The sequence below is a fragment of the Janthinobacterium sp. B9-8 genome (assembly GCF_000969645.2).
GTDB lineage: Bacteria > Pseudomonadota > Gammaproteobacteria > Burkholderiales > Chitinibacteraceae > Iodobacter.
The window spans coordinates 1,727,578-1,785,248 of the sequence record NZ_CP014222.1; the positions used below are offsets into that span (position 1 = coordinate 1,727,578).

Here is a 57,671-nt window from a genome sequence, read left to right on the forward strand (position 1 = left end):
AATATCTTCCGCCCTTGGGGCATCCAAACCGGCCACCAAACCGAATGGGCCAAACTACTGCTTATTTTAGACCGCCACGACCCGCAGCCCTGGCACCTAGCCCGCGCCCGTGAGTTGTTTGACGAAGCCATGTCATCCGGCTGGGACGAAGCACACGGCGGGCTAATCTACGGCTACGACTTGGACGGCGAGCCTTACGATCAAGATAAATACTTCTGGGTACAAGCCGAATCCCTCGCCGCCGCCGCCTTGCTTGCAGACCAAACTCAGGATGAAAAATACTGGCAAGCCTACGACAAAATCTGGGCCTACAGCTGGCAGCACTTCGTAGACCACCAACACGGCGCGTGGTACCGCGCACTCAGCCCCGACAACCAGAAAATCGACCAACAGAAATCCCCCGCTGGCAAAACCGACTACCACACCATGGGCGCGTGTTATGAGGTTTTGAGGGTGGTTGATTAAGGGGGTTGATTAAAACGTAGGGCGCAATCGCCACTGGCATTGCGCCATTGAGGTAATCATTGATATAAATCCACACAATCTAGCGACATTGAATATGCCAAGTTTATGGCCGCAAGCCTTGAGGAATAAATCATGACTACTTTTACCCCCTTTGATGTGGCAGATCATCTTGACGATGAAGAAACCATCAGTGCTTACTTATCCGAAGCACTTGCAGACCCTGATCCTGCGATGTTTTTACTTGCCATCAAAGATGTGGCTCGCGCCCGTGGCATGACGCAACTCGCAAAAGATTCTGGATTAGGCAGAGAGAGCTGATACAAAGCACTTGCACCGGGCAGCAAGCCTCGTTACGAAACGATTATGAAACTCTTGCATGGGCTGGGCATTAAATTAAACGCCACACCTGCGGCATAATTTATACCTTGCAACAAGGCCACGAGCAAAATCAGCAGCAGCTTTGGAGTTCGTATGAGCGCCGAGCCTGCGGGCTAAGGTTTGAGATAAGCAGCACGCTTTACGTCCACTTGATTAAATGCTTAAAAAAACGCTAATTTATTCATCGAGCAGATGTGGCGCCAGCGAGCCGTTGAGGTGTTCAAACTCCCCGCCCCGGCACCAAGTGCCTGCAGCTCAGCGAATAGCTCATTTGTGGTTTTCATTGGGAATGCCTAGCGCGATGCTACGCCCTTGCCTCTTGAGCGAATTGCTAACCGTTTCATACCCATTAACAGCGTTTGCTTTTGACTTTTAAGTATTCTTTGCCGTTATGCTCATAAAAGCGATTTGAACATGAGCCCGCATTTCACTTCTAATGTGCTGATAGTACGAAATCCATCCTTAATTTTGTCATTGAGCGTTATTGAAACTCCGAATGAATCAAGGACAATATTAGCCACAGAATTAGAATCATGAACGACCCAAATAGCCCCTCCAGCCGAGCCCCAGCCGCAGCCGTTACGCGTTGCTACTACATAAGCATCATTCTTTTGTGGATTTTTAAGCCAGATAGCAACACCAACAACTTCACACCCAGAATCTTTAAAAAACTCCGCATTTTCTTTTGAGCTATACAAGGCATTCTCAATTCTTACCGGCAGCTTTTTAAATAGGGGATTTTGCTCTGTATTATAGGTTTCTGCTGATGCTAGGGCAGAGGCTAAGAGCAAGCTTGCCACCCAGGCAAATTTCAAAGTCATAATTTCTACCGCTAATGTTTGAGGTTAGCCGCCCACGCCGGAGTGCAGTAGTAGGCTCAGGATAAAATGAGAACCGGCCGGTGAGGATCGGCTCGAAAGATCGCTTAGGCTTCTGCCTCTGGTTCGTAGGAGTGGAAACCATCGAAGTGCTCTTTCCCAACAGCGACCCCTAGACTGCGCAGGATGGCATAGGCTGCGGTGATATGAAAAAAGAAGTTAGGTAGTGCATACTGCAGCAAAAACTCAGGCGCACTAAGTGAAACAAGTGCATTCCCAGCCTTGCTTTCTAGTACAGCAGCCTCTCTACCGTCGAACTCAGCTGCGTGAAGCGTTTTGAGTAACCCGACGACGTAAGCAATGCGTAGATGAAGGCCTTGAGTGGTAGCTGGAAATTCGCCATAAGGCGGAATGAGCTTGCCTGCCAGAGGAAAACACGCACGCAGCGCGAAGTTGGCAGCGATGAGCACCTGAGTCTCAAACGGCAACATGTCTGGTGCAATAGATGCCCGAAGAAGATTTGATACGTCGATCTGATGCCCCGTCGCGTGGGATTCGGCGGCTTCAACCAGCCCGTCCAAACGATTGAGATAGCGCAAAAAGACCGGAATAGAGGCGTCGTACAAAGCGATGGACATGAGGGCCTGATGTTTAGGTTACGGGAGCCACGGCACACAGCCCCAGAGAGCGAAGCCGTGTAGGGCGGGTTAGCCACAGGCATAACCCGCGATTCAGGCTAATAAGTTGAGCGCAAAGTAAATAAGCAAGTGGTTTGTACCTAGTAAAACATCCTACAGCGCGAGTTGATAAACCTACAGGTTGGCAATCTTACGCCCCGCTGCGAGCAGCCTACAGTTGCTCAGTGGATAACTGCTTAGTGGTTATGTAACACTCTAGGTAGTTGGCGAGAATTTCAGTGGCATGACGAAAGCACTCAAGAATTTCGATCCAACTGGCTTCCGGAAATTTCATGTCTGTGTCGGTAATCTCAAAGGATACTGATCTCGTCTCTTCGTTCATTGGCCCGATCGAGTCGAACACATGTGATCCTGAGAAGTGGACGTAGCCAGAAAGATTTGCATAGACGTCTGGTAGCCAAGGATAGTCGGCAGAGCGAACCTCAACAAGGCGAGCATCAGTCAATCGCTTTCCGTTCTTGTCCTTCATTAGGTCAATGCGCTCGCCACTCAGAATCTTAGTCGCGAAGTCATGAGGTTTGTCGACCATCCATGCGGCGGAATAGCGCAGGGAAGTGTCAATATGAAGGCGCAGCACTGCGCGTGCGCAGACAATGTTCCAAGATTCGACTAGAAGCCGCATTGCGGCTGTGAGGCTGAGATTACGCTTAACTGCGCCGAAAGTGATGAAGTCAAACGGGAGCATTTGAGCATTATTGCCGCCTGTCATGGCCACTCCAAGTTTCAACATTGCCTTTCGGTCTCCCTCCATCTCGGTGAGCAATTGCAAGACGCGAGGACTCTGCTGCGGATGTGCGGTCATGTTGATTGCGGGGCCCAACGTGAAATATCCACCTATACAGGTGCATATCTAGTTTATCTGTATATAAGCAAGCCCCGCTACTTTTCCTATTTATATTCAATCACATAGCGGCTTTATGCTGATTAGCATATTTTCTGGCGAGCTACTGCACTAATTTACTCTGTAAACACATTACACAAAAAACCTCACGAAAGCAAAATGTAATCTAATAACAGTAAATAAATATAAAAACTTACGAAATCCTGCTTATGCCCTACCCCAAATACCCCGCCACCACATAGATCAACAATCCCACCAATCCCCCCACCAAAGTCCCACTCACCCGAATAAATTGCAAATCGGTGCCGATGTTTAATTCGATGCGCTCCACCATATATTGCTCGTCCCATGTTTTGACTTGGTCGGAGATAAAGACGCCGATTGTTTCGCGGTATTCTTCAATGATGGGCGGGATTGCGCGTTCGCATTGGGTGTTGATCCATTCTTGCATTTCGGTATTTTCATTGAGCTTTTTTCCCATATCGGCGGCCAGCAGTATGATATTGGCGCGGATGGTGGAATCGACTCGGTGCAAATCGCTATGCAGCCAGCGTAATAATTGCGTCCAGAGTGTTTCGATATATTCACCTACCGCTGGATGGGCAAGCAGTTCATTTTTAAGCTTTTCGCCTCTTTGTTTGAATTCGGCATCGTGTTTTAATTTATCGATAAATTGCGCGATATAGCGATCAAATTGCAGGCGCAGATGATGGTCTGGGTTATCTTGCATGGCTTTTAATTCTTTTTGCACCGCACCGAGCATTTTTTCGGCGAGGTATTTACCGGCGACTTTATCCAGTACCATATATTTAAGAAAGGAGATTTCCTCTGCTGCCACATGGGCCATTGCTTCTTGTGTTTCGGCGCGGCCAAGTATTTTTTGTAATTCGTGCAATACTTCGCTTAATACATGATGATGACGGCCATTTTGCGTGAGTGAATCTAAAATATGGCCGCTAAACTGGCTGATATCCACGCGCTGTAATTCGGCAATTAAGGTGCTTTTTAAAAAGGCGAGCAATCGCCCATCATGCAGGGAATTAAGGCTATAGCTCAGTACCCTAATTAATAAATTAGAAAATGGCCGCGAGTTTTGCGTAAGCCACGTGGCAATTTTAAGCGCCGGATTAAATTCGCGTATTTTGCCAACAATCCGCTCAGTCGATAAAAAATTACTTTGAATAAAGCTGCCCATGCTATCGGCAATTCGTAATTTATTTCTCGGCACAATAGCCGTGTGTGGAATCGGCAAGCCTAGGGGGCGGCGAAATAACGCCACCACCGCAAACCAATCCGCCAAAGCCCCCACCATGGCTGCCTCTGAAAACGCCGTGATATACGCCAGCGCCGGATAGCGCGATTTGTAAATTGTGGCAATCACAAATACCACGGCAAAAAATAGCAACAATGCCAGTGGCAAGAGCTTGGCTTGCTTTAATTTTTGCCGTTTCAGCGCAATTTCGGCGCTTTCTATGGCCTGATAAAGATGATTGGATGAAGTCATTGGCTTAATCGAAAGATTGATTGAATTCAAGGGTATCACTATCTACAGCGAGATGTTATTTCCTGTATTTACAAATAGCATCGTATCGCCTTGTGCATCTCACCCAAAGTAACAATACGCCGCCGTAATCCCACCGCAATCAACACCCCACACGCGCTATAATTCGCCGCTATAAATAACAATACACAGGTCTAAGCCATGCAAATCTGGGTCGATGCCGATGCCTGCCCTAAGGTGATTAAAGAGATTTTATTTCGCGCGGCTGAGCGCTGCAAAATCAGCTGCACTTTTGTAGCCAATCAATATATTCAAACGCCACACTCACCTTTTTTAAAGTCCTTGGTGGTGGAGCAAGGCTTTGATGTGGCGGATCGCCGGATTGTGGAGCTATGCACAGCGGGTGATTTAATTATTACTTCTGATATTCCTTTGGCCTCTGATGTGATTGCCAAAGGGGGCTTAGTGCTGGATTCACGCGGTGAGCGTTTAAGTAAAGAGAATATCGGCGAGCGCCTGAATATGCGTGACTTTATGGACACCTTACGCGCCAGCGGCATCGACACCGGTGGCCCAAGCGCCATGAGCACCGCAGACAGGCAAAACTTTGCGCGGGCGCTGGATAGTTTGCTCAATAAAGCAAAACGCCAGCCTTAGCTAAACGCAGAGAGGGCTAAGCCCCCTCTGCTTTATCTTAATAGCCTCCACCACCCACCATTTTTTTAACCCGGGCAAGCGCCAAAGGCTTCATAAACTGCGATATGAAGTCATCCCCCACCACCCACTTATCCCCCACCTTTTTCAAATCGATTGTTGCTTTAAACTGCAAATCAACCGAGCCTTCCATAGCAGTCAGCAACGAAGCGGTGTAATCAATCAATACAGGGCAACTTAGCTGCTCTTTTGCAGATGAAGTACATTTTCCATCAGGCAAAACACCCCATAAGCCATCAATTCGCGAAGTTTTATCTTTCAAACCCCGTGCACCTTTATTTTCCACAGCAGCATCAATAGACTTCAATCCATCCCGCACCGCCTGATTTAAGACTTCACTACTCAGTGGCCCGCTCAGCGCCGGATCAAGCGCTTTAGGCCCAAAACGAACACTCAGAAAGTCAACGGGCCTGAACGTAAGACTAAATGACTCGGTTTTCTCTTTCTCAGGCGCAATCAAATAACCAACAGCTATTTTTTCACCCTCACTTTCAAAAACAACACGACAAGCACGAGATCCACTCTGCTGATCGTATCCAATCTCTTCGGCTGGATGAATATGAGACCTTTGCTGCTCCTTATTTGCAGAAGGGCGGAAAAGATTATTTTTGGCCTCCATTTGATAAAGTGTCACAGAGACACTACTTTCAACGTTCTCCGCATTGCACAATAGTGTCGTTGCAGGTAGCGGCTCCGTTACAGCTTGCTGCTTTAATCCCTTAAATCCAATCACACCCACGATAAAAAGAACCAGTACGGCACAGCCCCAGCGAACTATTCTTTTATCCGAAGCCTTATTCTGCTCCTGACGCACCTGCAACATCGAGGTCGTGCGATCAAAATCCAGTGCTTTTAAAGCATGAATAAATGATTCTGTTAGCAGACTTGTTTCAACTTGCCCACTAAACAAATAGGTTTTTCTTTGCTCCGCCTCTTGCTGCGGAATGTAATGGCTGGCAATTAGGTAATCCAGCAGGCCATTGATGGATGCATCGTCATACTCCGACAATGCGCCTGTATCCAAGCTGGCTTGCAGATTTTGATACTGTGCATGAGCCAAAAAGCCAAGCACTTGCAGCTGCTGAAGATATTGCCGAGTTAGCAAGGGGTGCAAAGTGGGATTAATGCGCTCAGGATCAATCGGGCGCATTCGCAATAATGTATCTGCATCAAAAGCATGCTCTGCCAGCAAGGTATCAATCGCATTTTGCGCTTGGGACGCGCTGGAATATCCCTCTGCAATTAGCCAGTCCAGCACTTCCCGCAGCAAATAATGCTCATGGGAAAGTGTGCCTGCCTGCTGTAAGTGCTGCATAGCAAGAGCCGCGCGCTCATCATTCAAAAATTGATGCTTAATCAGTAAATCTAACATCAATTGCTGAATTCTTTTACCAACCAGAGCCGGATTAATGCTTAAGAACTGCTCAAGATAGAGTGCATTTTCAGGCGTGGCTTCATCCAGCAGAACATCAAGCGCAAGTTTGATCTTTGCTTCGTCTGTATCCTGATGTCGTACCAGCCAATCTAAGGCGTCTCTAAGTGAGCTATCTTCAAACTGAACACTAAAATCACCCTGCGAGCTTCCAAGGCGCTCCCAGACAAGATCCATGCGACCATCAAACAAAAACCACTCATATTCCAGCAAAACAAACATCGGAGCACAGGCAGAACACTTACCGCGTAAGGAAGAACTAAGCACAATTTAATCCAGAATAATTGAAAGTAATTTTTCTTGCAGACTTCGCAAGCCAAAATTATTGCACTTAACGGCCTTAGCCACACTGCCTTTTACTACTTAGAGCAATGCTAATTAGCTAATCAATCGATAGCCCACGCCGGTTTCGGTGACGATATGCTGCGGCAAGGCAGGATCTACTTCTAATTTTTGCCGTAAATGGCCCATATAAACACGTAAATATTGGCTACTTTCCGAGTGCGACGGCCCCCATACCGCTTTAAGTAATTCACGATGCGTCAGCACTTTGCCGGGGAAGCGCGTAAGTGTGGTCAGCAAGCGATATTCGATAGGTGTAAGGTGAACCGGTACATCGCTTTTATAAACCTGACGATTAACCAGATCGATTTTAATCTGTCCAAACTCTATAGATTGCTGCACGCCTTGCCCGCGGGTATGGCGGCGGAGCAAAACGCGGATTCGTGCCAGACATTCGGGCACACCAAAGGGTTTGGTCAGAAAATCATCGGCACCAGCATCCAGCGCCCTTACTTTTTCTGTTTCTTGCGTGCGGGCGGAGAGCACTAAAATCGGCAGCTCGCACCACTCGCGCAGGCGTTCAATCACCGTTACGCCATCTATATCCGGCAGGCCTAAATCCAGAATAATCAGATCAGGCTTACGCGTGGCGACTTCGATCAAGCCTTGCTTACCGGTTTCTGCCGTAAACACCTGCATGCCCACATCGAGCAAGGATTCGGATAAAAAATGCCGGATCGGTTTTTCATCTTCGATGATGACAACGGTAATAGGGATATCTGTCATGCGGGCCTTATTTATTTTTCAAATGAGGAAATGCAAAAAGTTCTGTAGACACAAAGAACACAGAGTTTAAAAGCAGAACGGGGAGAAACCATGAGCAAGGTTTTATAGGGTGTACAACGACGCAGTCGGAACGCAGAAAACCGGTTCGCAAGAGGAACGAATGCACATCCTATAAAACCTATTCCCCATGCCTTCTCTGAGTTCTGCTTCTAATCTTCGTGCGCTCTGTGTCTACAGAAGTTCATTTCTTAAATCTACGCTTAATTTTCTAACACAGGGGGCGTGCCTAGTGGGAGGGTAAATTCAAATTCTGCGCCGTGTGGGTCTAAATTTCGGGCGCTGATTTGTCCGCCGTGGGCGTAGATAATGCTGCGGCAGATGGCCAGGCCCAGCCCTACGCCAGGCGCGCCGGATTCGGTGGTGCCGCGGGTGAATTTATCAAATAAGCGCGTGCCTTCTGGTAAGCCGGGGCCGTTATCACTGATGGCGATACGTGCCATTGCGCCGTCTTTTTTTGCAGAGATCGTCACGCTACTGCCAGCGGGGGTATATTTGGCCGCATTTTCGAGTAAATTAACCAGCACCCTTTCCATCAGCACAGCATCGTATTCGAGCATAGGCAAATCAGCAGGCAGATCCACTTTAATGCAATGCGCAGTAAGACTTGCCCCTGCCACCCTCACCGCACTCCCTACGGATTCCTCTAAAAACTGCCATTCTTTATTGGGCTTTACCCCTGATTGCAGCCTAGCCATATCTAGCAAATTGCTGACCATATGATTCATACGCATCGCTTCTTTTTGCAAGCTTTGCGAAATCAGCCTGAATTCGCTAGGTAGCTCGTCTTTATCCAGCAAGCTGGCAAGGCCAACCAGTGTAGTCAGTGGCGTGCGTAAATCGTGCGATACCGCCGACAATACGCCATTACGCAAGCGCTCGGATTCCATCACCACAATTGCATCTTGCGCCACTTCTACGTAATGCACTCGCTCTAGTGCCAGTGCAATCTGGCTGGCGGCGCTTTCTAATAAGCGCTGCTGCTCAGGCAGAAATACGTGCTGGCTATCGCTGGGTAAAACAGCCAGCACACCACGGGTGCGCATCGGTGCTTTGAGCGGAATATAGAGTAAAGGCGCGGCGGGCAAAGTATGTGTGCCAAGACCTGCAGGCTGCTGATAATCATAAACCCACTGGGCAATGCCTAAGTCAGCACTGACATGCTCATGCGAAGCACGCACTTTTTCTTCGCTATCCGGGATAAACAATAGGGTTTGCGATTGAAACAAGCCATCCAGATGGCGCACGCTCATTTCTACAATTTGTGTGGCGGTGAGCGCGCCCGATAGCTCCCGTCCCAACTCATACAAAGCGCGCGTTCGGCGCTCACGGTAAGTGGCTACATTGGCTTCAAAGCGTAATCTGGAAGTCAGATGACTAATAGTCAGTGCCACCGATAGCATCACTGCAAATGTCAGCAAATACTGGGTATCGGATACGGTAAATGACATATGGGGCGCAACAAAGAAAAAATCAAACGCCGCCACCGACATCAGCGAGGCCGCAATCCCGGCCCCGCGCCCATAGCGCACGGAAACCAGCACCACAACCAGCAAATACAGCATCACGACATTGGCAGGATCAAAAAATTGCAGCAGGCCGGCACTCAGCACTGTAATCAGCGCCGCCCCACCCAGCGCAGCAAAATAACCATGCAGCTGGCGCTTAGGTGTCGCCTCATCAAACAACAAACTATTGGGTTTAGTATCGCTCGACGGTGCATCACTCACATCGTGCGCCACCACATACACATCAACATCGCTGGCTTTATCGATCAGCTGCTCAGATAAAGGCCGCCGCCACAGGCGTGACCAGTGATTGCGCTGAGACTTCCCCACCACCATTTTGGATACATTACGGCTGCGCGCAAAAGCCAGCAGGGTATCTACCAGATCCACCCCCGCCAGCACACTGGTTTCTGCACCTAAGTCTTGCGCCAGCTTGAGTGTTTTTAATACCTGCTTACGCGTCGCCTCACCCTGGCGTAATAGCTCTGGCGTTTCTACATAGACGACTAAGCAATCTGCATGCAGGCTTGCAGCCAGGCGGCAAGCATTACGGATCAGTTTTTCCCCACCAGAGTAAGGGCCAACACTGATCAATAAGCGCTCGTGTGCTTGCCAAACAGGCACAATAGACTGATCGGCACGGTAAGCGCGCATTTGCGCATCCACCCTATCAGCCGTGCGGCGTAGCGCCAGCTCACGAAGCGCCAGTAAATTACCTTTACGAAAAAAATTCTGGCTGGCACGCGTGGCCTGCTCTGCCCGATAAACCTTGCCCTCGGCCAAACGCAAAAGCAGCTCATCGGGCGGCAAATCAACCAGTGTCACTTCATCGGCAGCGTCAAACACCTGATCGGGCAGCGTTTCGCGCACCACAATGCCGGTAATCTGCCCCACCACATCGTTTAAGCGCTCTAAATGCTGCACATTCAGCGAGGTGTAAACATCAATCCCCGCCGCTAGCAGCTCTTCCACATCTTGCCAGCGCTTAGGGTGGCGCGAGCCTGCCACATTGGAATGCGCCAGCTCATCGATCAGAATCAAAGCAGGCTTTGCCGCAAGTGCAGCGTCTAGATCAAACTCGGGCAATATCTGCCCCCTATAGACCATTTTAGCCAGCGGCAATACATCCAGCCCCACCAACTGCGCCGCAGTTTCGCTACGCCCGTGCGTTTCAACCACGCCCACCAGCACATCCACGCCCTGCTGCTGCTGAACACGCCCCGCCGCCAGCATGGCAAACGTTTTACCCACCCCTGCGCAAGCGCCAAAAAAAATCTTCAAACGCCCACGAGCAGCTTGCTCATCCTCACGTTTGATTTTATCGAGCAGGGAATCGGGATCTGGGCGGGTATCGGTCATTGCGGACTTATAGTTAATGTGGCTTAAAAACCTAAGGTCTGTAGACACAAAGGACGGGGAGAGAATACAGAGGCCACGGAGAAAACCCTTGTAGAGCGGATTCGACGCGAAGCGGCAATACACCAATTAATACGGCGCAATGGCGATTGCGCCCTATTAATCAGGTTTCGTAGGGCGGGTTGAAACCCGTGTATTTTTCAATATCACTCGCGGGTTTCAACCCACCCTACGCACTTATTTCTCTGTGTGCTCTGTGTTCTCACATTTAGCTCCGTATCTACAGACCTTTTTCCTCAGCGCTTACTTCGCCAATGGATATTGCTGATCCAGTGCGATATTAAGCTTCAGCACATTCACTCTTGGCTCACCGAACAGGCCAAACTGACGGCCTTCGGTGTTTTCTTCCACTAGTTTACCCACTTTATCGCTAGATAGCTTACGCTCAACCGACACTCGCTCTAATTGATAACGGGCTGCGGCGACGCTGATATGGGGATCAAGCCCACTGCCTGAGGCGGTAACCAGATCAACAGGAATCGCAGCGGCTTGATTTGGATGGGCTTTTTTCAAGGCGTCCACCCGCGCTTGTACGGTATCAAGCAAAGCGGGATTAGTTGGGCCAAGATTAGAGCCGCTCGACCCGCCCGCGTTATACGCCATCGGCCCTGTTGCCGATGGGCGGCCCCAGAAATATTGCGGCTCGCTAAAATTCTGGCCGATCAAGCTAGAGCCTACAGCCTTACCTTGCAATTGCACTAAGCTGCCATTGGCTTGATCTGGCATGGTGGCCTGGGAAATGCCCGTGACCAGCAGCGGATAAGCCAAGCCTGTCACAACAGAAAGCAGTGCAAAAATAACCAGAGCGGGTCTTAATTGGGTATTCATTTTCAAATCCTTTGTGCTTGCCCCAGGGCTTGCTTCAAGAGGTGAATCTATCAATAAAGTGGCAGGCGCATCGCGCATTCACCACATCAAACTTCACTACGCCACAATACGGTTTTGCAGCAGCTACAGAGGGTTTTACAGCGCACAGCGTATAGATGCTCTTTGGTCAAAGGATAAAAAGTGCCGCAGCGATAGCAGCCCACCACTCCTTCCCCCTTGCAAGCAACATGTTTTGCCAGATACTCGTTAAGCGTCGGTGAGCGCCGCCAAAACCAATGGCTGCAACGCCACACCGCATACGCCAACACCATCATGAAAACAATCAGCAATAAGTTTCCAATCATGTCCATACGCGTGCCCCGTCATCATCCGGCATAGGCCGGATGCCAGATAACTTAAACTAAGCCCATCGCACCCAATGCCATATCAATGATTTTAATCCCGGCAAAAGGCACTAATAAGCCACCCAAACCGTAAATCAATAAATTATTACGCAGTAATTGCGCGGCAGCCTGTGCACGGTATTTCACGCCTTTTAATGCCAAAGGAATTAAAAACATAATAATGAGGGCATTAAAAATAACCGCCGACATCACGGCTGAATTAGGGCTATTTAATCCCATTACATTTAAAGCGCCTAATTGCGGGTAAGTCGACACAAAAGCGGCCGGAATAATGGCAAAGTATTTCGCCACATCGTTGGCAATACTAAAGGTGGTTAATGAGCCGCGTGTCATCAGCATTTGCTTGCCGATTTCTACAATCTCAATCAATTTGGTTGGATTAGAATCCAGATCCACCATATTGCCCGCTTCTTTGGCCGCTTGCGTACCGGTATTCATCGCCACCGCCACATCGGCTTGCGCCAGTGCAGGCGCATCGTTGGTACCGTCCCCCGTCATCGCTACCAATTTACCTTCGGCTTGATACTGGCGAATCATGGCAAGTTTGGCTTCTGGCGTGGCTTCGGCCAGGAAATCATCCACACCGGCTTCGGCCGCAATCGCCGCAGCCGTCAGCGGATTATCACCCGTGATCATGATGGTTTTAATCCCCATCTGGCGCAGCTCGGCAAAGCGCTCTTTAATCCCACCTTTAACGATATCTTTTAGCTCGATCACGCCCATCACTTTAGGGCCATCACTCACCAGCAAAGGCGTTGAACCACGACGGGCGATTTCATCAGCCAGTTTGCCTACCGCTTCAGGAAATACACCGCCCAAGCTTGCTAAATGTTTTTTAATCGCGTCAATGGCACCCTTACGGATCAGGCGTTCGTCATAATTTACGCCACTCATACGGGTTTGCGCGGTAAAGGGCACAAACTCAACCGCATGGCTTAAAAGCGGGCGCTCACGCAGATTAAATTTCTGCTTAGCCAGCACCACAATACTGCGCCCTTCCGGGGTTTCATCGGCAAGGGATGCCAATTGTGCGGCGTCTGCCAGCTCTTCCATTGTTACGCCTGGCGCAGGGACAAAGCTTGACGCCTGACGATTACCCAGCGTGATGGTGCCGGTTTTATCCAGCATCAGCACATCCACATCCCCGGCGGCTTCTACCGCACGGCCTGATGTGGCAATCACGTTGGCCTGCATCATACGGCTCATCCCCGCCACGCCAATGGCAGATAAAAGCGCACCAATCGTGGTTGGAATCAAACATACCAGCAAGGCAATCAAGGCAGTAATGGTAATCGGCGAACCGGCTTTGCTGGCTTCTACGCTAAACATCGAGAAAGGCAGTAGCGTAATCGTCACCACCATAAACACGATGGTTAAAGCCACCAGCAAAATAGTGAGCGCAATTTCATTCGGCGTTTTCTGGCGTTTTGCGCCTTCTACCATCGCAATCATGCGGTCCAGAAAGGCTTCACCCGGATTCACGCTCACCCGTATCACAATCCAATCGGATAAGACCCGAGTACCGCCCGTAACCGCCGTAAAATCGCCGCCTGATTCACGAATCACCGGTGCAGATTCACCCGTAATCGCCGATTCATCCACCGATGCCACGCCTTCGATCACTTCACCGTCTGCAGGCACGACATCACCGGCCTCCACCAGAATGTAATCACCCTTACGCAGGCTGGCGCTGTCAGCAATGGATTTGCCATATTTACGCCCCGGGCCAGAGAGCTTTTTGGCGATGACGTTTTTCTTAGTGTTCCGCAAAGACGCCGCCTGCGCCTTGCTCCGCCCCTCTGCTAGGCTTTCGGCAAAGTTAGCAAACAGCACGGTAAACCACAGCCAGGCGCATACCCCAGCAATAAAGCTCAGGGCCGCTTCACCATGGCCCGCCAAGGCTTGAATCAGCAGCAGTGTGCTTAAAATACTGCCCACATACACCACAAACATCACTGGATTTTTAAGTTGGGTTTTAGGCGCTAATTTTTTAAACGAATCAATTATCGCCGGCTGAATCAGCTGCGGATCAAGCAGGGAAAGTTTTTTATTAGCACTAGGCACATTGTGTACCGCTACGGCAGCAGCCGGTATAGGCGCTGCGGCGGGCTTAGTACGATTTACATCAGTAGTATTCATCGCTTTTTTACCAAAAGGAGTTGCAATGGTTTGATTGCAAATTTGTAGGGCGGGTGAAACCCGCGAGTTTTCCCCGCCCAAAGCTGTTATTTAACAGGTGCAATCATCTGCAAATGTTCAGCCACAGGGCCCAGCGCCAGTGCGGGTACGTAATTCAAAGCGCCCACCAACATCACTGTCCCAACTAAAAGCACCACAAACAAAGGGCCGTGCGTTGGCAGCGTTCCGCCCGTAGCGCTTAGGCGTTTTTTAGCCGCTAAAGAGCCCGCCATTGCCAGCACCGGCACGATAATCAGGAAGCGACCAAACCACATGGCAATCCCCAACATCACGTTATAAAACGGGGTATTAGCAGAAAGACCAGCGAAAGCACTACCGTTATTGTTCGCCGCCGAGGTAAAGGCATAGAGCACTTCGCTTAAGCCATGTGCGCCGGGATTCAGAATCCCCACCTTGCCATCTGCCACCATCAAGGCAATGGCCGTACCTACCAACACCAGAATCGGCGTCACCAAGATCGTTAAAGCGCTCATCTTCATTTCAAAGATTTCGATCTTTTTACCTAGGTATTCAGGCGTGCGCCCCACCATCAGCCCGGCGATAAACACCGCCAAAATCGCAAACACCAACATGCCGTAAAGGCCAGAGCCCACACCACCAAACACCACCTCACCCAGCTGCATCAGCGCGGTTGGAAACAAGCCACCCAGCGGGGTTAAGGAATCATGCATAGCATTGACCGCACCACAAGATGCCGATGTAGTGACCGCTACAAACAGTGCCGTAGCCGTAATACCGAAGCGAGCTTCCTTGCCTTCCATATTACCGCCAGCTTGCGTAGTGCTAACCATCTGATCCACGCCCAGGCTGCTTAAGCCCTTAGTTCCTACTTGCTCGGCGTAAAACAAACCGCAGGTCATCGCCACAAAAATCACGGTCATTGCCGCAATGATCGCCCAGCCCTGGCGTCTATCCCCTACCATCCGGCCAAATACAAAACACAAGGCCGCAGGAATAATGAAAATCGCCAACATTTGTAAAAAGTTACTAAACGGCGTTGGATTTTCAAAAGGATGAGCGGAGTTAGCATTAAAGAAACCACCGCCATTGGTCCCCAAAAGCTTAATCGCTTCTTGCGATGCAACCGGACCCATTGCTAGGGTTTGCGTATGGCTGACTACGTCTTCCATAACAGGCGCGCCCTTGGCATCTTTCACAACGATACCTTGGCTATCATGCTTAGGCTGCTGAAACGTCACGGCCTGGACCGTTTGCACTTCCTTATAGCCATCCAGATTCTGAATAACGCCCTGCCCTACAAACAACAAAGACCAGATCAAAGAGAGCGGCAATAGGATATATAAAGTAGAGCGGGTTAAATCCACCCAGAAATTACCCACCGTGCTGGCGCTATGCCGTGCAAAACCACGAATCAAGGCAATCACCACCGCAATGCCCGTTGCCGCAGAAACAAAGTTCTGCACCGTTAAACCCAGCATTTGCGTCAGGTAAGACATGGTGGATTCACCACCGTAGCCCTGCCAGTTGGTGTTGGTTACAAAAGAAATGGCGGTATTAAGCGCCGAATCCGGGCTAACCGCGCCAAACCCCTGAGGGTTAAACGGCAGCCCCCCTTGCACGCGCTGCAAGAGATAAAGCACAAATGCGCCGATAGCATTAAACAGTAACAAGCTCACGGCATAAGATTTCCAACCTGTTTCTTGCGCGGCGTTAACCCCAGCCAAACGGTAAATCCCATTTTCCAAAGGTTTTAAAATCCGCAAAGGCCCTTGAATTTCGCCCTGCATCACTTTGTTGATCAAAATCGCCAGCGGCCACGACAACAGTAATAAAACAGACAAAAACAGCCCCAATTGGAGCAAAGCATCGGTAGTCATTAAAAACGCTCCTGCATGTGCAGCGTATATACGGCCAGATCAACAGCAGCAATGGTCAAGAAAAATGGCCGCAAGGGGAGAAATGGATTACTGCTCATTAAAAACGCTCCGGCTTAAACAGCGCGTAAAAGAGATAGACAATCAAGACAGCGGCAACGACAGAAATCAGCACAATCATGATTCACCACCCAAATGGCTACACGCCAGCAAAAGCAAGACGGGGCACACCACAAATACGCATAAAGCACCTAAATAGATCACATCCATGGCTAACTCTTATCAAGAGGAATCGACCCATGTACTTTATGGAAAACGATGTAAAGACTTTGGTAAAAACAGAGTGGTGGGTATAAAGAAAGTATAAAGATTATAAAAATCGGAATCTAAAGAGCGGGGTGCTAGGTTTTAAACTCTCTCAGAGCCATAAGAGAATGCCAAAGAAGCACGGAGGAAAAGAATGCATATATATTTTCTGCTGCATGTGGCCCCGGTCTTTTTTACCCTCACCCGGCCATTGGCGCCAATGCCTGACACAAACATTACAAAACAAACAGTTACATGCAATAAAAAAGAAATTATTTCAGGCATAGGATCAAAAGAGTCTTACGAAAAAGCCCCTACCTACTAACACCCACGTAAAAATCACCGTCATTAAACTGCATCAATATCGGCTCCAACCCCAGAGCAATGCCGTTTAGCCAACGTATTGGTATGTCCCTCCACGCTATCCTATGGTGAATATCTGTAGTAAGGAAAGAAATGTGGCCCCATATTGAGGCCACTACCCAATGGACGCATGAGGAGCAAATCATGAATGTGACGCAGCGATTATTAACCTTGGTTGGAACGGCGTTGCTGGGAGTGATTGCCGTCACGGGAGTGGGGCTTTATCAGATAAGCCAGGTCTATCACAGTGCCAACTATGCCACCATCAACAGCGTGCCTAGTTTAGTTATCCTTGATACGGCATTCGATCATTTCGTAAAGCTGGATAAGTTAGTTAGCGAGCATGTCTTGAGCATAGATATGGCAGCAAAGACAGCCATAGCACAAAAAATGCCACCACTAATGGCGAACGTAGAAGCCGAGTTCAAAAAGTACGAGCCATTGCTTAGTAATGACCATGATAAACAGATGCTCGCCAATAACCGGGCCGCTTTAACCGAATACGACACCATGCGACAAAAAATAATAGCCGCCTCTACGGCTAATCAGGCAGATGAGGCCAGAAACTTGCTGAGCAGCAGCATTACGGTATTTGAAAAAGTACGTGCGTCAATAGAAGCCCACCGTGGCTACAATGTTGTTTTGGCCAATCAAGGCGATAAGGATGCACAAAGCGCCTTTAGTCTCGCCAAGCAACTATTTATCGTTTGCGGAACGCTAGCCGCAATCCTGAGCATCATCTTGGGCATCGTGACCGCGCGTGGCATTGTTCTGCCTTTACAGCGAACAATTGGCATAGCCAACCGTATCGCATCAGGCGACCTGACAAATGACATCCGTAGCCAAGGCAAAGATGAAACCGCGCAGATGATGCGTGCCTTAGGCAATATGCAAACCGCACTACGAGAGGCTATTTCTGCCATGCGTACCCACGCTGACTCACTCGCTACATCAGCAGTCGAAATGGTAGATCGCTCTAAACAGGTATCGCTAAGCGCCGTCCACCAGAGCGATGCCGCGTCAAATATGGCAGCAACAGTAGAGGAGATGACCGTCAGCATTGGGCAAATCACCCATAACGCAAGGGATGCGCAAAAGGCATCACTACAGGCTGAATCGCTATCCAAGGAGGGGGCTGAAGTCATTCACAATGTAGCCAATGAAATTCGAAGCATTGCTAGCGAAATTACTGAAACAGCAACAAAAGTCACCGCCTTAGGAGATGAATCGCAGCGTATTTCCAGCATTGTGGCCGTCATACGTGAAGTTGCCGAGCAAACCAATCTGCTTGCTCTGAATGCGGCCATCGAAGCGGCGCGCGCAGGCGAGCAAGGAAGAGGCTTCGCCGTCGTTGCCGACGAAGTCAGAAAATTAGCCGAACGCACCAGCGCTGCCACTAAGGAAATAGCGGACATGATCAAGCTGATACAGGATCGTGCTGACCATTCAGTTGCGGGCATGAATCGCACAGTGGACAAAGTAAGCAGTGGCGTTGATCTGGCCAACCTGGCGGCAGAAGCAATAGGCAGTATTGCTGACAGCGCCAAACGGGCCGAAGCAGCCATTACGGCGATTTCATCTGCATTACAAGAACAAACTACCGCCAGCGGGCAAATAGCCGGCAGTGTAGAGCGTATTGCGCAGATGACAGAGGAAAGTAGTGTGACGGCAAAAATGAGCTCTGCATCTGCAACAGCGCTATCTGCTCTGGCCCAACAGATGCGAGGGGCTGTATTGCACTTTAACCTGGAATAAAAATATCTGTTATATGGGCGAGTAAATCACTATCGCAAGCAATATGTAACGCGCTCATGCACTTTATAAAAATTGTTTTTACAACAGCAAGGGCAGTTGAATCACCGCCATTAAGCCGCCATCCGCTCGATTACTCAACAGGATATCGCCACCATGAGTGCGGGCAATGGCGCGGGCGATGGCCAGCCCCAAGCCGCTACCTCCGGTATGGCGGGAGCGGGAGGTTTCTAGGCGCACATAAGGCTCAAACACCCGCTCCAGATCGTCCTCGGCGATGCCCTCTCCCTGATCGGCGATCGAGACCATAATCATCCCGGCCTGCGCCTGCACAACAACATGAATCTGCGCTCCGCCGTAACGCAAGGCGTTGTCTAATAAATTACCTAAACAGCGCCTCAGTGCTTGCGGACGCCCCATGATCACAGCACGGCTATGCCCGCTTACGGTGATTTGCGCGCCCAGCGCTTCCATATCTTCGATTACGCCTTCCAGCAAATCCATAAAATGTAATTTAACACTGGCCTCGGCACTGCTACCTGCCCGTAAAAAGGCCAGCGTATCGGCGATCAGGTTTTCCATTTCTTCTAAATCGTGCTCAATCGCGGCATTTTGCGATTGATCGTGCAGCTTTTCCAATCTCAAACGCACACGGGTAATAGGCAAGCGCAGATCGTGGGAAATGCCTGCCAGCATTTGCGAGCGGGCGCTTAAATAGAGCTTAATCGCGCACTGCATACTATTAAACGCACGGGCCAGATGGACAACCTCTACCGGCCCTGTTTCGGGTAAGGCGGGCTGGTGCAGGTTTTTTGACAGGCCCTCTGATGCCGCGGCAAACACAGAGAGCGGTTTGGTCAGCCGTAGTACCGCCCAGATAGAGAGCAGCGCCGCAGCCAGCGCCACTAAAGCCAGCCAGCCTACAATGCGCCAAGGCTCCCGAATCAGCACATTACCCAACCTAGATGAATGAAACGTGGCTACCGTGCCATCTGCCAGTTGCCCTTGTAAGATGACCATCATTAAAGCGGGTTCAGTGAGCTCGCTCCATGCCGCATCCCTTGAGCCTTGTGGCACTTCGATTTTAATTGACACCACTTGCATTCGCTCTGGCTTACGCAGCTGAGCCCGCACCAGCGATTCAAAGCGCCGCGTATCCGGCGTTTCTGCATCAGGAATTAACCAGCCCCCACCTAGCTCTACCCGATGATTCGGAGTACTTAATGCCGTGAGTAAGCGCGGACGAAAAGCATCGGGCGTTTCACTCAAAACATTCAAGGAGTTAGCCATATGCTGGGCCACGTATTCGGTGCGCAGCGCATAGGTCAGCCGAGCCCTATCGTAAAGCACCAAGCAGACACCTGCGGCATTAGCGATAAACAACCCAGTAAGCATCATCAGTAAAATCTGACCAAACAGTGTTTTAGGCCCAAAGCGCATCAATCCCCCCTTCCACATCAGAAAACACCGAGGCAGCGCTGATCATCCGCAGCATTAGTAAGCCTCAACCTTACACGCCAGCATATAGCCACTGCTGCGCAGGGTTTTAATTAGCAGCGGCTCGCGCGCATCATCGCCAAGGCGGCGACGCAAGCGCCCTATCATCACGTCAATCGTGCGATCAAATGGCGCGGCCTCTTTGCCATTAATAGCATCCATCAACTGATCTCTCGATAAAACCCGGTTTGGGTTTTCTGCCAGCACTTGCAATAGCCGGTACTCCCCGGTAGATAGCGCAACCACCACGCCATCTGCGCCTAATAAATATTGCGCGGCCAGATCCAGCTCCCAGCCCGCAAAACACAGCCGCCGCGCCTTAACCGCCATTGCTGATTCGGGTGCCCGGCGCAAAATACTTTTGATGCGTGCCAAGAGCTCTCTGGGATTAAATGGCTTGGGTAGATAATCATCCGCCCCCATTTCCAAGCCAATAATCCGATCCAGCTCATCACCACGGGCCGTCAGCATCAGCACGGGCAGATGAGACGTCACCCGTAAATTACGGCAAAGCGTGAGCCCGTCTTCCCCCGGCAGCATGATATCCAGAATCAGCAAATCAAAGGTTTCTGCTTCCATAGCATTCAGCATCGCCTCGCCGTCCCCCACCGCCGTGACGCGATAACCCTGAGCCACTAAATAATCACTGAGTAGCGCACGCAAATCTGCATCGTCATCCACCAAAATCAAATGTGCGCTCATCCATCACCTCAGTATTTTTGATCACAACGCGTTTTAGCCCGTACAAGGAAAAACGCCTCAGAAGAAACAATATTTTTTAAATAGGCGGCTTGCAAACTCCCGCCTCAAATAGAAGGGGCCTGTTTTTATGCCCATACATCCGTGCGCAACTCTGCCGCGTGGGCACGATAAAGCCGTGCACCCACCTTATATGTATTTTGTTTTTCTTAGAGCATAACCGCTTGCTATCTAGGGCACGACAGCAAATTACCGCTATTTACACGCCGTTTACAAAAACAGCGGCCAAGCCATCAAGCGGTTTACATAGACACGGTTTAATAGCTCTACACCTTCAACAGGAAAGCAGCCATGAACAAGTCCATTCTTGCCCTCAGCATCAGCAGCACCCTTGCCTTTTCTACCTTTGCCCTTGCAGAAGAAACGGTTGCGCCGCCATCCAGCCGCCCGGCAATGGAGCAAGCGCCCTCTGGCTCTGACACAACAAACCGCGCTCAGGCCAATCCCCGCACTAAAACGCCCAAGATTATTCCCTTCTCACAGCGCAGCCGCCCGCCGATGGAAGCACAGGCTCGCAGCAAGCCGCGCTCAGCCGCCAAAGCCACAGAGGTTGCACCGGCAGAAGTCACACCGGCCGATATGCATCCAGGCCGCCTTAAGCGCACCCAATACCAGTAAACCAAACCGCCACTTAGCAGCATTTCGCCCTTTTTGGTCAGTCAGCAAGCCCCGGTTCACGGGGCTTTTTATTTGAAACGAGAGCCCGATGATGCCCAACACCCCCACCAAAGCGCTCCCCTTTTGCCTGGCCCTGCTCCTCAGTGCCTGCAACTCTGCGCCCGCCCCCACCGCCGCGCCCCTACCTGAAGTAACGGCACTCCTGATCCAGCCGCACGATATTGCCATGCGCTCAGAGTTTGTCGGAGAAACCTCCGGGGTGCGGGATGTAGAAGTGCGCGCTCGGGTTGGCGGTATTTTGCTTAAGCGCACTTTTACCGAGGGACGGCCCGTTAAACAAGGACAGGTTTTATTTGAGCTTGATCCAGAGCCATATAAGGCAGAGTTGGATTTAGCCCAAGGGGAGCTGGCCCGGCAGCAGGCCATTTTAAACAAGGCCAGAGCCGATAAAGATCGCATTGCACCACTCTTTAAAGAAAACGCGGTTTCTAAAAAAGACAACGATGATGCCATCAGCGCTTTTGCCGCGGCACAGGCCAGCGTGCAAACAGCGCAAGCCAAAGTTAAAACCGCCACACTCAATTTAAGCTACACCAAAGTTACCGCGCCCATTTCTGGCATCAGCAGTAAAGAAGCGCAATCAGAGGGCAGCTTGATCAGCAGCAGCTCGCCTCAGCCGCTCACCACCATTTCGCAAATGTCACCGCTCTACGCCAATTTCTCGGTTGCCGAGCAAGATCATCAGGCTTTTAACCCAGCACAAGCCTCAGACCCAAGCCGCAGCGCCAAAGGATTAAACACCCAAATCATGCTGGCTGATGGCACGGTTTACCCCTTAAAGGGCCGGGTCAATTTTCAAGATAACCGCATTGACCCAGCCACCGGCACCATCAATATGCGGGCGCAATTTAATAACCCCAAAGGGGATCTGCTGCCCGGCCAATTTGTACGCGTCGTTGTAGACAATGGCATTCGCCAGCAAGCCATCACCATTCCGGAACGCGCCATTGTGCAGCTGCAGGCCGAAAAGCGCGTGATGCTGCTCAATGACAAAAACATCGTTGAATCACGCAAAGTTCAGTTAGGGGAAAGCATAGGGCATGAAGTGATTGTGGAATCCGGCCTAAAAGCGGGTGAGCGCATTATTGTTGATGGCTTAATTAAAGCGCGCCCGGGCCAGCAAGTCAGCATTAAAAAGGAAGGGTAAATGTTTTCTAAATTCTTTATCAACCGGCCCATCTTTGCCTCGGTGATTTCCATCGTGATTATGCTGGCAGGCTTGGCCGCGATGTTTTCGCTGCCTATTCAGCAATATCCGGATATTGTGCCTGCTGTGGTTTCGGTGAGTGCCAACTACCCCGGCGCTACGGCAGAAACCATTGCGCAAACCGTAGCGTCCCCCTTGGAGCAACAGATTAACGGCGTAGACAATATGCTGTATCTGCAATCCAAATCGGCGGCAAACGGGCAAATGAATATGAACGTCTATTTTGCCGTTGGCACCAACCCCGACCAAGCCACCATTGACGTTAACAATCGCGTGCAGGCGGCGCTCGCCAAAATGCCCGATGAAGTCAAACGGCAAGGCGTCACCGTCAGAAAGAAATCAACCGAAGTACTATCGGTGGTCTCCTTAGGCTCGCCTACCGGCCAGTATGATCGCAACTTTATTGCCAACTACGCCCTGCTCAATATTCTGGATGATCTAAAACGCATCCCCGGCGTGGGGGATGCCAGCATGATGGGCGGCACCGATTACGCCATGCGGATCTGGCTAAAGCCTGATCGCCTGGCACAGCTTAAGCTCACGCCTGCCGATGTAGTAAAAGCCGTGCAGGAGCAAAACTCACAATTTGCAGCGGGCAAGCTAGGGGCCGAGCCAGATAATGATCCGGTTGATTTTACCTACACCATTAACGCCAAAGGCCGTCTGGCTGATCCAAAAGAGTTTGAAGCCATTATTGTTAAATCCATGCCCGATGGCGCAAAAATCCGCCTAAAAGACGTGGCCCGTGTGGAAATGGGTGGCAATGATTATGATATTTCCGGCATGCGTAATGGCAAGCCATCCGTGGGGCTAGTGACCTACGCCCAGCCGGGTGCCAATGCGCTGGATGTATCCAAAGCTATTGCCAATAAAATGCAGGAACTCTCTACTCGCTTTCCTCAGGGAATGGACCACGCCATTCCTTACGACACCACTAAATTTGTTAAAACCTCGATCGAGAAAGTAGTCACCACCCTGCTTGAAGCGATGGTGCTGGTGTTCTGCGTGGTGTATTTATTTTTGCAAAATTTCCGTGCCACGCTCATCCCCTGCATTGCCGTGCCGGTATCCCTGCTCGGCACTTTTGCGGGCTTGGCGATGTTCGGATTTTCGATCAATCTGCTCACGCTATTTGGCATGGTACTGGCCATCGGCATTGTGGTGGACGATGCAATCGTGGTGCTTGAAAACGTCGAGCGGATTATGCGCGAGACAGGCTGCTCGGCCAAAGAGGCGTCAATTCAAGCCATGCAGGAAGTCTCCGGCCCGGTTGTGGCCATTGTGCTGGTGCTTTGCGCGGTGTTTTTGCCCGTGGCCTTTATGAGTGGCATGACAGGCGTGATGTATCAGCAATTTGCCATTACGATTTCTATCTCGGTGATTATTTCCGGGATTGTGGCGCTTACCTTATCCCCTGCCTTATGCGCGCTTTTGCTCAAGCCCGGTCACCACGAACCGGCCCGTTTTTTTGTATGGTTCAACCGTTTCTTTGAACGGATTACGGGGGGCTATATTGCGGGTGTTAAGTTTCTAAATCGCCGCGTTGGCGTGGCTTTTGTGCTGTTTGCGGGTATTTTAGCCAGCACTGCGGCGCTATATGTCTTGGTGCCAGGCTCCTTAGTACCAGCAGAAGATCAAGGCACGATGTTTGTAAGCGTTGCCCTGCCCGATGCCGCCTCGCTAGCCCGCACGCGCCAAGTGAGCGCCGAATCAGATACCGCGCTCAACAAGCTAGCCGAAGTTAATAATGTCACCACCTTTACCGGCTTTGATATTTTATCCGGCTCCAAGCTCACCAATCACGCCACCAGCTTTGTAACGCTCACCCCCTGGGACGAGCGTAAGGGCAAGGGGCAGGATTCGTTTTCGCTGGCAGAAAAAGCCATGCAAAACGCCAGCCCTATCCAGAATGGCCTGATTGCAGCCTTTACCCCGCCGCCCATTATGGGGATGTCGACCACCGGCGGTTTAGAGGGCTATTTGCAAGATCGTAATGGCGCAGGCTCGCAGGCGCTCAGCACGGCCACACAAAAGCTGATTGAGGCCGCAAAAAAACGCCCTGAATTCGCCAAGGTCACCACCACCTTCCGCGCCGATGTACCGCAGTATTTTGTTGATCTGGATCGCGAAAAAGCCAAGGCGCTGGGTGTAAATATCAATGATGTATTCAGCACCATGCAAGCCACTCTGGGCCAGCTCTATATCAACGATTTCAACCGCTTTGGCCGCACCTACAAAGTGCAGTTGCAATCTGAAGCCCAATATCGCAAACGCCCTCAGGACCTGAGCAATATTTTTGTACGATCTGCCAAAGGCGACATGATTCCGCTTACCAGCCTTGTCACCATTAAAGACACCAGCGGGCCAGAGCTGGTCGAGCGCTTTAATATTTTTGGCGCAGCCAAAATCATGATCCAGCCTGCGGCAGGTATTAGCTCTGGAGAAGCCATTAAGGCCATGGAAAGTGTCACCGCCGTAGCGCTCAGCAGCGATTACACCCTTGCCTGGACAGGCAGTGCCTATCAGGAAAAAGAAGCCAGCGGCACAGCCGGCATTGCCTTTTTGCTGGGCATTGTGATGGTGTTTTTAATTCTGGCCGCGCAATACGAAAGATGGAGCTTGCCATTTGCCGTGATTACCTCGGTGCCCTTTGCACTCTTTGGTGCCCTGCTGGCCGCATATATGCGGGATATGAATAACGATGTGTATTTTCAGATCGGCATGGTGACGCTGATTGGTCTGGCGGCTAAAAACGCCATTCTGATCGTTGAATTTGCGGTGATGAAATTTGAAGAAGGCATGAGCTTATCTGACGCCGCCATCGAAGCGGCAAGGCTGCGCTTCAGGCCGATTATCATGACATCGCTCGCCTTTATTTTAGGCTGCGTACCACTGATTACCTCAAGTGGCGCAGGGGCAAACAGCCGCCATTCGCTAGGCACGCCAGTGATTGGCGGCATGCTGGCCGCTACCTTTATTGCCATTTTCTTTATCCCGCTGTTCTTCCGCCTAATTATGGGCCTAAAGAATAAATAGCAAAAAATAAACACCCGCGCCTGCTGGTAACGGCAGCAGGCGCACACCCTGAGATCTTCGCTATGAAACCATCCCTGATTGCCAGCCTGCTCGCGCTGCTCTGTACGGCTTGCGCCATCACGCCCGAGCTAACCGTACCAAGCCTTGATTTGCCCCAATCAACCTACAAAACATCGATTGCTAGCGACTGGTGGAAAACATTTAATGACCCACTCCTCAATACGCTGATCGCGCAAACGCTACAGCACAATCATAATCTGAGCATTGCCATCGCCCGAATAGAAGAAGCCCGCGCCAAACTGGGCATCAGCAGCTCAGCCCAATGGCCTCGTTTAGATTTGCAAGGCAAGCAGCAAAATAATACAGACTCCGGCGCGCCCAAAATCCAGCTGGCAGGCGCGGCAAGCTGGGAGCTGGATTTATGGGGCCGCCTTGCTAACCAAACAGAGGCCGCCAACCAGTTACTCTTATCCACTCAAGCCGCACACACGGGCCTACAACTAGCACTGAGTGCAGAAACGGCCCAAGCCTATTTCAATCTACGCGCACTGGATGCCCAGCTCCTTCTGGCCAAACAAACCGTTGCATCGCGCAAAGCCGCTTTTGTTTTACAAACAAAACGCTTTCAAGGCGGGCTGATCAGTGAGCTAGAAGCACGACAGGCAGAAAGCGATTTTGCCGCTGCACAAGCGATTGTTCCCCAATACCAGGCAAAAATTGCACAGGCAGAAAGCATCCTGTCAATCCTTAGCGGGCAATCCCCAAGAGCACTCATCGAAGAGGGATTACAACGCGGCAAGTCCATCGGCGAGATGCATATTGCCAATGGGCTGCCAACGCACATCCCTTCTGATCTCTTACTCCATCGCCCCGACATTGTAGAGGCCGAAGCCAAGCTACGTGCCAGCCGCGCCGAAGTAGCCGCCGCACGTGCCGCATGGTTTCCGCAGATTTCTTTATCCGGCATCCTTGGCACCGCTAGCAATCCGCTGGCTAATCTATTTGCCGCAGGCAGTAAAACATGGCAATTTGCGGGCAATCTTGGCATGCCACTATTTGATGGCGGCCTGAGCGCAGCGCAAATCGACCAAGCCCGCGCCCAAGATAAAGCAGCTGCTGCGAGCTACAAACAAGCTGTGCAAAGCGCCTTTGCCGACGCCTATGCCGCGCTGAAAATCAATCAATTCAGCCAGGAAAAAACCTCAGCACAAACCGGCCAGATCACGGCGCTTGAACGCCAGCTCAAATTAGCCATTTTGCGCTACGACAACGGCTATAGCGATTACCTCACCGTACTGGATAGCGAGCGCAATTTATTCAACGGCAGACTAGAGCTGATTAGCGCAACACGCGATCAGTTATTGGCACAGGTCAGCCTGTTTAAGGCTTTGGGAGGGGGAAACCACATTGAGTTAAATCAAGCGGCTTAAAGCGGCAATTCAAATCTCTTATAAAGGTGCGGCGGGCTTGTTTGCTGGCAACCATTTTTCTATTTCAATTTGTAAAGCATCAATGCTAATTGGCTTAGATAAAAATCCGTTCATTCCTGCCTCTAAGCAACGCCGCATATCTTCTTTAAATGCATTTGCAGTGAGTGCCAGAATCACAATATTGCGCTTATCACTAGGTAGCGCCCGAATCGATCGAGTGGCATCAAATCCATCCATATTGGGCATTTGGCAATCCATCAGTACTAAATCATAATTTTGCTGCTCAACCGCCTGCACCGCCGCTGCACCGTCTTCCACCACATCAACACGGCAGCCTATTTTTTCCAGCATCAGTACCGCTATTTTCTGATTTAATAAATTATCTTCTGCTAGCAATAAATAAGGCTTTACGACCGCTCTTTGCTCTTCAATAGCCCCCAGAGTGAGCAAGGTGCGTTCTGGCTTTTTAGCTTCAGCCAAGCTAAACACCACTTCTAAGCAACCATATAATTGGGAAGTGCGAATCGGCTTACTTAAAAAAGCAGTAAACCCAGCCTCATGCGCCATGCCTGTTTGTCCTACCCCCCCCATCGAGCTTAATAACACCAAAGGCATTGCTGCATGGGCAGGCATGGCATTAATTGATTTAGCCAGAGCAAAGCCATTCATATACGGCATTTGTCCGTCTAAAAACGCCACACTAAAATCATTACTCTCATTTAATCTTAATAAAGCCGCCACGGCCGAGCCAAACACCTCGGTGACTAGCCCCATAGATTGTAATTGCAAAGCCAACAACTCGCGATTAGCCGCTAAATCATCCACAATTAACACGCGCTTTCCTTTTAAACTTAAAGGCAAGGTAGGCGCTAATACATTGACTTGGGCGCGATTTAAAATAATTTCAAACCAGAAAGTAGCGCCTTTATTAGGCTCGCTAATCACATCGATTTTTCCTCCCATTGCTTCAGCCAAGCGCTTGCAAATAGAAAGCCCCAATCCCGTGCCACCAAAACGCCGCGTTGTAGAAGCATCCGCCTGTGAAAAAGGCTGAAACAATAGCGCCCTCACTTCGGGGTCTATCCCAATACCATGATCCTCCACCTCAATATGCAATTGATATTGTTCATGATACACAGCGTGTGCCCGCACTCTGATTAACACAGGGCCTGCCGTACTAAATTTAATTGCATTATTGAGAAGATTTAAAACAATTTGCCTAAGGCGTACAGGATCGCCGTTTAAACGCCAAGGTACCGAGGGATCAACCAGCCCTACCAGCTCTAATTTTTTCTCTATCGCTTTGGCGGCAACCAATTCAAGAGATTCTTCAATCGAACGGCGTAAATCAAAATCAATATACTCCAGCTCTAATTTACCCGCTTCAATTTTAGAAAAATCAAGTAAATCATTAATTTGTGAAAGCAGCGCATCACCACCGGTATTAATCGATTCTAAAAAATCTCTTTGCTGAGAATTAAGCTCGGTATCGAGCAATAAGGCAGAAAAACCCAAGATAGCATTGAGCGGAGTACGAATCTCATGACTCATATTGGCTAAAAAGTCGCTTTTTGTTTGATTAGCCCGATCAGCAGCTAGTTTTGCCTCGCGTAAAGTAATGGCTAATTGCCGGGTTGATTCTTCTACAATCTTTCGATCAGAAATATCATCCAGCAGGCCTTGCAGCATATCTTCTTCAATCGGGTTAAGTACAATACTTAACCATTTGTTTTCTTTATCTTCAAAAAAAGACACAAAAATATCTTCGCTCACCCCTCTGTTTTCTCTAAGCGACAATTCAATTAATTCACTGCACTTTGCTGCGGCTTCTCCCATATATTCTTGCAGCATTTGATTAGATTTCGGTTTAACAGACCCACCTTCTATGCCTAATACTCTGGCAAACGCTCGGTTATAGGAATGCAAGCGTCCAAAACGATCAACTACAAAAATACCTGTTTCTGCATTTTCAAAAATAGCTCTGAATTTTTTTTCATCAATTCCACGCTGAATCCGTAAATTGCGTTCATCATCCAGAATCATCACTAAACGATTTAACAAAGCATTTACATCATCCACCAAGCGACCGATTTCATCGTGCTGATGGCCGCTTGGCGTATGAAGCTTTGCTCCTAATTCAGCGGATAAATGATGCAATCGATCAGAGATGTTTTTAATTGGCCGGGTAATTAATTTCAATACGATCATCACTACGGCACAGGCCACCACCATCGCCTGCATCAACAATAAATAGACCAGTAGTAAAGAACGCTCTGCCACACTCTGTTGAATAACCTGAGGATTTAAATCCAGCATAATTTTACAAACGACTTCTTGTGCATTAAAAGGCGATGTGACCTGGCGAACAATTTGCCCATCCCCCATCATTTGCAGCTCTCCTTTTACCCCCCCCTCCTGAGCAAGAATATGAGTTTCATTTTTAATCAACACTTGGCTAATAAAGTGATTTTTTAATAAACCACGCCCTACTTCAGCGGCTAAGTTTTTATCATTTAAATAGCAGGCTATTTTGATGGTATCTTCAACGGTACTGAGTAATTCGTTGACACGAACCCGGTGCAACTCACGCTCTTTTTGCGCCACGACAATGTAAGTAATCCCAGAAAAAATCGCCCCTGCAAGCAAGGCAATACAAAGCACTATCGCCGCGCTGCGAAAAACCAGACTGGTGCTAAATACTTTCAGCATAGAAATCGCTTTGCGAAATGAAATACATTCATATCGTCAAAAACAAAAGCTTAATCACCGATTAAAATCAAACACAACTTTCACTTTATCAGTTACTTTTGCTTTGTCACAATAGGCTATATAATTAATATTGCTGGCTACCATTTTAATAACTTCATCACTACTATCCACCACTAGGGGTGGCGAGACTTGGCCGGAAAACTTAAGCCTAGCCCAATACGAATCAACCTCAGCTAATTCTTTGTTTAATAAATCCCGATAAAAATGTTCTCTGCCTGACACAGGGTAAATAACATCCAGCGGTATTGCACTTTGCCCAGAGGGGAATTTCCGATAACGCCCCATAAAAATATTAATCACTTCACCTTTGCTTAGCTGAGCGACACCACTATTAGGATGCACAATAACCACCCAATCGCCCCCCCAAGCACTATGCGCAAATAAAATAAGAATAGAAAGGATAAGGGTTTTCATTGGGCCGCCTTAGAAAACAAAATCCAAGGTCAGGCTATAAATGGTTGCGCGGCCATCCCAGGCAGGCTGCTTATTTGCCCACTGGAATGAATCACGACCATCAATCCTATCAACTTGAAATTTAAGATCTAAATTGCGCATCACATCGTAGCGCAAGCCCAGGGAATAGGTTGATTGATCACTTAATGGGTAAGGCTGAATCAGTCTTGCCATCGCATTTATTTCGGCAAATGGGGGAATGTCGGGCAAGCCAATATCATGCTTAAGTACTTTTGGTTTTACTTTCGAATATGAGGCATAAGGCGTAAATGCCCCAAGTCGATAAGCCAGCATTAAATAGCCTGCATCATTATCCGGATAAGAAATTGTTGTAGCAAGCAATCTGCGCAGCATTAATTGCACTTGTAAAGGGCCGTTATCATAAATCATGCCCGCAGAAATGAACTCAACAGTTTTTCCTTTAATCATGGCATCATCTGCAAATTGAGCCGGGCCATTACTGATCGCTTGTAGTTGAGGTGATCGCAATATATTTAACAAAATATCGAGATCTGCCAATTCATTTTCTAATTTCAATTTTGCATAACCCACCCTGAATTGCCAATTCTGTAATTGATAATCAAAATAGCCCCCCCATAAAAGGGATCCATTCAAATCAAGATGCCCATCTGAATTTTGAATAGGTAGCTTTTCTTTGGCATAACCGATTGCAAATTTAGCTCGAGCAATTCCTTCACCAATCGGATACTTTAAAACCAAATCCCCGCCGTCTAAATAGGCAATCGGCAAGCCACCATAATAATCAACCGGCGGACGTACAGGCAGATAGGAATAGCCCACACTTCTTGAATCGGCCTGCATATAAACATCAAAGCCTAAGCGCCCCGTGCGGAGCTGCAGGGTCTCGCTTGGCTCATATTTGATAAATGCCCAGTTTAATTCCGGCGTAAAACTATTATCGTAGCGCCGATGGCTAATGAGCTGAGCAGAGGCTGATAATGCCGGGTTAATTCGGGCATCCAGCTGCAAGCCCAGCAGTGAATCAACCCCGAAATCCAACCTGCGTGTATAGCCAACACCTCCCCTTTGCGAAAGGTCGCGCAAAAAATCGCCTTGATCTGTACTGTTATACACCGCGCCCAAGGTGGCAAAACCACTTAAAGAAAACAAATCCTGCTCAGAATACGTCTCTGCCCGTGCCCCTCCGGGCAGCAGCATCAAGCACAGCAGCAGATATCGTATCAAGACACTGAACATATTGCTTTCCTATCCTAACTTTATACTGACACCCCTTGAAGATAGCCAAGAAGAAAAGAACATCAAGCCTTTCCTGCTTTGTCTGATTTTTAATAAGCGAAACAACAAAAAAAACCCACCTTATATTGCTTTTGATAAAAGCAGAATCATCGTCCAAAAAAAACGCCTCTTCACGAGGCGTTTTTAAAATCAATGTCTTTTATGCCGCAGTAAATGCCGCCACTGCGCGTTCAAAACGCGCCATACCTTCGCTGATATCTTCATCTGTAATCACTAAAGACGGTGCAAAGCGGATCACGTTAGGGCCAGCCATTAAAATCATCAAACCTTCTTTTACCGCACAATTTAATAAATCTTTAGCCTTGCCCGCAAATGCAGGTTTTAGCTCGGCACCAATCAATAAGCCCATGCCACGTACTTCGTCAAAGATCGGATATTGCGCGTTGATTTTGGCGATGCCCGCCACAAATAGCTCTCGCTTGGCTTTGACCCCATTCAGCACCGCTGGCGTGTTCACGACATCCAGCAAGGCATTGCCTACTGCACAAGCCAGAGGATTGCCGCCATAGGTGGTGCCGTGTGTGCCTACAGCCAGATGCTTGGCGATATCTGTGGTGGTGAGCATGCAGCCCAGCGGAAAGCCTCCGCCGATACCCTTAGCACTGGTCAGAATATCCGGCGACACGCCGTACTCTTGATAAGCATAAAGGCTACCCGTACGCCCTGCACCGCTTTGCACCTCATCAAAAATCAAGAATGCATGGTGCTTATCGCAAAGGGCGCGCACGCCAGCCATAAACTCAGGCGTAGCAGGCACTACACCGCCCTCGCCCTGAATTGGCTCGATAATCACGCAGGCGGTTTCATCGTCGATCAATGCTTCTAAAGCGGCCAGATTATTGTATTCAAAGTACTCAATACCAGCAGGCTTTGGGCCAAAGCCGTCGGAATACTTAGGCTGGCCGCCCACACAAACGGTAAAGAAAGTGCGCCCATGAAATGAATTCAGTGCCGACAATACTTTGTGTTTTTTATCGCCAAAACGCTCAATCGCAGCACGGCGCGCTAATTTAAGCGCCGCCTCATTGGCTTCTGCGCCCGAGTTACAAAAGAACACGCGATCAGCAAAAGTGGTTTCAACCAGCTTTTGTGCCAGATCAAGCGCTGGCTCATTGGTAAACGCGTTGGAGAGATGCCAAAGCTTGCTGCCCTGCTCATTCAGCGCGGCCACAAGGGCGGGATGACAGTGGCCCAAAGCGTTCACGGCAATACCACCAGTTAAATCCACATACTCACGACCCGCCTGATCCCATACTCGGCTGCCCGCACCGCGCACCGGTACAAAGGCTGCGGGGGCGTAATTGGGAACCATATATTGGTCAAAATCGGCACGGGTATGGGACATTCTCTACTCCTAATTTTAAATATAAAAACGGCGGGTACGATTTTGTATCGTAACCCGCCGCTGATGTTTAATTCAAGACTAAAGCACATTAATTGCAACGCTAAACAGCCGCTTTCACTAGGTAAAGCGGCTGAATTGGCTTACTTTGCTGCTGCACCCGATAAATACAACCATGTTTCCACCACAGTATCTGGATTCAGGGAAATCGTTTCGATTCCTTCTTCTACCAGCCACTGCGCGAAATCAGGGTGGTCAGACGGACCCTGGCCGCAAATACCCACGTATTTATTGGCTTTACGACACGCTTTGATTGCCATCGACAACATGGCTTTTACTGCATCATCACGTTCATCAAACGAGGCAGAAACCGGGCCACCTGAATCACGATCAATCCCCAGTGTTAGCTGAGTCATATCGTTAGAGCCAATCGAGAAGCCATCAAAGAAGTTGAGGAAGCGATCGGCCAACACCGCATTAGCAGGAATTTCACACATCATGATCACACGCAAGCCGTTTTCGCCGCGTTTCAGACCATTACGCTCCAGCAATTCGATCACGCATTCAGCTTCTTTCAGGGTACGCACAAAGGGAATCATCACTTCCACATTGGTCAGGCCCATCACATCACGCACTTTTTTCACTGCGCGGCATTCTAGCTCGAAGCAATCACGGAAGCTCTTGTCCACATAACGCGCTGCACCACGGAAACCTATCATTGGGTTTTCTTCGTGCGGCTCGTATTCTGTACCACCAATCAAATTGGCGTATTCATTCGACTTAAAATCAGACAAACGCACAATGACTTTCTTTGGCCAGTACGCGGCAGCCAAGGTAGAAATCCCTTCAGCCAGCTTATCCACGTAGAAATCAACGGCAGTGCGATAGCCAGCGATACGCTCTTCAACTTGCGCTTTCAGCTCAGGCTGTAAGTGCGGATAAGCCAGCAGCGCTTTCGGGTGCACGCCAATCATACGGTTAATAATGAATTCTAAACGCGCCAAACCCACGCCTTCATTCGGCAATTGGCAAAATTCAAAAGCCAGCTCCGGATTCCCCACGTTCATCATGATTTTGACTGGCGATTCGGGCATATGGCCGAGCGAGGTATCCATACGCTCAAATTTCAAAATGCCTTCGTATACATTACCGGTATCGCCTTCGGCGCAAGACACGGTGACCAGATCGCCCTCTTTTAAGACGCGTGTTGCATCGCCACAACCCACCACAGCAGGAATGCCCAGCTCACGCGCGATAATCGCAGCGTGGCAAGTACGTCCACCACGGTTAGTGACGATGGCAGAAGCACGCTTCATGACCGGCTCCCAATCTGGATCAGTCATATCAGAAACCAGCACATCGCCCGCTTCAACACGATCCATTTCAGATACATCACGAATCACGCGCACACGGCCCTGGCCAATTTTTTGCCCAACCGAGCGGCCTTCGGCTAAAACTTTACCGGTTTCCAGCATGCGGAATTTAGTCAGCTTATCGGCATTGCTTTCTTGCGATTTCACCGTTTCTGGACGAGCTTGCAAGATATATAACTTGCCATCAATCCCGTCACGGCCCCACTCCACATCCATCGCACGGCCATAGTGCTCTTCAATAGTCAGCGCATAGCCTGCTAATTCTTCCACTTCAGCATCGCTGATCGAAAACTTACGACGCTCGCTTAACTCAACATCAACTGTTTTAACTGATTTACCTGCTACCGCTTCAAGATCGAACTCCATCTTGATAGCTTTGCCCCCTAAATGGCGGCGCACAATCGCAGGACGACCCGCGCGCAGCGTTGGCTTATGCACGTAAAACTCATCAGGATTAACCGCGCCTTGCACCACGGTTTCACCGAGGCCATAAGATGCCGTTACAAACACCACTTGATCGAAACCGGTTTCGGTATCGATGGTAAATAACACACCGGCAGCGCCCACATCAGAGCGCACCATGCGCTGAATACCCGCAGACAAGGCAACCAGTTTATGATCAAAGCCTTTGTGTACGCGGTAGGAAATAGCGCGGTCGTTGTACAGCGATGCAAAGACTTCTTTCATCGCCACTAAGACATTTTCAAAGCCACGAATATTCAAGAATGTTTCTTGCTGACCAGCAAAAGACGCATCCGGTAAATCTTCGGCAGTAGCAGAAGATCGCACAGCAACGGTTACATCGTCGCCAAGCAGTTTATAATGCTCGCTAATCTCAGCTTCAAGCTGTACAGGAAACGGCGTTTCCAAAATCCAAGTACGGATTTGCTTACCCACGATGGCGAGTGCGCGGACATCATCCACATCCAAAGTATTCATAATCGCATCGATGCGATCTGCAAGACCTTGGTGAGCTAGAAATTGTCGGTATGCTGCTGCGGTAGTAGCAAAACCACCGGGAACACGAACGCCTTTTTCTGTAAGCTGAGAGATCATCTCACCGAGCGAGGCGTTTTTACCGCCTACCTGTTCTACATCGTGCATACGCAGATGGGCGAAATCGATCACATAGCGTTCGGACATGGTACGGGCCTTATTGAAATGTTGCGTTGCGATAAACTGAGTGCATTTTAGGCTGAGAGTGCGCTGAGAAAACTCAGGATAAACCATTACAGGAAAATCCATTACGTGCAAACAGGCGGAATTATTCCCCACTTAGCATTAAAAACGTGCATAGCGACAGATTTCTTGCATTTTTAGGCGAAAAGCTTACCATCCAAGGAAAAAGCGCGTGAAACGCCGTAAAATCGAGCTTTTCCGCAGTAAAAACAAGCCTTTCTGAACGGCTTGCCCAACGCCAAATGGCAAGCCTGTGCACATATATTTGGAGATTTACGATGCGTCGAACGGCTTTCTTTGTCTCCGATCGAACTGGTATTACTGCCGAAATGCTCGGCCACTCCCTGCTTACGCAATTTGAAGATGTCACATTCCATCGCGTCACACTTCCTTACGTAGATACGCCAGAAAAAGCAGTGGAAGTCGCCTTAGAAATCCGCAAGCACTCCGTGATAGATGGCTGCAGACCGCTGGTTTTTAGCACCGTGGTCGACCCCATCATCCGAAAACTAACGCATGTGCCTGAAGCTTTGGTAATCGATTTTTTTGAGATGTTTATCGGCCCACTCGAAGCAGAACTAGGACAAGATTCATCGCATACCGTTGGTAAATCACATGCCATCGTTAACTTTGAAGAATATAAAAATCGAATTGATGCGGTTAATTTCACACTCAATCACGACGATGGCGTGATGCCACGGGATTTATCCGAGGCAGATTTAATTTTAGTTGGCGTTTCACGATCAGGAAAAACACCAACCTGCCTCTATCTGGCGCTGCAATTTGGAATTAAAGCGGCCAACTACCCACTCACACCTGAAGATTTTGGCAATCACACCATGCCCAAATTACTACTTCCCTATCGGAATAAATTATTTGGCTTAACGATTGAAGCAGACCGGCTTACCGAAATCCGCGAAGAAAGAAAACCCGATAGCAAGTACTCATCGGTCGAAAACTGCCGCTTCGAAATCGCCGAAGCCGAGGCTCTGATGCGCCATGTGGGTGTGCCCTATCTCAACACAACGAGAATGTCGATTGAAGAACTCGCCACCACCATCATGCATCGCACAGGTTTAGTAAGACGAACGTATTGAAAATCCACACCTACATAGGCAGCAAACGGCGCACTGTGCTCGTCGAGCGACTAAAACCATCCACGCCGAGCTTCGAGTGCGCCCTACGCAATAACAGCGGGTCTAAAACAAAGCTGTGGATATGAAGCGTCAAGTTACAGCCGTAGATCATTCATTTGCGCTTACGCTATAACACAGCTTCCTTGGCGTAGCACTACACGGTAAACTCACCCCCTTCACAGATCAATGCTTACTCGGCTTACGCGCATGACAAATCCTGCTACTGATTTAGACAGCATTTTTGAATTTAAGAGCAGCAGCATTAAACTACTGTCTTTCGTCCCAGCCACGCTTGATCCTGGCCGATTAGAAGCTGCACTATTTGAAAAACTAGGCGGCCGTGAGCACTTTTTAGCGGGTGAACAACTCATTATCGATTTTAGTAGTCTGCCCGAGCTGCCTTCTGCGCTTGAGGTCGGCACTTTAATACGACTTTTACAACAGTTCAGCCTCTTACCCGTTGCTGTGCATGGCGGCAATAGCGATCAAAAGCTGGCCGCTGCGGCCGCTGGCCTTGTGGTATTGCAAGACGATTCGCTCTCTGCCCCGCTTCCTGTGTCCAGTAAAGCAGCGCCGCCTCCACCCGCCTTAGTTATCACCCGCCCTGTACGCACTGGCCAACAAGTTTATGCCAAAGGCGGTGATTTAATTGTGCTGGCGCTGGTGTCTGCAGGGGCCGAAGTGATTGCCGATGGCAACATTCACGTCTACGCTCCCCTGCGAGGCCGTGCACTGGCGGGCGCAAAAGGCGATAATCAAGCCAGAATTTTTACCACATGCATGGAAGCCGAGTTGGTTTCTATTGCGGGCATATACCGCTCACTACAAGAAGACCTGCCTGATTCGATACGAACCAAGCCGGCACAAATCTATCTAGATCAAGAAAAAATCGTGATCGAAGCCTTAAACGAAACTAACTAAATAAAGCACTCAGGGGATTTACAGTGGCAAAAATCATCGTTATCACATCCGGCAAGGGAGGCGTGGGTAAAACCACCACCAGCGCAAGCTTCGCCTCTGGCCTTGCTTTGCGTGGCTTTAAAACCGCCGTTATTGATTTTGATGTGGGCCTGCGCAATCTCGATTTAATTATGGGCTGCGAGCGACGCGTGGTTTACGATTTTGTAAACGTCATCAAAGGTGAAGCAACGCTTAATCAGGCGCTCATTAAAGACAAAAACTGTGACAATCTTTATATTCTGCCTGCCTCACAAACCCGTGATAAGGACGAATTATCCAAAGAAGGCGTAGAAAAAGTTCTTAAAGAGCTTGAGCACACCGGCTTCGATTACATTATTTGCGACAGCCCGGCGGGCATTGAAACCGGCGCGTTTATGGCATTGTATTTTGCCGAAGAAGCCATTGTTGTTACCAATCCTGAAGTTTCATCCGTACGCGACTCTGATCGTATCATCGGCATTCTGGATGCTAAATCCAAACGTGCCGAAGATGGTGGCACGGTAAAAACACATCTTTTAATTACCCGCTATAGTCCTAAGCGCGTTGATTCTGGCGAGATGTTATCGCTCGACGATGTGCAGCATTTATTGCGAATTAAATTGATCGGCGTAGTTCCAGAATCCGAAAGCGTCTTGCAAGCGTCTAACTCGGGCAGCCCAGCCATTCACCTGGCAGGCAGCGATGTTTCTGAGGCTTACAAAGATGTGGTCGCCCGTTTCTTGGGTGAAGAGCGTCCATTACGTTTTATTGAAACACCCAAGGCACCGTTCTGGAAACGGTTATTCGGGGGTTAATGCATGTCTATTCTTAGCTATTTCTTCGGTGAAAAGAAAAAAACGGCGTCGGTAGCGCGCGAGCGCTTGCAAATTATTCTGGCGCACGAAAGAAACGGTAGAAATACCCCTGACTACCTGCCCCAGTTGCAAAAAGAACTGATTGCCGTCATCTCTAAATACGTAGCGATTAATCCGGAAGACATCATCGTTCAACTGGATCGCAAAGACGATTTTGAAGTTTTAGAAGTGAATATTGTGCTGCCAGAAACCAATAAGCGCTAAAGCACAAGTATTACTATTATTATGAAGAACACCCCGAAGAGAGGCTGGCGTTGCTCACCCTCTCTTCGTTATTTTGAGGCCAAACACCTATGTCTATTGTGATTAAAAACGCGGACGATATCGCAAAAATGCGCATCGCCGGTAAGCTTGCCAGCGAAGTACTCGATTACATCACGCCTTTTGTACAAGTGGGCGTCACCACGGCAGAGATCGATCGCCTTTGCCACGAATATATGCGCGATGTGCAAGGCACCATCCCTGCGCCGCTCAACTACTGCCCCCCTGGCTATACGCCTTACCCAAAAGCCATTTGCACTTCGGTAAACCAAGTGGTTTGCCACGGCATTCCTGCTGATAAGCCACTCAAAAGCGGGGACTGCGTCAACCTGGATATCACCGTCATTAAAGATGGCTACCACGGCGACAATAGCCGTATGTATCTGGTAGGCGATGTTTCTGCACCTGCGCGCCGCTTGGCAAAAGTCACTTATAACGCCATGTGGATCGGAATTGATCAGGTTAAGCCCGGCGCACGCTTTGGTGATATCGGCGCGGCAATTCAAAAATACGCCGAAGGCGCGGGCTACTCGGTTGTACGTGAATTCTGTGGCCACGGCATCGGTACTAAATTTCACGAAGATCCACAAGTCCTGCACTACGGCAAAGCCGGCACAGGCCCGGAAATGAAAGAAGGCATGATCTTTACCATTGAGCCGATGATTAACGCAGGTAAGCGCGAAATCAAAGGCATGAGCGATGGCTGGACCATCGTAACCAAAGATCGCAGCCTGTCTGCACAATGGGAACATACAATTTTAGTAACCGAAACCGGTTATGAAATCCTGACCCAATCAGCAGGCACCCCTGCTCGCCCGGATAGCTACGCTATTTAAAAGAACTATAGAGCGGGCAAGCTTTATGCCCGTCGGTGCATTATTTCGTAGGGCAGGTGAAACCCGCTGGCAAATCTGAAAAATACGCGGGCTTCACCTGCCCTACCATTCAGGAACAAAACCGTGCTTCTCCTTACTGCACCCTGGCTGATTGGCCTGCTTGTGATTGTGTTTTCTATTGGCGTGGCGCTGTGTTTTGTTGGCCTGATGGTGTCTTTAATGACGGCACTGGGCAATAAAAACTGGTTTTGGGCGGCAGGAATGCTGGCCGTTTTCCCTGTAGCTGCCGTATATTGCCTGCGCCGCTGGCAGATTGCTGCGTGGCCGGGAAAAATGCTGCTATCCGGAATGGGGCTGCTGATTTTTCCGATCACTTATTATTGCATCATGATTAAATAAACCCGCCCAAGCACACCATATGCATACAGCAAATATAAAGAGGGAATGATTCGCTCCCTCTTTATATTTAAAAAACTAAAAATACCCAATCAGATACAGAATACAAACTGTACCCTCTATCTCATCGACTCAGCGCATTCATAAGCGGAGTTGCTTGCCCCGCCTTCTTAGGCATAGAAGCCAGCCGTCTTATTTCCGGAATACATTCCGCCCGATGTAAATTGCGATGATCGCAAACACCCACATACATCGTGGAATAAAGTGCCGACTGATTCTCAAAATTTTCTTTCTGCGCTAACAATCTTTGCTCAGCACTTCCTTCATACTCCTCTAAAGAGCGAGCAAAGGTAGTTTGGGTCTGAACAGGCTCATTCTCTTTAACTGCGAGTAGTTTTTTGGCGGCTACGCTTGGCAAAACATCAGCATTATTTGCAACATTGAGCTGCCTAAATAAACGCCGGTCAATCACAAGCGCCCCACTTGGAATAGAGCTGACACTATTAAACAGGGGTCTGGCCAGCACCCGCTCTTTAGGGCCGGAAGCGGCGGCCACTTTATGCTCAGCAGCATTGCTATAGCCCAGCAGAAATACACCGCTGAAAACACTTATCAGACACTTCAGTTGTAATTTAATCAATGAAACAAACTCCATTAAAAATCAAAGCAAATTCACTCATAACAAACGCAATAAATAAGCGCGCGCAATGCCCGCTTCAGCACGGCAACATGTTTTTATTCCCCTTCTGCTTCCTATTATGCCATTCGTGCTCTCACAAACTAAACGAGAACAATTACCAATTACCATACAAAACACCGTGACTCAGCGTTGAACACGACAAAAAAACCAGCACTAACTGCGCTTCGTATAAAAAACTGACCGCCAAGCAAGTGATTTGATACACTTAGCTTACACATAAGCAGATCAAACAAAGGGCCACATATGCATACTATCCGGCATAGTGAAAGAAAAGATATAGAGCAGATTCGCCAGCTTTATGCCGAACCAAGCAACTACTCCGCCACGCTGCAAGGCCCCCATCCATCGACAGAGCTTTGGGAGGCACGGCTAAGCCAAAACAACGCGGGCGCAATCAGTCTGGTTGCCGTATCAGGCGAAGAAATCCTCGGGCAGTTGGGCTTACATATCGAGCAAAACCCACGCCGCAAACATGTGGCCGCAATTGGCATGGGCGTTAAAACCAACGCACGCAGGCAAGGTGTGGGCGATGCTTTAATGCTGGCCGCAATTGAAATTGCAGAGCAATGGCAAGCGATCAGCCGAATCGAGCTTTCCGTGTACACCGATAACCTGGCCGCCCTCGCCCTTTATGAAAAACACGGCTTTATCAAAGAAGGCCTGTGCAAAAACTATGCTTTTAAAAACGGTCAGTATGTTGATGTATATATGATGGCCAGATGTAAGACCGCTTAAATCCCCCTGCCACAAAGGTAAGCCAGAATGAAGCCAGCGCCCTTTACACTCTACGCAGATTCGCTTTTCACCAGCCCCTATGCGATGTCGGTCTTTGTTTCTTTACTCGAAAAAGACCTGCCTTTTGAAGTCAAAACACTCAACTTGGATGCGGGCGAGCAGCAGCAACAGGCATTCCGCCAGCAATCGCTCACCAGCCGTGTGCCTACGCTCGTGCAAGGGGATTTTTCTCTATCAGAATCATCGGCTATCAGCGAATACCTGGAAGAGCTGTTCCCAGCCCCAGAATATGTAGCGCTTTACCCAACGGAGCTGCAACAACGCGCCAAAGCAAGGCAAATCCAAGCATGGCTACGGAGCGATCTGCTGGATTTGCGTATTGAGCGATCAACCAATGTGGTGTTTTTTGCGCCCAGCGATCAGGTCCTATCAAGCAAAGGCCAAGCCGCCGCAGATAAGTTGATTGCCGCAGCTGATTTACTAATTAAGGAAGATCAAGCCAATCTATTTGAGCAATGGTGCATTGCCGACACCGATCTTGCGCTAATGCTTAATCGCCTGATTAAAAATGGCGACCCTGTGCCTGCCAAGCTCGTGAACTACGCCAACGCACAATGGCAAAGAACATCTGTGCAGCAGTGGCTAAAGCAGAAAGGCTGATTAAGCATGAAGCGCATCTGGCTGAATGAGCAAATCATCAGCCAGTGCCTGCAATTTTTCAAAATCCAGATACTGCAAAGCCTTTTCAACTTGCAGGCTAAACTGAGCATGTTCTGCGGAAAGCAGTGCTATTTTTTCAGCCCAGTTTTCTATTTCAGTGACCTGCCCACTGGCAATAAACAGCTGTAATTGCTGTATATCATCATGCGGCAAAGCTGGGCCAAGGGATTTGGGCAGCGGTAGCGTATAAACCGCAGCAGCATGTTGCAAGTGCAGGCAGAAATAAAAACGACTCCCCAGCTGCACGGCGCTCTCCACCTTCAGCTCGCCCCCCATACTTTTAACCATTTGCGAAGCAATCGCCAACCCTAGCCCATGCCCTTCCTTGGATTCGCTCTCTTGAGCCCGCTCAAAAGGAAGAAAAACCCGTGCATGATCAGACTGATTCATCCCGACCCCGGTATCTTCTACCGCTACTTTAAGCTCAGATTGATCTGCGGAGCCAGCCTGCCACTCCAGCGTCAGTGAAATCACGCCATAGCGGGTAAACTTTGCAGAATTGGAAAGTAAATTCTGTAATACCTGACGTAAATGCTTCCAGTCTGCATAAAGCCACTCGGGGGCCTCGCCTTTTTGCAAATAAATAAACCGATTTTGATACTGCGTGGCCAGTAACTCAGCCTGCCCCTGAATATCATCGATAAAATCCTGAAAGCACCCAGCAGTAAATTGCACATGATGCTCAACCATTTCACCACGGGCATACTTTAACAATTCATCAATTAACTCTAATTGCTGTCCTGCACTACGCTCAACCACCATAGAAAAATTATCAAAAGACTCCCCTCGCCGCATGCGCTTTGCGTAGGCAATCATGGTAGAGAGTGGCGCTCTTAAATCATGGCCGATATAAGCCAGTAATTTGGTTTTTAATTGATTGGCTAACTGCGCGTCTTTAACTGCCGCTTTTAGCTCTGCAGTCCGGCTATCCACTGCTTTTTCCAGCAATGCCTGCTGAGAATTCAAAGTATCAATTAAAGTTTTCTGTGCCGTTTCTTTTTCCTGTCTCGCCAACATCACCCGATCCATAATTGCCAGCAAAAAAGAAAGCATAGAGAAAACAATCACAAACAACATAAAATGCTCACCCAGCACCTGCCCACTGGATAACACCCCAAATAAATCCAGCGCCCTTAAAATATTGCCCACCATTAAAATAAACAGGCCTCCCGCAAAGTAGCGCATCGCGTTTGCCCCCTTGCGTATTACCTGTAAAAAAATAGCCAATAGCAATGGCACCGTAATTAAAATCAGCAGTAAACCCATCATCGTGCCACGCTGATAATTGACACACTGGGATATAAAAATAGCCAATAGATTCCAAGCCAGCATCAGCTTGATGACCTTATCGCCCCAAGGCAAAAACACAGACAAATTAAGAAAGTGCCGCACAAACAATAAGAAAAACAAAGCGCAAATCTGGCCAAAAAAGGATAAAGAATGAACCGACCAGATGGTGCTTTCAGGCCAAAAATATAAAGCCCCATATCCACGCATGCACGCTTCATTCAATACAAAGAAAAAAATCGCCAAACCATGATAAAGAAATGAATGATCCCGCATAAAAATAAATAAGAGTACGCAATAAAGCCCAACAATCCCAAACGCCCCCAGCAAGACGCCTGCCCATAACGACTCCGCCACCTCATTTTCCCTAAACGAAACAGGATCATAAACTGCAGGCGCTATGGCCATCGCCGTTTTGCTTTGCACCCTCAGCAAAATGACCACCCCTGCTTGGGCGGGCAGTTGCAAAGGAAAAACAGCATGCCTAGCTTTTACCGGATGCAACGATAAAGGCGTATCCAGCCCCGCACTTGCCCTGCTTTGCCAGCGCCCGTTTTGCTGCATATAAAGCGTGACGGATTGTAAGCGAGGCGCGCCCATATCAAGCCAGCGCAACTGAGGCTGATCGGAAGGATTACGCACAATAAGCTTTAACCAGAAAACCGAATTGGAATAACCCAGATTATGGTGGCCGCTCATCAAAGGCGCGGCTTTTATGCTGGTGCTGATTTGATCGGCAGAAAGAGACTGCGTGTCTTCAATCATCTGATACGAAATAGCGCGATCAGCAGGCCTAGCGTCCTGGCTAGCGTATAGAAAAGAAGAAAGAAGAAACAACCATAAAAACCTCACTCAAAGCCCACCACTGCTGTTTGCCTGAACGCCGAGGGCGTCATACTGAAACGCTCTTTAAATGCCGTCGTAAAATTACAGGCATTTTGAAAACCGGATTGCTCCGCAATATCAATCACGCTCATTTGAGTTTTAGCCAGCAATTGCTTAGCGCTTAATAGTTTTTGCTCGCGAATATACGCAAAAACAGTCATCCCTAATTGAGCTTTAAATAGCTTACTCAGCTTTTTTTCATGCGTACCAATCTGGCGGGCTAGTTCAGCCAAAGCAGGCGGCTGATATAGCTGCTCGGTAATTATCTGTATTGCCGCAGCAAGCAAAACCTCATCCTGATTTAAAAGCTGACCCTCACACACAGGGCGCTCTTTTTGTAAGCGGCGCGCAGACAGCGACAGATGCACGGCCACTCGTGCGATGACTTCCTCGGCGACAAAAGGCTTACAAATAAAATCAACCGCACCGGTTGCAAAGCCATGCAGGCGATCATTGATTGCATTTGCAGCAGATAAAAACAATACCGGAATATGCATCAACTGCCGATTAGCCTTCAATAAGCGACATGTTGCATAGCCATCCACCTTTGGCATATGCACATCCATCAGAATTAAATCAGGCGGATTAGCCTGCGCCCGCTGATAGCCCTGCTGTCCGTCAAAAGCCACGCTGATCCGATAATTCTGGCTGCGCAAAGCTTCCAGCAGCAGGCGTAATTCATCGACCGAATCATCAACAATCAGGATATGGGGTTTATCTGATACGGCGTTTGGGGCAGTTTGACCATCAGGCAAATGGCGCATAAGTCAGGCGTGAAAATGACAAAGGCGCAATCATAAACAGCTATACGATGGAAGCATAAATAAAAATTTTTCATTTTGAATACCCCCCCGCTAATTAGCGGCCCAATCCCCCTCGGTTTTGCCACGATATTTATTCCATTTAGCAAAGCTTTTATCCGCTTTAGCAAAAGTGCAGGCAGCAAAGCTCATTCAAACTCAAGCACTTAGCAAACGAAAAAGCGACTTCGTTTTATGCACGATCAACTATTTCATTTTTAAAACAAATCAACAAAAAAATTTGTACGTATTCAGGCGACACACGCCAGCCGATTGATTCTTTTTGACTCCTTTGCAAAGACCTCTAATGAAACGCATCGAACTCTCGCACCGCCTAACCAAATCCCAAGGCAAGTTTATCTCTGTGGCCATTTGTGCCGTCACCGGCATGCTGATTTATGGCAGCGCAGGCGCCGCGCCAAAAATGGTTATCACCGCCGAGCACACCGCCACGGCAGACAGCAATAATGAAATTAATGGCAATGAAGGCGGCGGTTTTTTTGTTGAATCGGGCAAGTTGAATATCTCCAACACTACGGTTAAAAACTTCACCACCAAGGGTGGTGACGGCAGCGGCGGCGGCGCGGGTTTGGGCGGGGCTATTTTTATTAATAGCGGCGCTGAAGTGGTTTTAGAAAATGTGAATTTCTCGGGTAATGCTGCGGTGGGTGGTGATGGAGGTAAAGGAACAACGGGTGGTGCATTAAATGACCGCACCTACAGCACGTCTAGCGCCAAAGGCAAAAATGGCTCTACCCCAACACACGATCAATCCATGGATGTTAGCGGCACTACCGGAAGCAAAGGCGGAGTGGGTTCAAACTCTTCCAGCGCAATGGGTGAGGCAGGTGGGGACGGAGGCAATGGTTCAAGTGGTGGTGATCGCAATCCTTTCTTAATTACCGCCGTTACTGAAGCAACAGCAAGTCTGACCGCAGCTTCTGCTGCGGGAGTGACTGCAGCTGCGGATATTACTTGTCTCGCTGGCTGCAAGGCCTTAGCGGTTGCCGACGTTGCAATTGCAGCACTCGCAGAAGGCGCAGCCATTGCTGAGCTGGTCTTGTGGGACAAAGCGTTATCAAATGGCCAAGTAGGAATCGGCGGCGGCGGCGGTCAAGGTGGTAATGCAGGCGATAGCGCTTTTGCTATCGGCGGCAATGTAGGTGGCAAGGGTGGCGACGGGGGTAAAGGCGGTGCCAACTGGAGCGGCTCCAAATTTGATGGAGGCGCAAGTGGTGGCGATGCTGCGGATGGCGGCGTAGGCGGCAAAGGTGGCTTTGGTGCAGGGGGTGGCACGGGCGGCCAAGGCGGTAAAGGCGGCGACCCCGGCGTCTCAGAGCGTGATAACGGCCTTGATGGTGCAGGTGGTGCAGGTGGACAAGGCGGCTTTGGTGGCGGCACGGGATCATCAGGTGATGGCCGTGATGGCATTGAAGGTGGCGCTGGCGGATCTGGCCTTGGCGGCTCTATTTTTGTTCGCGCAGGCGGCAAGCTCACCATCAAAGGCGATGCCACTTTTGATCGAGGCAATGTGAGCGGTGGTAGCGGCGACAATCATGAAGATCATCTGGGTGAAGCAGGCAAGGAAGCAGGCTCTGATCTCTTTATGATGAAAGGCTCCACGGTTGTACTTGATGCAGGCAAGGGCAAAACCATTACCTTTAATGGCAGCATTGCCGACGACAGCGCCGCAGGTCTGGATGGTGCCAGCAACACCAGCGGTAAAGGGGCAGATCTCACCGTTAAAAGCGGCCTCGTGGTATTTAACGAAGAAAACACCTACACCGGCCAAACCAAGATTGAAGGCGGCGCTTTACACGCCGAAGATGGCACGGGCATTCACAAACACAGCAATATCAATTTCACCGGCAACCATGATGGCGGCGTACTGGAAACCAATGGCAAATTTGATCGCTACACCGGCACGGCCAAAGATCGCGTGCAGTGGACAGGATCGGGCGGCTTTGCAGCGAGTGGCGGCGATTTAGAAGTCAGCCTGAATGGTGGTGCTCAGCGCACTTGGGGCGTCGAGGGCTTTGTGGGCGGCGACAATGCGCTGATTTTTGGCTCGGACACCGCAACAGATAATGTGATCTTTAAAAACGCCATCGATATTGATGGCAAAACTGCAACGATCTTGGTCAACCCTGGCCAAGCCAAAGGCAAGCACGCGCAAATGGACGGCGTACTTTCTAACGGTAGCCTTGTGATTGGTGATGCAAATCATGCGGGCGAGTTGATTCTAAATGCCGCCAATACCTACCTTGGCGGCACCACCATCAAAGCTGGAAATTTACAATTATCTGACAAGGCATCGTTAAATAAAGACGGTGCAGTGGCTGTTGAAAAAGATGCACAATTTGATCTAACAAAGACGGGCAATCAAGCGATTGGCACTTTGGCAGGCGCAGGAAAAGTGGCTCTGGCGGCTAATGCCCTAACGCTTAATCAGGGTGACGATACCACGTTCTCTGGCGTAATCAGCGGCGAGAAAGGCCATGTAATCAAGCAAGGCACAGGCAATCTCACCCTGTCTGGCGACAATACTTACCAAGGCCAGACCCAAATCAAAGAGGGCACGGTTACGCTAGATGGCAGCTTAGCCAGCTTGGACGTTAACGTGTCTGCGGGCGCCCTGCTCAATGATAATCAAGGCGGCTTGCATCAGGATGCCAAGCTTAACAACGATGGCTCCATCAATCTAAATGCCGATGACACGGTAGCCAGCCTAACTAACACCGGCACCATCAACGGTAACGGCACTACCCTCACCGCTAAAACCTACGCGCTAAATAATGGCTCGGTGATTAATGCCAACCTAGGCTCGGGCGAACTCACCGCCAATGGCACGGTGACGCTCACCGGTACTAGCTCGGCTGAAAAAGTAAACGTAGCCAGCGGCGTGATGACACTCTCCAGCGGCGAGCGCCTGCTGGACAGCAGCAATGTAACCGTCGACGGCAAACTGGTACTGGGCGGCAATGAAACCATAGGCACACTGGCAGGCAGCAAGGCAGACGGCGTACTTGAATTATCTGGCAGCCAGCTTACCCTGCAGCAAAATAAAGACACCACTTTTGCTGGCCAGCTCAATGACGCAGCGGGCAATAAAGCCAGCGTATTAAAGCAAGGCATAGGCACCCTCACCCTGACGGGCGAGAACCATTTTGAAGGCAAAACCACCATCGCCCAAGGCGGCATTACGCTGGACGGCACGCTGGCTAGCCTTGATCTGGATGTGCAAAAAGACGGCACGCTGACAAATAACCAAGGCGGCTTAGCTGCGCTTGCCAAGCTCAATAACGATGGCATCGTCAATCAAAACCATGATGACACCATCAAAGCACTGATCAACACCGGCACCATTAATGCAAGCAAGGATGGCAAAGCCACGCTGACTGCCGACACCTATGCGCTAAACGATGGCTCGGTGATTCATGCCAATCTGGGCAGTGGCTCACTTACAGCCCAAGACAATGTTTTACTCAACGGCACAAGCTCCGCCGAACAAGTCTTAGTTAAAAACGGCGTAATGACTTTAGGCCATGCCGAGCGCTTACTGAACAGCAGCGCTGTAGTCGTTGACGGCAAGCTGGTGATGGGCGGCGATGAAACCATAGGCACGCTGGCAGGTGCAGCAAGTGGCGTAGTGGAATTATCCGGCAGCAAGCTGACGCTGGAACAAACCACAAACACCATCTTTGATGGCGTGATTCAAGATAAAGACGGCGACAAAGGCAGCTTACTCAAGCACGGCAAGGGCGAAATTACGCTTAATGGCGATCACACCTTTAGTGGCGACACCACGGTAGATGGCGGCAAAGTGCAGCTTAACGGCACACTGATCAGCAAAACGGTTCATGTCACCACGGGCACAATGACGCTGGGATCGGCCGAGCGCCTGCTCGACAGCAGCGATGTGACCGTTGACGACACGCTCATCATGGGTGGCAATGAAACCATAGGCACGCTGGCGGGCACTACAGCCAAAGCCGTGGTGGATTTGAACGGCGGCAAGCTGACCTTACTGCAAGAAACAGATACGAGTTATGCGGGCCAAATTGATGATGCAAGCGCCATCGCCGGCAGCTTACTCAAGCAAGGAAAAGGCACGCTCACGCTCGCGGGCAATAGCCATTATCTAGGCAACACCACCATTGCACAGGGTGGCATTACTTTAGATGGCACGCTGGAAAGCCTGAATCTGGATGTGCAAAAAAACGGCACGCTGACCAACAACCAAGGCGGCCTGTCTGCACTGGCTAAGCTGAACAACGACGGCATCGTTAATCAAAATAGCGATGACACGATTAAAGCGCTGGTGAATACCGGCACCATCAACAAAAGCACCGATGGCAAAGCCACGCTGACCGCAGAGACCTATGCGCTAAACGAAGGCTCGGTGATTCATGCCAATCTGGGTACGGGGATTGTGGCGGCCAATGGCAAAGTAGCGCTCAACGGCACAAGCTCGGCGCAAACCGTGAACGTTGAAAGCGGCGTGATGACCTTGGGCTCGGCTGAGCGTTTGCTAGACAGCAGCGATGTTACCGTCAATGGCAAGCTAGTTTTGGGTGGCAATGAAACCATCGGCACTCTAACCGGTGCAGCAAGCGGCGTGGTGGAATTGTCCGGCAGCAAGCTGACGCTGGAACAAAACCACAACACTGTGTTTGATGGCGTGATTCAGGATAAAGACGGTGACAAAGGCACGCTGCTAAAACACGGCACAGGCGAAATCACCCTTAACGGTAATCACACCTTTAGCGGCGACACCACGGTTGATGGCGGCAAAGTGCAGCTTAACGGCACGCTGGTCAGCAAAACCGTCCATGTCACAAAAGGCACGCTCACCCTTGGCTCAGCCGAACGCCTGCTAAACACCAGCGATGTAACCGTTGATGACACGCTGATTATGGGCGGCAATGAAACCATCGGCACACTGGCAGGCAAAACAGCCAAGGCCATTGTTGACCTGAATGGTGGCAAGCTGACATTACAGCAAGACAAAGACACGCACTATGCAGGCCAAATTAATGATAGGTATGAAGGCAAAGGCAGCGTACTTAAGCAGGGGGAAAGCACGCTAACACTCACGGGCAACAGCCATTACTTCGGCGATACCACGATCGAACAAGGTGGAATAACTTTAGATGGCACGCTAGCCAGCAAGTATCTTGATGTGCAGAAAAACGGCAAGCTGACGAATAATCAGGGTGGCCTATCTGCGCTGGCCACGCTGAACAACGACGGCATCGTCAATCAAAACAGCGATGACACCATTGCGGCCTTGATCAACACCGGCACCATTAACGCAAGCGCAGACGGCAAAGCCACCCTCACCGCCAAAACCTATGCGCTAAACGAAGGCTCGGTGATTAACGCCAATCTGGGCACAGGCATTGTGACGGCCAACGGCAAAGTTGCGCTCAACGGCACAAGCACGGCGCAAACTGTCAACGTGGCAAGTGGCGTGATGACTTTAGGCTCTGCAGAGCGTTTGCTGAATACGAGCGATGTAAGCGTCGATGGCAAGCTCATCTTGGGCGGCAATGAAACTATCGGCACGCTGGCTGGCACGGCAAGTGGCGTTGTTGATCTGAATGCAGGCAAGCTGACCCTGCTGCAAAATAAAGACACCCTGTTTGCGGGCCAGATCAATGACGCGCAAACCGGCAAGGGCAGCGTGGTCATACAAGGCACGGGCACCATCACCCTGACGGGCAATAACCAATACCAGGGCGATACCACCATAGAGCAAGGCGGCATCCGCCTTGCTGGCTCGCTCGCCAGCCTGAATATCAGCGTGCAAAAGAACGGCATGCTGACAAATAATCAAGGCGGCCTGGCTGAGCAAGCGAAGTTAAGCAACGATGGCGTGGTGAATCAAAACCATAACGACACCATTGCCGCGCTGATCAACACCGGCACCATCAACGCCAGCTTGGACGGCAAAGCCACCCTCACCGCTAAAACTTACGCGCTCAATGGTGGATCTGTCATCAACGCCAACCTTGGATCGGGCAGCCTGATTGCCAATGGCAATGTAGCGCTCAATGGCACGAGCGCCGCTGAATCGATCAAAATTGATTCCGGCATTACCACGCTGGGCTCAGCAGACCGCTTATTAGGCACGGCCAAAGTCAGCATTGCGGGCAAGCTGGTCTTGGGCGGCAATGAAACCATTGCTCAGCTAACAGGCAGCGGCGAGTTGAATTTAAACGCTGGAAAATTAACGCTGCAGCAAAACACCGATAGCCTGTTCAGCGGCCAGATCAGTGATGTATCCGGCAAGTGCAGCTTGGTAAAACAAGGCAGCGGCATGCTGAGCATGACGGGCGAGAGTAGCTATAAGGGCGCAACCCGCATTGAGCAAGGCGCCATCACGCTCAGCGGCAAGCTGGCCAGCCAAGATATTTATATCGCCAAAACCGCCACACTGAATGACCAAAATGGCGGCGTATCGGCAACGGCTAAGCTCAGCAACGACGGCACGCTAAAAATCGATGCCAACCAAAAGATTGCCAGCCTGATTAATAGTGGCAACATCATTGGTAATGGCACACTCAGCGCAAGCAACTACGCGCTGAACGATGGCTCGGTGGTGAATGCCAACCTTGGCGATGGCATCTTAGAAACGCACGGCAAAGTCACGCTAAATGGCACAAGCGCTGCAGAAAACGTGCATATCTTTGATCAAAGCGCGCTGACTTTAGGCGCAGCTGAGCGCCTGAATAAAAACGCCACGGTGCAAATTGATAAAACAGGCGAAATGATTCTGGCAGGCGGCGATCAAACGATCAAAACCCTGAACGGATCAGGCACGGTGAATTCCACCACCCATAAGCTCACCGTTACCAACGGCGGCGTCTTTACCGGCCAGATTAATGCGCTAAAGACCGATTTAATCAGCACCGGCGGTAAGCTGGATATCAGCGGCAACAGCAATACCCGCACCGACAGCATTAATGTGCAAAACAATAGCCAAGTTGCCGTCAACGATAAGGCAGTCGTCACCACCGGCACAGCCACTGTAGATAAAGGCGGCGTGCTGACGCTGAATAATAGCGACAGCATTAAGTACGACATCCTGACAGGTGGCGGCACGGTTAGCACTAGCACTGGCAGCTTTACCAATAGCACAAAGGTGCAGGGCTTCTTAAGCTTTAACGGCGATTTCCGTAATGAAGGCACGCTGGCTCCGGGCAACTCGCCAGGCATGATCACCGTGCTGGGCAATTACACCGAAGCGGCCACTTTGCAATCTGAGCTGCAAAACGCCACCGCCGTAACGGGCCACGATCAAATCCGTGTGGCAGGCAAAATCACGATCGAAAAACAAAGCGAGCTGATTGTGCAAACCTACGGCGGCAGCGCCCCGCGCCTGGGTGAGGTCTACCAGATCATGGCAGACTTGGATGGCAAGGCCAAAAAAGTAAGCGGCCACTTTGCCACCGTGAAGTTTGATCTAGATGGCGTAGCCGGTAGCGGCGCAGCAGTTGTAAACGCAGCCGCCGTATTTGATGTGGCCACCGGCCAAGTGCTGACCACAGGGCTGAACTTGCCGCAAAGCACTTTCGCTGATTTAGGCAGCAACCCTAACCAGCGTGCCGCCGCAGCCGCACTGATGAATATCGCCACAAGCGATGTGGGCATCAATCAAATTGATACCTCGATCGCAAACAGCGTGGGCAAAAACGCAGGGGAATTCCTGACCGCCAACGGCGCAACGGTGTCGGCTAACGTAGAACGCCTCACGCCAGAATATTACGGCGCGATCAGCGATTACGCCCTGCTGGGCAAACGCAGCATGCTGAACCTGCTGCAATCTAGAAGTAATCAAGAGCAAAACTCAGCTTACGCAGGCTATATGCGTAGCGGCGGCCAATCGGCAGGCAACGCGCATATCAGCCGCAATGATTACTACCTGGGCGCAGAATTCAGCGTGAACGATACGCTTAAACTTGGCAGCGTCTTAACCGTAAATAGCGGCAAGCTGGAAGCGCGCTTTGGCTCAGGCAATGTGAATGGTCAGGCTGTCACCGCCTATCTTGCTTACCAGCCTTTAAGCGATCTGAACATCCTTGCCAGCGTGGCTTACGCCAAGTATTCCTACGATTTAGATCGTAGCGGCGTAACAGGCCAAATCACCGGCTCCACCTCCGCACGCGGCATCGATGCCAGCTTAGCGGCCAGCTACAAAGCCTATGCAGATCAGGACTTCTCCGTGCTGGCACGCAGCAGCCTCAGCCACGGCAAGGTCATGAGCGACGCCTTTGACGAGCAAGGCTCTAGCCACCGCCTGCAACTAGGCAGCGTAGACGCATCCCAGCTCACCGGACAGCTGGGCGCATCCCTGATTTGGGGAGCCAAAGATCAGCCCCTGAAACTAGGCGCAGATCTGGGCATTGAGCGCCACTTCAGCGATAAGCGCGACGATATGCAAAGCAAATTAGCCATCGACCAACGCGTTGCAGCGCCGATTCAATTTGTGAAGGACAGAGATCTCACCGCCAGCATCGGCTTTAACGCCAGCTACAAGCTGAGCAAAGACATCACGCTGTTTGGCAAGGTGGAATATCTGAATGACAAGGAAAGCAGCTATAGCGGACAAACTGGGCTGAACTTTAGCTTCTAATCCACTCAAAAGGCCGGCTAACGCCGGCCTGTAAACCCTTTTACACAGGCTGCTCGCAGCCTGTTTTTACGTCAAGACTTCGCTTGGGTTTGACGGCCATAAACACCGCCAACATCAGCCATACCGCAGGGAAAGAAAACAGCAGCATGGCCGCAACTAAGCCATATTGATCTGCGTAAAAACCGGGCGGCAGGGAGAAAAACGCCAAGATAAGCGTGGTGCTTTGGTAAGAGAACACCGACGCAGCGCCTATCTCGTCTTCAGAGAAATAATTCAGCATGGTGGAATAAGACACGGCGAATAAAATATTCGAGCTGATATGCGCCAGAACCACAGCAAGAATAACCAAAATTAAATACTGGCTATAAAACGCAAATAAATACATCAAGAAAAATCCTAGTCCCAATATGGATTTTGCCCAAGCCGAATGCAGCAAGCGATCTACCATTTTTTGGCTCGTTAATAATGGCCCAATCAATTGGCCGATGCAGCGGGCAAAGAGCAGAATCAATACCGGATTAATGACCAGCCCTAATACTTTAAAGTCATTAAATTCCACTCCCTTTACCGGCAATAAAGCCATCGCGGGTGCTGAGATTAAAGTGAGTAGCGGCATAATCAATAAAATAGTTTTTTTCTCAAGATTTAAAGAGAAAAACCGTATTTTGACCACCACCTCCTGATCGACTCGATTCAGCGCGGCATCCTCAATCAAAGCGCGCGAATAAAACAGGCAAGCCATTGCCAAAAGATAGGAAAGTGCATCCAAGGCAAAATAAAGTGGGCTGCTTAGCAATGGATAAAGCACTCCGCCTATACCCGTGCCGATAATGGTAATCGCAGAAAAAGTAAGGGTTTCTATGGTGGCAATATGCAGATAGTCTTCCTCGCCAAAACCCCGCTTATTAATGGTGTGATAAGCCGAAACAGCTAAACCAGAACAAAGACTAGGCAAAGCCAGCGCCATGCTCAGCATCAGCAAATTTCCCGAATCCAAAGCATAAAAAGGCAGCAATAAAGACAATACCCCGCCTATTTCTGCGGCAATCAGCACAGAAAAAGGCTTACACCATTTACCCAAATATTTTCCGATTTCAGAGCTAAATAAAGTCGGCACAATCGACATTGAGAAAGTCAGCGCAAAATCAGACGGCGCTGCAGCCGCCTTAGATAAAGCACCAAACACCGCCACCGCAGTTAATCCAGAGCCAATACTGGTAATGAGCAGGCCTAAGGTAAACCACAGATACCAGCGGGAAGACTTTAATAATTTAATCATCATGATTCCAATAGCGCACACGCGCCTGCCTAGCAGCCTGCTAGCAGGCAAACGAGTTAGAAATGGGATTTATCCCGTGATGATTTATTGGGCGCGAAGCTTTCGTGCGCACTCATGTAGGGCGCACTCGAAGCGTTTCGCTTAGCGATGCACAGCATCGAAAAGTGGAGCGCGCAGTGCGCCATCAAGCTACGCCATGCACGGCAAAGCCCATGCTCAAAAAAACATCAAGGGATTGGATAACACGCAGGCGTTCACAGCCTGCCAAGGCAGAGGCTAGTGCGGAATCATCAGATATATATCAGCAGAGCGGGCTACTGAGGAAAGGCTCGCACGAAACATTCGTGGATATCCTTGTATGAAATGAGCGGCGAATTTATCAAACCGAAAGCATGCCGTAAATATAATCTCGATATATCCTAATAAAACGCATGCTTTTACAACAAGCTAACGAAAAAAAACGGGCATCCGAAGAAGCCCGTTCTTACATATCAAACTAAGGAAGCTTCAGCCTTCGTCATAGATCGACATGGTGTTTATAGGATCCACAACAACGCAGTTGGAGCGCTGAAAAACGGTGCGCAAGAAAAACGACTTGCACACCCTATACTCCCCTTCACCTTCCTTGGTTTTTTCCATGAAACTCCATGTCCTCTGGGCCTGCGTGGTTCAAGGTTTGGGTTTTACTGCGTCCCTGCAATCTCTTCATCGCTGGCGTTGTCTGCCTTCACTGCAGGCTTAGGCGATGCGGGGTGCATCACTTCTTTGCTCACGCCCTTGCCATCTGGTCCTACGTTTTGATTAACGGCGGGCAGGTGGTGGGCGATGCCTTTGTGGCAGTCGATACAGGTCATGCCTTCAGACAGGCCTTTTTGGTGAGCATTGGCCGAACGAGTGTTTTGCTCCATATAGTCGAAGTATTCGTAGTTATGGCAGTTACGGCAGGCTTTGGAATCGTTGGCTTTCATCCTATCCCACTCGTGCTGAGCCAGCTCGATACGCTTATCCAAGAATTTCTCACGCGTATCAATATAACCCGTCAGCTTGCCCCACACTTCTTTAGAAGCCTCAAGCTTGCGCCACATTTTTGGGCCCCATTCGTGTGGCACATGGCAATCCGGGCAGGTAGCGCGCACGCCGGAGCGATTGGTGTAGTGCACGGTTTCCTGGTATTCCGGATACACATTGCTGGCCATTTCGTGGCAGCTTAAACAGAATTTTTCGGTATTGGTCATTTCTAGCGCGGTGTTAAAGCCGCCCCAAAAGATAATCCCCACAAAAAACGCCACAATCACGCCGATATAGCCGATACGAAGGCTGCGCAGCTTTTGTATACGTGCACAAAGCCGTGCTTTGAATGAGGGCTTGCTTTCATCGCTCATTATTTAGTCCTTTTTTACTTAACCATGCCGGTCGCGGGCTTAAAGGTATTGCCAACCAGAGGTTTGGCATCCGTTTGCGGCACATGGCATTGCTGGCAGAAATAACGACGCGGCGAGATATTGGTCAGCTCAGTGCCACCACGGGTTTTAAAGTGGGTAATCGATACCTTAGTCGCACCAGAATCGGCCGTGCGATCCCAGCTATGACAATCGAGGCATTTATTAAACTCTTTAGTAATCAGATAGCCCTTGGTGGTGTGCGGAATAATAGGTGGCTGCTGCACAAACTGGCGCTGCAAAGGCTTGCGGTCTTTTTCCCAGCGATAATTTTCTGAAGGCGCGTCGCCTTTAACGGCCTCACTGCCACGCAAGGATTTCATGGTTTCGGCCTGCGCCACGGGCGCGCAGACCATACAGAAGCTCAGAAACAGCGCCAGCATAGTCATTAATTTTTTCATTTTTTTCTCCTTTGGATGAATAAATGGCCCGATCACAAAGCGCCATTTATCCCTCATCCCATTCTTAGGGCGGGTGAAACCCGCCATTTATCCCAAGTAATTTGGCGGGTTGCACCCGCCCTACAGACGGCTAAGCCTTCACCACTTTCACCGCGCATTTTTTAAAGTCGGTTTGCTTGGATATCGGGCAAGTGGCATCCAGCGTCAGCTTATTCACCAAGCGGCCTTCGTCAAAGAAGGGGATAAAGATCAGCCCCATTGGTGGTTTATTGCGGCCACGCGTTTCTAAGCGCGCTTGGATGTCCCCACGGCGAGACGATACTTTCACCAGCATGCCGCGCTGTAAGCCGCGTTTTTTGGCATCGTTCGGATTCATAAACACCATCGCTTCTGGCACAGCTTTATGCAGCTCAGGCACACGGCGCGTCATGGTGCCGGTATGCCAGTGTTCCAATACACGGCCAGTGCAGAGCCACATATCAAAGTTAGCATCGGGCATTTCTGGCGGCGCTTGGTAAGGCAAGGCAATAATATTGGCGCGACCATCTTTATTACCGTAGAAACGCACGCCCTCGCCTTTCTTCACGTAGCTGTCGTAGCCTTCGCGATAGCGCCATTTGGTTTCTTTGCCATTCACCACGGGCCAACGCAAGCCGCGTGCTTGGTGATACATATCGAACGGTGCTAAATCGTGGCCGTGGCCGCGACCAAACTGGGCGTACTCTTCAAACAAGCCTTTCTGGATGTAAAACCCGGCCAG

Annotated in this window: 42 protein-coding genes and 1 pseudogene (2 of these 43 only partly in view); 18 read left to right on the plus strand and 25 right to left on the minus strand. The window is 49.8% G+C overall.

Annotation, left to right across the window (positions count from 1 at the left end; translation table 11 throughout):
• Both VN23_RS07770 and VN23_RS07775 read left to right on the plus strand, forming a co-directional pair.
• Window positions 1-465 carry the final stretch of an AGE family epimerase/isomerase gene (locus VN23_RS07770; RefSeq protein ID WP_046352925.1) on the plus strand. Its footprint begins 702 nt before the window's first position, so 465 of the gene's 1,167 nt are visible here — the last part of the coding sequence; its start codon lies beyond the left edge, outside the window; its stop codon occupies window positions 463-465.
• 132 nt (window positions 466-597) lie between these two features.
• Window positions 598-882 (plus strand): annotated as a pseudogene (locus VN23_RS07775) (addiction module antidote protein).
• Window positions 883-1,238: 356 nt separating this feature from the next.
• On the opposite strand, the gene VN23_RS07780 reads toward VN23_RS07775, so the two are convergent.
• From VN23_RS07780 to VN23_RS07795, 4 genes are all read right to left on the minus strand, one after another.
• Complete coding sequence (locus tag VN23_RS07780) at window positions 1,239-1,664, minus strand: hypothetical protein (RefSeq protein WP_046352924.1); 426 nt, start codon at window positions 1,662-1,664, stop codon at window positions 1,239-1,241.
• 104 nt (window positions 1,665-1,768) lie between these two features.
• Entirely contained in the window at window positions 1,769-2,299 is a 531-nt protein-coding gene (locus tag VN23_RS07785; protein ID WP_046352923.1) for a DUF1993 domain-containing protein, read from the minus strand.
• 211 nt (window positions 2,300-2,510) lie between these two features.
• Window positions 2,511-3,161, minus strand: coding sequence for a hypothetical protein (locus VN23_RS07790; protein ID WP_052746715.1), 651 nt, complete (start codon window positions 3,159-3,161; stop codon window positions 2,511-2,513).
• Window positions 3,162-3,414: 253 nt separating this feature from the next.
• Window positions 3,415-4,734 (minus strand): DUF445 domain-containing protein, encoded by a 1,320-nt coding sequence (locus VN23_RS07795; RefSeq protein ID WP_156455150.1) that lies wholly within the window; start codon window positions 4,732-4,734, stop codon window positions 3,415-3,417.
• A 168-nt stretch (window positions 4,735-4,902) separates the two neighbouring features.
• On the opposite strand from VN23_RS07795, the gene VN23_RS07800 reads away from it, so the two are divergent.
• Window positions 4,903-5,358, plus strand: coding sequence for a YaiI/YqxD family protein (locus VN23_RS07800; protein WP_046352922.1), 456 nt, complete (start codon window positions 4,903-4,905; stop codon window positions 5,356-5,358).
• A gap of 37 nt (window positions 5,359-5,395) precedes the next feature.
• On the opposite strand, the gene VN23_RS07805 is transcribed toward VN23_RS07800, so the two are convergent.
• The 7 genes from VN23_RS07805 to kdpF form a co-directional block, all read right to left on the minus strand.
• Window positions 5,396-7,114 carry a hypothetical protein gene (locus VN23_RS07805; RefSeq protein ID WP_156455151.1) on the minus strand — a complete coding sequence of 573 codons (1,719 nt, stop codon included), beginning with the start codon at window positions 7,112-7,114 and terminating at the stop codon, window positions 5,396-5,398.
• Between the two features lie 111 nt (window positions 7,115-7,225).
• The gene (locus VN23_RS07810; protein ID WP_046352920.1) at window positions 7,226-7,915 is read right to left on the minus strand and encodes a response regulator; all 690 of its coding nucleotides are present in this window, start codon (window positions 7,913-7,915) and stop codon (window positions 7,226-7,228) included.
• 260 nt (window positions 7,916-8,175) lie between these two features.
• Window positions 8,176-10,839 (minus strand): DUF4118 domain-containing protein, encoded by a 2,664-nt coding sequence (locus tag VN23_RS07815; protein WP_046352919.1) that lies wholly within the window; start codon window positions 10,837-10,839, stop codon window positions 8,176-8,178.
• A 300-nt stretch (window positions 10,840-11,139) separates the two neighbouring features.
• A complete protein-coding gene (gene kdpC, locus VN23_RS07820) occupies window positions 11,140-11,724 on the minus strand; it encodes a potassium-transporting ATPase subunit KdpC (protein ID WP_046353097.1) in 585 nt (194 codons plus the stop codon).
• A gap of 395 nt (window positions 11,725-12,119) precedes the next feature.
• The gene (gene kdpB / locus VN23_RS07830) at window positions 12,120-14,267 is read right to left on the minus strand and encodes a potassium-transporting ATPase subunit KdpB (protein WP_082752905.1); all 2,148 of its coding nucleotides are present in this window, start codon (window positions 14,265-14,267) and stop codon (window positions 12,120-12,122) included.
• A gap of 86 nt (window positions 14,268-14,353) precedes the next feature.
• Window positions 14,354-16,165 carry a potassium-transporting ATPase subunit KdpA gene (gene kdpA, locus VN23_RS07835; protein ID WP_046352917.1) on the minus strand — a complete coding sequence of 604 codons (1,812 nt, stop codon included), beginning with the start codon at window positions 16,163-16,165 and terminating at the stop codon, window positions 14,354-14,356.
• A gap of 97 nt (window positions 16,166-16,262) precedes the next feature.
• Window positions 16,263-16,343 (minus strand): K(+)-transporting ATPase subunit F, encoded by an 81-nt coding sequence (gene kdpF / locus VN23_RS22415; protein WP_082752678.1) that lies wholly within the window; start codon window positions 16,341-16,343, stop codon window positions 16,263-16,265.
• A 581-nt stretch (window positions 16,344-16,924) separates the two neighbouring features.
• Here kdpF and VN23_RS07840 point away from each other — a divergent pair.
• Window positions 16,925-18,586, plus strand: coding sequence for a methyl-accepting chemotaxis protein (locus VN23_RS07840; protein WP_046352916.1), 1,662 nt, complete (start codon window positions 16,925-16,927; stop codon window positions 18,584-18,586).
• Between the two features lie 78 nt (window positions 18,587-18,664).
• On the opposite strand, the gene VN23_RS07845 is transcribed toward VN23_RS07840, so the two are convergent.
• Together VN23_RS07845 and VN23_RS07850 are read right to left on the minus strand one after the other, a co-directional pair.
• Window positions 18,665-20,023, minus strand: coding sequence for an ATP-binding protein (locus tag VN23_RS07845; RefSeq protein ID WP_197433054.1), 1,359 nt, complete (start codon window positions 20,021-20,023; stop codon window positions 18,665-18,667).
• Window positions 20,024-20,077: 54 nt separating this feature from the next.
• Complete coding sequence (locus VN23_RS07850; RefSeq protein ID WP_046352914.1) at window positions 20,078-20,782, minus strand: response regulator; 705 nt, start codon at window positions 20,780-20,782, stop codon at window positions 20,078-20,080.
• A 348-nt stretch (window positions 20,783-21,130) separates the two neighbouring features.
• Between VN23_RS07850 and VN23_RS07855 the strand changes: the two genes are divergently transcribed.
• The 4 genes from VN23_RS07855 (at window position 21,131) to VN23_RS07870 (ending at window position 27,190) form a co-directional block, all read left to right on the plus strand.
• Entirely contained in the window at window positions 21,131-21,457 is a 327-nt protein-coding gene (locus VN23_RS07855; RefSeq protein ID WP_046352913.1) for a hypothetical protein, read from the plus strand.
• 88 nt (window positions 21,458-21,545) lie between these two features.
• Complete coding sequence (locus tag VN23_RS07860; RefSeq protein WP_052746714.1) at window positions 21,546-22,664, plus strand: efflux RND transporter periplasmic adaptor subunit; 1,119 nt, start codon at window positions 21,546-21,548, stop codon at window positions 22,662-22,664.
• A complete protein-coding gene (locus VN23_RS07865; RefSeq protein ID WP_046352912.1) occupies window positions 22,665-25,760 on the plus strand; it encodes an efflux RND transporter permease subunit in 3,096 nt (1,031 codons plus the stop codon).
• A 62-nt stretch (window positions 25,761-25,822) separates the two neighbouring features.
• Complete coding sequence (locus VN23_RS07870; protein ID WP_046352911.1) at window positions 25,823-27,190, plus strand: efflux transporter outer membrane subunit; 1,368 nt, start codon at window positions 25,823-25,825, stop codon at window positions 27,188-27,190.
• 18 nt (window positions 27,191-27,208) lie between these two features.
• Here VN23_RS07870 and VN23_RS07875 read toward each other — a convergent pair whose 3' ends face one another.
• The 3 genes from VN23_RS07875 to VN23_RS07885 are packed head-to-tail and all read right to left on the minus strand — an operon-like array spanning window position 27,209 to window position 31,234.
• The gene (locus VN23_RS07875; RefSeq protein WP_052746713.1) at window positions 27,209-29,899 is read right to left on the minus strand and encodes a response regulator; all 2,691 of its coding nucleotides are present in this window, start codon (window positions 29,897-29,899) and stop codon (window positions 27,209-27,211) included.
• 54 nt (window positions 29,900-29,953) lie between these two features.
• Window positions 29,954-30,373, minus strand: coding sequence for a hypothetical protein (locus VN23_RS07880; protein WP_052746712.1), 420 nt, complete (start codon window positions 30,371-30,373; stop codon window positions 29,954-29,956).
• 9 nt (window positions 30,374-30,382) lie between these two features.
• A complete protein-coding gene (locus VN23_RS07885; RefSeq protein WP_156455152.1) occupies window positions 30,383-31,234 on the minus strand; it encodes a hypothetical protein in 852 nt (283 codons plus the stop codon).
• Between the two features lie 283 nt (window positions 31,235-31,517).
• Here VN23_RS07885 and VN23_RS21775 point away from each other — a divergent pair, with 283 nt between their 5' ends.
• Entirely contained in the window at window positions 31,518-31,817 is a 300-nt protein-coding gene (locus tag VN23_RS21775) for a hypothetical protein (protein ID WP_156455153.1), read from the plus strand.
• Window positions 31,818-31,829: 12 nt separating this feature from the next.
• Here the strand turns inward: VN23_RS21775 and VN23_RS07890 are convergent, their stop codons facing one another.
• Window positions 31,830-33,035, minus strand: a complete 1,206-nt coding sequence (locus tag VN23_RS07890; protein WP_046352909.1) for an aspartate aminotransferase family protein — start codon at window positions 33,033-33,035, stop codon at window positions 31,830-31,832.
• A gap of 140 nt (window positions 33,036-33,175) precedes the next feature.
• The gene (gene ppsA / locus VN23_RS07895; protein WP_046353092.1) at window positions 33,176-35,548 is read right to left on the minus strand and encodes a phosphoenolpyruvate synthase; all 2,373 of its coding nucleotides are present in this window, start codon (window positions 35,546-35,548) and stop codon (window positions 33,176-33,178) included.
• A gap of 314 nt (window positions 35,549-35,862) precedes the next feature.
• Between ppsA and ppsR the strand changes: the two genes are divergently transcribed.
• From ppsR to VN23_RS07925, 6 genes are all read left to right on the plus strand, one after another.
• Entirely contained in the window at window positions 35,863-36,681 is an 819-nt protein-coding gene (gene ppsR / locus VN23_RS07900) for a posphoenolpyruvate synthetase regulatory kinase/phosphorylase PpsR (protein WP_046352908.1), read from the plus strand.
• A gap of 246 nt (window positions 36,682-36,927) precedes the next feature.
• The gene (gene minC / locus VN23_RS07905; RefSeq protein WP_046352907.1) at window positions 36,928-37,641 is read left to right on the plus strand and encodes a septum site-determining protein MinC; all 714 of its coding nucleotides are present in this window, start codon (window positions 36,928-36,930) and stop codon (window positions 37,639-37,641) included.
• A 23-nt stretch (window positions 37,642-37,664) separates the two neighbouring features.
• Window positions 37,665-38,474: a septum site-determining protein MinD gene (gene minD / locus VN23_RS07910; protein ID WP_046352906.1), complete on the plus strand. Its 810-nt coding sequence runs from the start codon at window positions 37,665-37,667 to the stop codon at window positions 38,472-38,474.
• 3 nt (window positions 38,475-38,477) lie between these two features.
• Window positions 38,478-38,738 (plus strand): cell division topological specificity factor MinE, encoded by a 261-nt coding sequence (minE, locus tag VN23_RS07915; protein ID WP_046352905.1) that lies wholly within the window; start codon window positions 38,478-38,480, stop codon window positions 38,736-38,738.
• Window positions 38,739-38,827: 89 nt separating this feature from the next.
• Window positions 38,828-39,631, plus strand: a complete 804-nt coding sequence (map, locus tag VN23_RS07920) for a type I methionyl aminopeptidase (protein ID WP_046352904.1) — start codon at window positions 38,828-38,830, stop codon at window positions 39,629-39,631.
• 123 nt (window positions 39,632-39,754) lie between these two features.
• Window positions 39,755-40,030: a hypothetical protein gene (locus VN23_RS07925; RefSeq protein WP_046352903.1), complete on the plus strand. Its 276-nt coding sequence runs from the start codon at window positions 39,755-39,757 to the stop codon at window positions 40,028-40,030.
• A gap of 121 nt (window positions 40,031-40,151) precedes the next feature.
• On the opposite strand, the gene VN23_RS07930 is transcribed toward VN23_RS07925, so the two are convergent.
• Complete coding sequence (locus VN23_RS07930) at window positions 40,152-40,667, minus strand: hypothetical protein (RefSeq protein ID WP_156455154.1); 516 nt, start codon at window positions 40,665-40,667, stop codon at window positions 40,152-40,154.
• Between the two features lie 303 nt (window positions 40,668-40,970).
• On the opposite strand from VN23_RS07930, the gene VN23_RS07935 reads away from it, so the two are divergent.
• Entirely contained in the window at window positions 40,971-41,462 is a 492-nt protein-coding gene (locus VN23_RS07935) for a GNAT family N-acetyltransferase (protein WP_046352901.1), read from the plus strand.
• A gap of 27 nt (window positions 41,463-41,489) precedes the next feature.
• The gene (gene yfcF, locus VN23_RS07940; protein WP_046352900.1) at window positions 41,490-42,122 is read left to right on the plus strand and encodes a glutathione transferase; all 633 of its coding nucleotides are present in this window, start codon (window positions 41,490-41,492) and stop codon (window positions 42,120-42,122) included.
• On the opposite strand, the gene VN23_RS07945 is transcribed toward yfcF, so the two are convergent.
• Both VN23_RS07945 and VN23_RS07950 read right to left on the minus strand, forming a co-directional pair.
• On the minus strand, window positions 42,123-44,306 hold the full coding sequence (locus VN23_RS07945; RefSeq protein WP_156455155.1) for a sensor histidine kinase: 2,184 nt from the start codon (window positions 44,304-44,306) through the stop codon (window positions 42,123-42,125).
• 11 nt (window positions 44,307-44,317) lie between these two features.
• Window positions 44,318-45,118, minus strand: coding sequence for a response regulator transcription factor (locus VN23_RS07950; RefSeq protein ID WP_046352898.1), 801 nt, complete (start codon window positions 45,116-45,118; stop codon window positions 44,318-44,320).
• 343 nt (window positions 45,119-45,461) lie between these two features.
• Between VN23_RS07950 and VN23_RS21780 the strand changes: the two genes are divergently transcribed.
• Entirely contained in the window at window positions 45,462-53,792 is an 8,331-nt protein-coding gene (locus tag VN23_RS21780) for an autotransporter-associated beta strand repeat-containing protein (protein WP_046352897.1), read from the plus strand.
• Between the two features lie 40 nt (window positions 53,793-53,832).
• Here the strand turns inward: VN23_RS21780 and VN23_RS07960 are convergent, their stop codons facing one another.
• The 4 genes from VN23_RS07960 to napA form a co-directional block, all read right to left on the minus strand.
• Window positions 53,833-55,071, minus strand: coding sequence for a hypothetical protein (locus VN23_RS07960; RefSeq protein WP_046352896.1), 1,239 nt, complete (start codon window positions 55,069-55,071; stop codon window positions 53,833-53,835).
• A gap of 683 nt (window positions 55,072-55,754) precedes the next feature.
• Window positions 55,755-56,453 carry a NapC/NirT family cytochrome c gene (locus VN23_RS07965; RefSeq protein ID WP_046352895.1) on the minus strand — a complete coding sequence of 233 codons (699 nt, stop codon included), beginning with the start codon at window positions 56,451-56,453 and terminating at the stop codon, window positions 55,755-55,757.
• Between the two features lie 14 nt (window positions 56,454-56,467).
• A complete protein-coding gene (locus VN23_RS07970; protein WP_197433055.1) occupies window positions 56,468-56,911 on the minus strand; it encodes a nitrate reductase cytochrome c-type subunit in 444 nt (147 codons plus the stop codon).
• Between the two features lie 130 nt (window positions 56,912-57,041).
• Window positions 57,042-57,671, minus strand: partial view of a nitrate reductase catalytic subunit NapA gene (napA, locus tag VN23_RS07975; RefSeq protein ID WP_046352894.1) — the end only. The gene runs 1,911 nt beyond the window's last position; the window shows 630 of its 2,541 coding nt (coding positions 1,912-2,541); the start codon falls outside the window, past its right edge; it ends in the stop codon at window positions 57,042-57,044.

Coding starts and splice junctions, on each gene's coding strand:
- VN23_RS07780 (WP_046352924.1), bottom strand. CDS start 1,664: ATGACTTTGAAATTTGCCTGGGTGGCAAGCTTGCTCTTAGCCTCTGCC.
- VN23_RS07785 (WP_046352923.1), bottom strand. CDS start 2,299: ATGTCCATCGCTTTGTACGACGCCTCTATTCCGGTCTTTTTGCGCTAT.
- VN23_RS07790 (WP_052746715.1), bottom strand. CDS start 3,161: ATGACCGCACATCCGCAGCAGAGTCCTCGCGTCTTGCAATTGCTCACC.
- VN23_RS07800 (WP_046352922.1), top strand. CDS start 4,903: ATGCAAATCTGGGTCGATGCCGATGCCTGCCCTAAGGTGATTAAAGAG.
- VN23_RS07810 (WP_046352920.1), bottom strand. CDS start 7,915: ATGACAGATATCCCTATTACCGTTGTCATCATCGAAGATGAAAAACCG.
- VN23_RS07815 (WP_046352919.1), bottom strand. CDS start 10,839: ATGACCGATACCCGCCCAGATCCCGATTCCCTGCTCGATAAAATCAAA.
- kdpC (WP_046353097.1), bottom strand. CDS start 11,724: ATGAATACCCAATTAAGACCCGCTCTGGTTATTTTTGCACTGCTTTCT.
- kdpB (WP_082752905.1), bottom strand. CDS start 14,267: ATGAATACTACTGATGTAAATCGTACTAAGCCCGCCGCAGCGCCTATA.
- kdpA (WP_046352917.1), bottom strand. CDS start 16,165: ATGACTACCGATGCTTTGCTCCAATTGGGGCTGTTTTTGTCTGTTTTA.
- kdpF (WP_082752678.1), bottom strand. CDS start 16,343: ATGATTGTGCTGATTTCTGTCGTTGCCGCTGTCTTGATTGTCTATCTC.
- VN23_RS07840 (WP_046352916.1), top strand. CDS start 16,925: ATGTGGCCCCATATTGAGGCCACTACCCAATGGACGCATGAGGAGCAA.
- VN23_RS07845 (WP_197433054.1), bottom strand. CDS start 20,023: ATGCGCTTTGGGCCTAAAACACTGTTTGGTCAGATTTTACTGATGATG.
- VN23_RS07850 (WP_046352914.1), bottom strand. CDS start 20,782: ATGAGCGCACATTTGATTTTGGTGGATGACGATGCAGATTTGCGTGCG.
- VN23_RS07855 (WP_046352913.1), top strand. CDS start 21,131: ATGAACAAGTCCATTCTTGCCCTCAGCATCAGCAGCACCCTTGCCTTT.
- VN23_RS07860 (WP_052746714.1), top strand. CDS start 21,546: ATGATGCCCAACACCCCCACCAAAGCGCTCCCCTTTTGCCTGGCCCTG.
- VN23_RS07865 (WP_046352912.1), top strand. CDS start 22,665: ATGTTTTCTAAATTCTTTATCAACCGGCCCATCTTTGCCTCGGTGATT.
- VN23_RS07870 (WP_046352911.1), top strand. CDS start 25,823: ATGAAACCATCCCTGATTGCCAGCCTGCTCGCGCTGCTCTGTACGGCT.
- VN23_RS07875 (WP_052746713.1), bottom strand. CDS start 29,899: ATGCTGAAAGTATTTAGCACCAGTCTGGTTTTTCGCAGCGCGGCGATA.
- VN23_RS07880 (WP_052746712.1), bottom strand. CDS start 30,373: ATGAAAACCCTTATCCTTTCTATTCTTATTTTATTTGCGCATAGTGCT.
- VN23_RS07885 (WP_156455152.1), bottom strand. CDS start 31,234: ATGCAGGCCGATTCAAGAAGTGTGGGCTATTCCTATCTGCCTGTACGT.
- VN23_RS07890 (WP_046352909.1), bottom strand. CDS start 33,035: ATGTCCCATACCCGTGCCGATTTTGACCAATATATGGTTCCCAATTAC.
- ppsA (WP_046353092.1), bottom strand. CDS start 35,548: ATGTCCGAACGCTATGTGATCGATTTCGCCCATCTGCGTATGCACGAT.
- ppsR (WP_046352908.1), top strand. CDS start 35,863: ATGCGTCGAACGGCTTTCTTTGTCTCCGATCGAACTGGTATTACTGCC.
- minC (WP_046352907.1), top strand. CDS start 36,928: ATGACAAATCCTGCTACTGATTTAGACAGCATTTTTGAATTTAAGAGC.
- minE (WP_046352905.1), top strand. CDS start 38,478: ATGTCTATTCTTAGCTATTTCTTCGGTGAAAAGAAAAAAACGGCGTCG.
- map (WP_046352904.1), top strand. CDS start 38,828: ATGTCTATTGTGATTAAAAACGCGGACGATATCGCAAAAATGCGCATC.
- VN23_RS07935 (WP_046352901.1), top strand. CDS start 40,971: ATGCATACTATCCGGCATAGTGAAAGAAAAGATATAGAGCAGATTCGC.
- yfcF (WP_046352900.1), top strand. CDS start 41,490: ATGAAGCCAGCGCCCTTTACACTCTACGCAGATTCGCTTTTCACCAGC.
- VN23_RS07950 (WP_046352898.1), bottom strand. CDS start 45,118: ATGCGCCATTTGCCTGATGGTCAAACTGCCCCAAACGCCGTATCAGAT.
- VN23_RS21780 (WP_046352897.1), top strand. CDS start 45,462: ATGAAACGCATCGAACTCTCGCACCGCCTAACCAAATCCCAAGGCAAG.
- VN23_RS07960 (WP_046352896.1), bottom strand. CDS start 55,071: ATGATTAAATTATTAAAGTCTTCCCGCTGGTATCTGTGGTTTACCTTA.
- VN23_RS07965 (WP_046352895.1), bottom strand. CDS start 56,453: ATGAGCGATGAAAGCAAGCCCTCATTCAAAGCACGGCTTTGTGCACGT.
- VN23_RS07970 (WP_197433055.1), bottom strand. CDS start 56,911: ATGAAAAAATTAATGACTATGCTGGCGCTGTTTCTGAGCTTCTGTATG.